This is a genomic window from Pseudoalteromonas sp. TAE56 (genome assembly GCF_000497955.1).
Taxonomy (GTDB): Bacteria; Pseudomonadota; Gammaproteobacteria; order Enterobacterales; family Alteromonadaceae; genus Pseudoalteromonas.
On sequence record NZ_AUTN01000163.1, the window covers coordinates 57,672 to 115,342 of the forward strand.

The 57,671-nt window shown below is 39.1% G+C and carries 54 protein-coding genes, 6 tRNA genes, 1 other RNA gene and 2 pseudogenes (2 of these 63 cut by a window edge); 20 read left to right on the forward strand and 43 right to left on the reverse strand.

Annotated elements, in window-relative coordinates; genetic code table 11:
- From alr to rpsF, 9 genes are all read right to left on the reverse strand, one after another.
- On the reverse strand, positions 1-65 hold the 5' end (the start) of the coding sequence (gene alr, locus L656_RS0121385; protein WP_024600731.1) for an alanine racemase. Its footprint begins 1,015 nt before the window's first position; 65 of the gene's 1,080 nt are visible here — the first part of the coding sequence; the start codon lies at positions 63-65; the stop codon falls past the left edge of the window.
- The gene (dnaB, locus tag L656_RS0121390) at positions 65-1,444 is read right to left on the reverse strand and encodes a replicative DNA helicase (RefSeq protein ID WP_024600732.1); all 1,380 of its coding nucleotides are present in this window, start codon (positions 1,442-1,444) and stop codon (positions 65-67) included. Before dnaB ends, alr begins: the two co-directional genes overlap by 1 nt.
- A gap of 111 nt (positions 1,445-1,555) precedes the next feature.
- A complete protein-coding gene (locus L656_RS0121395) occupies positions 1,556-2,494 on the reverse strand; it encodes a DUF4097 family beta strand repeat-containing protein (protein WP_024600733.1) in 939 nt (312 codons plus the stop codon).
- 9 nt (positions 2,495-2,503) lie between these two features.
- The gene (locus L656_RS0121400) at positions 2,504-2,986 is read right to left on the reverse strand and encodes a hypothetical protein (protein ID WP_024600734.1); all 483 of its coding nucleotides are present in this window, start codon (positions 2,984-2,986) and stop codon (positions 2,504-2,506) included.
- Complete coding sequence (locus L656_RS0121405; protein WP_024600735.1) at positions 2,973-3,521, reverse strand: RNA polymerase sigma factor; 549 nt, start codon at positions 3,519-3,521, stop codon at positions 2,973-2,975. Before L656_RS0121405 ends, L656_RS0121400 begins: the two co-directional genes overlap by 14 nt.
- 231 nt (positions 3,522-3,752) lie before the next feature.
- Positions 3,753-4,205: a 50S ribosomal protein L9 gene (gene rplI, locus L656_RS0121410; protein ID WP_002962755.1), complete on the reverse strand. Its 453-nt coding sequence runs from the start codon at positions 4,203-4,205 to the stop codon at positions 3,753-3,755.
- A 35-nt stretch (positions 4,206-4,240) separates the two neighbouring features.
- Positions 4,241-4,468: a 30S ribosomal protein S18 gene (gene rpsR, locus L656_RS0121415; protein ID WP_024600736.1), complete on the reverse strand. Its 228-nt coding sequence runs from the start codon at positions 4,466-4,468 to the stop codon at positions 4,241-4,243.
- 12 nt (positions 4,469-4,480) lie between these two features.
- Positions 4,481-4,798 (reverse strand): primosomal replication protein N, encoded by a 318-nt coding sequence (gene priB / locus L656_RS0121420; RefSeq protein ID WP_024600737.1) that lies wholly within the window; start codon positions 4,796-4,798, stop codon positions 4,481-4,483.
- 44 nt (positions 4,799-4,842) lie between these two features.
- Entirely contained in the window at positions 4,843-5,184 is a 342-nt protein-coding gene (rpsF, locus tag L656_RS0121425; protein ID WP_007378473.1) for a 30S ribosomal protein S6, read from the reverse strand.
- A 392-nt stretch (positions 5,185-5,576) separates the two neighbouring features.
- Between rpsF and L656_RS0121430 the strand changes: the two genes are divergently transcribed.
- Both L656_RS0121430 and L656_RS0121435 read left to right on the forward strand, forming a co-directional pair.
- The gene (locus L656_RS0121430; protein ID WP_024600738.1) at positions 5,577-6,776 is read left to right on the forward strand and encodes an alpha/beta hydrolase-fold protein; all 1,200 of its coding nucleotides are present in this window, start codon (positions 5,577-5,579) and stop codon (positions 6,774-6,776) included.
- Positions 6,777-7,070: 294 nt separating this feature from the next.
- A complete protein-coding gene (locus tag L656_RS0121435) occupies positions 7,071-7,796 on the forward strand; it encodes a hypothetical protein (protein WP_024600739.1) in 726 nt (241 codons plus the stop codon).
- A 105-nt stretch (positions 7,797-7,901) separates the two neighbouring features.
- Here the strand turns inward: L656_RS0121435 and L656_RS0121440 are convergent, their stop codons facing one another.
- Genes L656_RS0121440 through L656_RS0121455 form a run of 4 tightly spaced genes read right to left on the reverse strand, consistent with a single transcriptional unit; the run spans position 7,902 to position 12,193 of the window.
- Positions 7,902-9,068, reverse strand: a complete 1,167-nt coding sequence (locus L656_RS0121440) for an FAD-dependent monooxygenase (RefSeq protein ID WP_024600740.1) — start codon at positions 9,066-9,068, stop codon at positions 7,902-7,904.
- Positions 9,065-10,252 carry a 2-octaprenyl-6-methoxyphenyl hydroxylase gene (gene ubiH / locus L656_RS0121445; RefSeq protein WP_024600741.1) on the reverse strand — a complete coding sequence of 396 codons (1,188 nt, stop codon included), beginning with the start codon at positions 10,250-10,252 and terminating at the stop codon, positions 9,065-9,067. The genes L656_RS0121440 and ubiH overlap by 4 nt, the downstream gene beginning before the upstream one ends.
- Positions 10,253-10,267: 15 nt before the next feature.
- Positions 10,268-11,590 carry a Xaa-Pro aminopeptidase gene (pepP, locus tag L656_RS0121450; protein ID WP_024600742.1) on the reverse strand — a complete coding sequence of 441 codons (1,323 nt, stop codon included), beginning with the start codon at positions 11,588-11,590 and terminating at the stop codon, positions 10,268-10,270.
- A 39-nt stretch (positions 11,591-11,629) separates the two neighbouring features.
- Positions 11,630-12,193 (reverse strand): UPF0149 family protein, encoded by a 564-nt coding sequence (locus tag L656_RS0121455; protein WP_007587323.1) that lies wholly within the window; start codon positions 12,191-12,193, stop codon positions 11,630-11,632.
- A 193-nt stretch (positions 12,194-12,386) separates the two neighbouring features.
- On the opposite strand from L656_RS0121455, the gene ssrS reads away from it, so the two are divergent.
- A non-coding RNA gene (gene ssrS / locus L656_RS1000000122920) (6S RNA) lies at positions 12,387-12,569 on the forward strand.
- 345 nt (positions 12,570-12,914) lie between these two features.
- On the opposite strand, the gene L656_RS0121460 is transcribed toward ssrS, so the two are convergent.
- The 12 genes from L656_RS0121460 to L656_RS0121515 form a co-directional block, all read right to left on the reverse strand.
- Positions 12,915-15,998, reverse strand: coding sequence for an efflux RND transporter permease subunit (locus L656_RS0121460; RefSeq protein WP_024600743.1), 3,084 nt, complete (start codon positions 15,996-15,998; stop codon positions 12,915-12,917).
- Positions 15,995-17,311: an efflux RND transporter periplasmic adaptor subunit gene (locus tag L656_RS0121465; RefSeq protein WP_024600744.1), complete on the reverse strand. Its 1,317-nt coding sequence runs from the start codon at positions 17,309-17,311 to the stop codon at positions 15,995-15,997. The genes L656_RS0121460 and L656_RS0121465 overlap by 4 nt, the downstream gene beginning before the upstream one ends.
- Entirely contained in the window at positions 17,301-18,716 is a 1,416-nt protein-coding gene (locus tag L656_RS0121470) for a TolC family protein (protein ID WP_024600745.1), read from the reverse strand. Before L656_RS0121470 ends, L656_RS0121465 begins: the two co-directional genes overlap by 11 nt.
- A 219-nt stretch (positions 18,717-18,935) precedes the next feature.
- Positions 18,936-19,709, reverse strand: coding sequence for an acetolactate decarboxylase (budA, locus tag L656_RS0121475; RefSeq protein ID WP_024600746.1), 774 nt, complete (start codon positions 19,707-19,709; stop codon positions 18,936-18,938).
- Positions 19,710-19,829: 120 nt separating this feature from the next.
- Positions 19,830-20,462, reverse strand: a complete 633-nt coding sequence (locus L656_RS0121480) for a putative quinol monooxygenase (RefSeq protein WP_024600747.1) — start codon at positions 20,460-20,462, stop codon at positions 19,830-19,832.
- Between the two features lie 56 nt (positions 20,463-20,518).
- Positions 20,519-21,187 carry an oxygen-insensitive NAD(P)H-dependent nitroreductase NfsB gene (locus L656_RS0121485; protein WP_024600748.1) on the reverse strand — a complete coding sequence of 223 codons (669 nt, stop codon included), beginning with the start codon at positions 21,185-21,187 and terminating at the stop codon, positions 20,519-20,521.
- Positions 21,188-21,740: 553 nt separating this feature from the next.
- Positions 21,741-21,816, reverse strand: a tRNA-Thr gene (locus L656_RS0121490).
- A gap of 102 nt (positions 21,817-21,918) precedes the next feature.
- Positions 21,919-21,994, reverse strand: a tRNA-Phe gene (locus tag L656_RS0121495).
- A gap of 50 nt (positions 21,995-22,044) precedes the next feature.
- Positions 22,045-22,120, reverse strand: a tRNA-Thr gene (locus L656_RS0121500).
- Positions 22,121-22,177: 57 nt separating this feature from the next.
- Positions 22,178-22,253: transfer RNA gene (locus tag L656_RS0121505), tRNA-Phe, on the reverse strand.
- Between the two features lie 131 nt (positions 22,254-22,384).
- Positions 22,385-22,460, reverse strand: a tRNA-Thr gene (locus L656_RS0121510).
- A gap of 71 nt (positions 22,461-22,531) precedes the next feature.
- Positions 22,532-22,607, reverse strand: a tRNA-Phe gene (locus L656_RS0121515).
- Positions 22,608-22,947: 340 nt separating this feature from the next.
- Here L656_RS0121515 and L656_RS0121520 point away from each other — a divergent pair.
- Positions 22,948-25,725 carry an ATP-binding protein gene (locus L656_RS0121520; RefSeq protein WP_024600749.1) on the forward strand — a complete coding sequence of 926 codons (2,778 nt, stop codon included), beginning with the start codon at positions 22,948-22,950 and terminating at the stop codon, positions 25,723-25,725.
- Positions 25,726-25,775: 50 nt separating this feature from the next.
- On the opposite strand, the gene L656_RS0121525 is transcribed toward L656_RS0121520, so the two are convergent.
- Both L656_RS0121525 and mutY read right to left on the reverse strand, forming a co-directional pair.
- A complete protein-coding gene (locus L656_RS0121525) occupies positions 25,776-26,048 on the reverse strand; it encodes an oxidative damage protection protein (RefSeq protein WP_024600750.1) in 273 nt (90 codons plus the stop codon).
- Between the two features lie 35 nt (positions 26,049-26,083).
- Positions 26,084-27,145, reverse strand: a complete 1,062-nt coding sequence (mutY, locus tag L656_RS0121530; RefSeq protein ID WP_024600751.1) for an A/G-specific adenine glycosylase — start codon at positions 27,143-27,145, stop codon at positions 26,084-26,086.
- A gap of 161 nt (positions 27,146-27,306) precedes the next feature.
- Here mutY and trmB point away from each other — a divergent pair, with 161 nt between their 5' ends.
- The 4 genes from trmB (at position 27,307) to arcA (ending at position 32,087) form a co-directional block, all read left to right on the forward strand.
- Positions 27,307-28,032 carry a tRNA (guanosine(46)-N7)-methyltransferase TrmB gene (gene trmB / locus L656_RS0121535; RefSeq protein ID WP_024600752.1) on the forward strand — a complete coding sequence of 242 codons (726 nt, stop codon included), beginning with the start codon at positions 27,307-27,309 and terminating at the stop codon, positions 28,030-28,032.
- Between the two features lie 66 nt (positions 28,033-28,098).
- Positions 28,099-29,124, forward strand: a complete 1,026-nt coding sequence (locus L656_RS0121540) for a methyltransferase (RefSeq protein ID WP_024600753.1) — start codon at positions 28,099-28,101, stop codon at positions 29,122-29,124.
- A 151-nt stretch (positions 29,125-29,275) separates the two neighbouring features.
- Positions 29,276-30,880, forward strand: a complete 1,605-nt coding sequence (locus tag L656_RS0121545) for a sensor histidine kinase (protein ID WP_024600754.1) — start codon at positions 29,276-29,278, stop codon at positions 30,878-30,880.
- Between the two features lie 490 nt (positions 30,881-31,370).
- On the forward strand, positions 31,371-32,087 hold the full coding sequence (arcA, locus tag L656_RS0121550) for a two-component system response regulator ArcA (RefSeq protein ID WP_002962549.1): 717 nt from the start codon (positions 31,371-31,373) through the stop codon (positions 32,085-32,087).
- 16 nt (positions 32,088-32,103) lie between these two features.
- Here arcA and arcB read toward each other — a convergent pair whose 3' ends face one another.
- Positions 32,104-34,422: an aerobic respiration two-component sensor histidine kinase ArcB gene (arcB, locus tag L656_RS0121555; protein ID WP_024600755.1), complete on the reverse strand. Its 2,319-nt coding sequence runs from the start codon at positions 34,420-34,422 to the stop codon at positions 32,104-32,106.
- Between the two features lie 231 nt (positions 34,423-34,653).
- On the opposite strand from arcB, the gene folE2 reads away from it, so the two are divergent.
- From folE2 to L656_RS0121575, 4 genes are all read left to right on the forward strand, one after another.
- Positions 34,654-35,574 (forward strand): GTP cyclohydrolase FolE2, encoded by a 921-nt coding sequence (folE2, locus tag L656_RS0121560; RefSeq protein WP_024600756.1) that lies wholly within the window; start codon positions 34,654-34,656, stop codon positions 35,572-35,574.
- A gap of 114 nt (positions 35,575-35,688) precedes the next feature.
- A complete protein-coding gene (locus tag L656_RS0121565) occupies positions 35,689-36,285 on the forward strand; it encodes a DUF2726 domain-containing protein (protein ID WP_024600757.1) in 597 nt (198 codons plus the stop codon).
- Between the two features lie 122 nt (positions 36,286-36,407).
- Positions 36,408-37,115 carry a 5'-methylthioadenosine/S-adenosylhomocysteine nucleosidase gene (gene mtnN / locus L656_RS0121570; protein WP_024600758.1) on the forward strand — a complete coding sequence of 236 codons (708 nt, stop codon included), beginning with the start codon at positions 36,408-36,410 and terminating at the stop codon, positions 37,113-37,115.
- Positions 37,116-38,060: a cobalamin biosynthesis protein CobD/CbiB gene (locus L656_RS0121575; protein ID WP_024600759.1), complete on the forward strand. Its 945-nt coding sequence runs from the start codon at positions 37,116-37,118 to the stop codon at positions 38,058-38,060.
- A gap of 94 nt (positions 38,061-38,154) precedes the next feature.
- Here L656_RS0121575 and tyrS read toward each other — a convergent pair whose 3' ends face one another.
- Complete coding sequence (gene tyrS, locus L656_RS0121580) at positions 38,155-39,354, reverse strand: tyrosine--tRNA ligase (protein WP_024600760.1); 1,200 nt, start codon at positions 39,352-39,354, stop codon at positions 38,155-38,157.
- 311 nt (positions 39,355-39,665) lie between these two features.
- On the opposite strand from tyrS, the gene L656_RS0121585 reads away from it, so the two are divergent.
- Entirely contained in the window at positions 39,666-40,979 is a 1,314-nt protein-coding gene (locus L656_RS0121585) for a peptidoglycan DD-metalloendopeptidase family protein (protein ID WP_024600761.1), read from the forward strand.
- A 74-nt stretch (positions 40,980-41,053) separates the two neighbouring features.
- On the opposite strand, the gene L656_RS1000000123310 is transcribed toward L656_RS0121585, so the two are convergent.
- The 5 genes from L656_RS1000000123310 to L656_RS0121615 form a co-directional block, all read right to left on the reverse strand.
- Entirely contained in the window at positions 41,054-41,230 is a 177-nt protein-coding gene (locus tag L656_RS1000000123310; protein ID WP_170072950.1) for a hypothetical protein, read from the reverse strand.
- Positions 41,231-41,243: 13 nt separating this feature from the next.
- Positions 41,244-42,215, reverse strand: coding sequence for an aldo/keto reductase (locus L656_RS0121595; RefSeq protein ID WP_024600762.1), 972 nt, complete (start codon positions 42,213-42,215; stop codon positions 41,244-41,246).
- A 135-nt stretch (positions 42,216-42,350) separates the two neighbouring features.
- Entirely contained in the window at positions 42,351-43,481 is a 1,131-nt protein-coding gene (locus L656_RS0121605) for a sodium ion-translocating decarboxylase subunit beta (RefSeq protein WP_002961942.1), read from the reverse strand.
- Positions 43,482-43,494: 13 nt separating this feature from the next.
- Entirely contained in the window at positions 43,495-45,276 is a 1,782-nt protein-coding gene (gene oadA, locus L656_RS0121610; protein ID WP_024600763.1) for a sodium-extruding oxaloacetate decarboxylase subunit alpha, read from the reverse strand.
- 11 nt (positions 45,277-45,287) lie between these two features.
- Entirely contained in the window at positions 45,288-45,530 is a 243-nt protein-coding gene (locus L656_RS0121615; protein WP_024600764.1) for an OadG family protein, read from the reverse strand.
- Positions 45,531-46,049: 519 nt separating this feature from the next.
- Between L656_RS0121615 and L656_RS1000000122930 the strand changes: the two genes are divergently transcribed.
- The 3 genes from L656_RS1000000122930 (at position 46,050) to L656_RS0121630 (ending at position 47,071) form a co-directional block, all read left to right on the forward strand.
- Positions 46,050-46,223, forward strand: coding sequence for a DUF1328 domain-containing protein (locus tag L656_RS1000000122930; RefSeq protein WP_002961939.1), 174 nt, complete (start codon positions 46,050-46,052; stop codon positions 46,221-46,223).
- Between the two features lie 56 nt (positions 46,224-46,279).
- On the forward strand, positions 46,280-46,471 hold the full coding sequence (locus L656_RS0121625; protein WP_007378921.1) for a hypothetical protein: 192 nt from the start codon (positions 46,280-46,282) through the stop codon (positions 46,469-46,471).
- A gap of 132 nt (positions 46,472-46,603) precedes the next feature.
- The gene (locus tag L656_RS0121630; RefSeq protein WP_007583811.1) at positions 46,604-47,071 is read left to right on the forward strand and encodes a YcxB family protein; all 468 of its coding nucleotides are present in this window, start codon (positions 46,604-46,606) and stop codon (positions 47,069-47,071) included.
- A gap of 49 nt (positions 47,072-47,120) precedes the next feature.
- Here L656_RS0121630 and csrA read toward each other — a convergent pair whose 3' ends face one another.
- The 6 genes from csrA to L656_RS0121660 all read right to left on the reverse strand — a co-directional run bounded on the left by csrA (position 47,121) and on the right by L656_RS0121660 (position 53,193).
- The gene (csrA, locus tag L656_RS0121635; protein WP_004587515.1) at positions 47,121-47,312 is read right to left on the reverse strand and encodes a carbon storage regulator CsrA; all 192 of its coding nucleotides are present in this window, start codon (positions 47,310-47,312) and stop codon (positions 47,121-47,123) included.
- A 91-nt stretch (positions 47,313-47,403) separates the two neighbouring features.
- Positions 47,404-48,621, reverse strand: a complete 1,218-nt coding sequence (locus L656_RS0121640) for an aspartate kinase (protein ID WP_007583808.1) — start codon at positions 48,619-48,621, stop codon at positions 47,404-47,406.
- 6 nt (positions 48,622-48,627) lie between these two features.
- Positions 48,628-51,228, reverse strand: a complete 2,601-nt coding sequence (alaS, locus tag L656_RS0121645) for an alanine--tRNA ligase (RefSeq protein WP_024600765.1) — start codon at positions 51,226-51,228, stop codon at positions 48,628-48,630.
- Between the two features lie 19 nt (positions 51,229-51,247).
- Complete coding sequence (locus L656_RS0121650) at positions 51,248-51,700, reverse strand: regulatory protein RecX (RefSeq protein ID WP_024600766.1); 453 nt, start codon at positions 51,698-51,700, stop codon at positions 51,248-51,250.
- On the reverse strand, positions 51,700-52,488 hold the full coding sequence (locus L656_RS0121655; protein WP_024600767.1) for a BPSS1780 family membrane protein: 789 nt from the start codon (positions 52,486-52,488) through the stop codon (positions 51,700-51,702). Before L656_RS0121655 ends, L656_RS0121650 begins: the two co-directional genes overlap by 1 nt.
- A gap of 81 nt (positions 52,489-52,569) precedes the next feature.
- Entirely contained in the window at positions 52,570-53,193 is a 624-nt protein-coding gene (locus L656_RS0121660; protein WP_024600768.1) for a GTP cyclohydrolase II, read from the reverse strand.
- A gap of 251 nt (positions 53,194-53,444) precedes the next feature.
- Here L656_RS0121660 and L656_RS0121665 point away from each other — a divergent pair, with 251 nt between their 5' ends.
- Positions 53,445-54,557: an energy transducer TonB gene (locus L656_RS0121665; RefSeq protein WP_024600769.1), complete on the forward strand. Its 1,113-nt coding sequence runs from the start codon at positions 53,445-53,447 to the stop codon at positions 54,555-54,557.
- Positions 54,558-54,664: 107 nt separating this feature from the next.
- A pseudogene (locus L656_RS1000000123640) lies at positions 54,665-54,769 on the forward strand (hypothetical protein); the annotation flags it as partial.
- A 67-nt stretch (positions 54,770-54,836) separates the two neighbouring features.
- Here L656_RS1000000123640 and L656_RS0121675 read toward each other — a convergent pair.
- The 3 genes and pseudogenes from L656_RS0121675 to L656_RS01000000122545 form a co-directional block, all read right to left on the reverse strand.
- Complete coding sequence (locus L656_RS0121675; RefSeq protein ID WP_024600770.1) at positions 54,837-55,346, reverse strand: hypothetical protein; 510 nt, start codon at positions 55,344-55,346, stop codon at positions 54,837-54,839.
- Positions 55,347-55,445: 99 nt separating this feature from the next.
- Entirely contained in the window at positions 55,446-55,895 is a 450-nt protein-coding gene (locus tag L656_RS0121680) for a low molecular weight protein-tyrosine-phosphatase (protein ID WP_024600771.1), read from the reverse strand.
- A gap of 106 nt (positions 55,896-56,001) precedes the next feature.
- A pseudogene (locus L656_RS01000000122545) lies at positions 56,002-56,440 on the reverse strand (DUF3087 family protein); the annotation flags it as partial.
- 155 nt (positions 56,441-56,595) lie between these two features.
- Here L656_RS01000000122545 and L656_RS0121690 point away from each other — a divergent pair.
- Both L656_RS0121690 and L656_RS0121695 read left to right on the forward strand, forming a co-directional pair.
- A complete protein-coding gene (locus tag L656_RS0121690) occupies positions 56,596-57,231 on the forward strand; it encodes an energy transducer TonB (RefSeq protein WP_024600772.1) in 636 nt (211 codons plus the stop codon).
- Between the two features lie 14 nt (positions 57,232-57,245).
- Positions 57,246-57,671, forward strand: the 5' portion of a protein-coding gene (locus L656_RS0121695; protein ID WP_024600773.1) for a sigma-70 family RNA polymerase sigma factor. The gene runs 153 nt beyond the window's last position; 426 of the gene's 579 nt are visible here — the first part of the coding sequence; its start codon is at positions 57,246-57,248; its stop codon lies off the right edge, out of view.

Consider the following 57,671-nt stretch of genomic DNA (forward strand, 5'->3'; position numbering starts at 1 on the left):
CACTTAACTTGCGCTAAATTATGCGCAAGTGCAGCTAAATTAATTTCAGCAGTGGCTAAGCGCATTAGTAATCGTCATCTACCGCTGGTCCCGCGTAATTATCAAAGCGAGAAAATTGACCTTGGAATGTTAAACGCACTTTACCAATTGGGCCGTTACGTTGTTTACCTATAATAATTTCGGCAATACCTTTATCGGTACTGTCTTCGTTGTACACTTCATCACGGTAAATAAACATGATTAAATCGGCATCCTGCTCTATCGACCCTGACTCACGTAAATCTGAGTTAATTGGGCGTTTATCGGCACGTTGCTCTAGCGTACGGTTAAGCTGTGAAAGCGCAACAACCGGACATTTTAGCTCTTTTGCTAATGCTTTAAGTGAACGCGAGATTTCGGCAATTTCGAGCGTTCGGTTATCGGCAAGGCTTGGTACACGCATTAACTGTAAGTAATCGACCATGATCATGCTAATACCGCCATGGTCGCGGGCTATACGCCTTGCACGAGAACGAACATCGGTAGGTGTTAAACCTGATGCATCATCAACGTACATTTTACCTTTTTCCATCAACAAGCCCATAGTTGATGAAAGTCGTGCCCAATCGTCATCATCTAACTGGCCAGTACGTACCTTAGTTTGGTTAATACGGCCAAGAGACGCTAGCATCCTCATCATAATTTGCTCAGAAGGCATCTCTAGAGAGTAAATTAATACTGGTTTGTCTTGAGTCATTGCAGCATGTTCTGCAAGGTTCATCGCAAAGGTGGTTTTACCCATTGATGGACGTGCTGCTACAATAATTAAATCGGATGGCTGTAAGCCCGTCGTCATTTTATCAAGATCGGCATAACCTGTACTTACACCTGTTACACCATCTTGTGGCGATTGATAAAGCTCTTCTATTTTATCAACGGTTTTTTCAAGGATGCTATGAATGCTCTGCGGACCTTCATTACTTTTTGTTCGTTGCTCAGCAATTTTAAACACTTTGCTTTCGGCAAAATCAAGTAAATCGTGACTAGTACGCCCTTCAGTATTAAAACCCGCTTCTGCAATTTCGTTCGCTACGCCAATCATTTCACGTACAACAGCGCGTTCGCGTACAATACTTGCGTAAGCGTCAATGTTAGCAGCGCTTGGCGTGTTTTTAGCTATTTCAGCTAAATAAGCAAAACCACCAATTCCTGCAAGCTTATTATTTTTTTCTAAACTTTCAGAAATAGTGATTAAATCTATCGGATCGCCAATCTCAGCAAGTGCCGTCATCGCTTCAAAAATTAACTTGTGCGTGCGGGTATAAAAATCCTGTGATACAACAAGTTCAGCTACGCGGTCAAAAGCTTGGTTATCAAGCATTAAGCCACCTAAAACAGATTGTTCAGCTTCTATTGAATGGGGAGGAACTTTAAGAGTATCGACTTGCTTATCTGGTTTGGCCATAACTTCACAGTAGTAAAATTGAATGGCTCTATTCTATCGACTTGAAGGGGCTGTGCAAATAGAAAAGCAGGAAATCTTTTCCTGCTTTTTGTAATAGTGAAGGTGAGAGCGTTATTTAATACGAAGCTCTATGCGCCCACTAATGGTATCCATTTCAACATTAGCATTACCGCCATTAATACTAAATTCTAAATCACTGGCTGGACCATATTTAGCTTTACTGACTTTGTCACTAGTCACTTTATTAATGATTTTGCCATTAGCATGGGCTTTAATTTCAAAATTTGCAGATACGCTGTCAGGAAAGTAAAAATCACCATCGCCACTTACCGATTCAAAACGTACATCACCACCTTTTAAAAGCTCTTTAATGTGTACTTCGGCTTCGCCATTCACCGTGTTAATACGTAAGTTTTTAATAGCCGATAGCGTAAAATTTATATCGCCATTTACATTTTCAAGGCGCACATCATTGGCGCTTGAGGTTGATTTAATATCGCCATTAACAGCACTAAAACGCAGTTCACCACTTGATTGCCTATCGTTAATTTCGCCATTTACGGTTTCAAATTGAATATTACCACTTAAATTTTGTGCATTTACGTCGCCATTAACTGTGGTCAATTTAATATTACCGGCAATATCATCTACCGTAATTTCGCCATTAACCACATCAACTTCAGCACCGTTTTTTAGCTCTTTCGCAGTCACCGATACATTAACGCCAGCAAACTCTAAGCTGCTGCTTTTAGGCATAAATATGGTTAGGCTTGAGCCATCGCCATTATTACTCCAATTTGATTTACGTGGCATTTTTACAATAAACTGAGTTTTATCGCCATTTGTTTTAAGCTCATAACCTTCTGCTTTGTCATCAAGCTCGCCAGATACTTTAAATTCGTTTTTATCCCAGCCTGTAATATGTATATCACCGCGTTGGTTTTCAATAAAAATAGTGCCGCCATTTGGTACGTCTATTTGCTTATCTATTTTTTCACCCGCAAATACCGCCAATGGAAATAAGCTTAGTCCTAATAAAATCGCTTTCATGTCGTACTCCTAAATGTGCTGCCAACGTGGCGCGTGCACCTTGTTAATTAAATCAAGTTGTTGTTGATATATTTGCGCTAACATTGTCAGAAGCGCTTGGTTTTGTGGTTCATTTTCAAGAGCTTGCATTATTGCTTGTTCAGCCTCTTCTAATTCTTGTAGTTGTGTTTGCCAATTAGTGGTCAATGCTTCTTTATTTTCGTATTCAACTAACAAACTGTTTTTTTTCGCCGAAAAGTAATCACTTATAGCCACTACGGGTTGTGGCTCGGGCGCTATAAAAAATATATTTACAGCAATTAAAGTAGCTAATGTGCAGGCAGCTATTGCCGTTAGTTTTGGCCAAATGCCAGCTTTTTTTTGGTTCTGCTTATTATTAACAATTGCTCGCTCAATCCCTGCCCATAAATCTTTTTGTGGTGGTATCTCTTTATCAAGCATATTTAATGATTTGTTTAAGTAATCGTCAAAATTTGGTTTATTCATTTTCATACCACTCTTGTAATAACTGCCTAGCACGATGATATTGCGATTTACTTGAACCAACAGCCATACCTAACTGTTCGGCTATTTCCTCATGCCTGTAACCTTCAATTGCAAACAGCACAAACACCATACGTGCACGCTCAGGAAGCCTTACTATTAATTTATCAAGGCCATTTAAGCCTTCGCAATCATTAGCTGATTGCTCATCCATACCGCTGTGTTCAATGCTCACCACTTTTTGTAGCCAATTTTTTTGCTTGCGTAGGTAGTTAATCGCAATATTGCTGGCAACACTGTAAAGCCAAGTAGAAAACTGCGAGCGACCGTCAAATTGCGCTATTTTATGCCACACCTGTACAAACACTTCTTGCGCTGCATCTTCAGCATGCGCTTGGTCGGCTAATAAGCGTAAACATAAACCGTAGACTCGTTTTATATGTAACTCATAAAGCGTTGTATATGCCGCCTGCTCACCCGACTTAACACGCTCAATAAGTGTAGCTTCGCATAAAGGCGTTTGTTCGGGTTTAACGTGTAACATCCGTGATGTCGCCTTTTAATTATTATTATTGAGTTAGTGTATTGATAAGTTAGACGTAATAACAGTTCGAAAAGGTTTAAAAGGAATGAAAAAATAATTGAATAAAAAAGAGGGTTGTACGAGGTTGTATTTAACTGTGCCCTTAACTAGCAACTAATAAACGAAGTTAGCCAAATTACAGACACAAAAAAGCCGTGCTAATAGCACGGCTTTTGTCGCTTAATTAAAAAATTAAGCTTCAGCGATTACGATTACTTTAATAGTAGCCGTTACGTCTGAGTGAACTGAAATTGATACGTCAAATTCACCTGTCTCACGGATAGTACCTAGAGGCAAACGAACTTCTGACTTAGCAACTTCAACACCAACAGCTGAGATAGCGTCAGCGATGTCACGAGTACCGATTGAACCGAATAACTTACCTTCGTCACCAGCTTTAGATACTAATGTAACTTCTGCTAATGCTTCTAGTTTTTCAGCGCGTGCTTGTGCAGCAACTAACTGTTCAGCGATTTTCGCTTCAAGTTCTGCACGACGAGCGTCAAACGTTTCAATGTTAGCTTTAGTCGCAGGAACTGCCTTACCTTGAGGGAAAAGGAAGTTACGTGCGAAACCAGATTTAACTACAACCTGTTCACCTAGGCTACCTAGGTTAGCGATCTTATCTAGTAGAATAACTTGCATGTTTCTACACCTTTTAAAAACTGTTAATCCGCTGCTTACTTATGTAAGTCAGTGTATGGAAGAAGGGCTAAGTAGCGAGCACGCTTAATAGCAGTTGCTAGCTGGCGCTGGTATTTAGCGCTAGTACCTGTAATACGGCTAGGTACGATTTTGCCACTTTCTGTAACATAGTTTCTAAGAGTAGCTAGATCTTTGTAATCGATTTGCTTTACGCCTTCCGCTTTAAAGCGGCAGAACTTACGACGTCTGAAATAACGTGCCATGAGATTAATTCCTCAAATAATTCTTTCTATATGCTGAGCATGCAAAACCAATTGGCTAAGGCCGTTACGACCTTCGTGGCGATTTAAAAAACCACTCACTTGCAATGCCTGCCCAACGTGCAAATGTTGAGTCTGTTGTTGCATTTGCTTTCCACTGGCAACTACCTGAAGCCTCACGTAACTATTACGGTTAAGGTCTGCTTCGGTTTGCATCGATTTATGTTCTACAACAAAAATACAATGCGGGATGCCAGCAGGGCTTTGGCTAAACTTGGGAGTTTTACAAACTACCCCAGATATAACCAGCCGATTCATAAAAGGGCTAACCATTTATATTTACCGCCAGTTAAACGCCATGCTAGGACTCAAAACAATTAAGCAGCTGGTGCTTCTTTCTTCTCTTCTCTTGCAAGAGGAGACGCTTCAGTTTCAGCAGTTTTAGTGCGGATAACTAAGTTACGAAGCACTGCATCGTTGTAGCGGAAAGTAGTTTCTAGCTCGCTGATTACTTCAGTTGGTGCTTCAACGTTCATAAGAACATAGTGAGCTTTATGAAGCTTGTTAATTGGGTAAGCCAATTGACGACGGCCCCAATCTTCAAGACGGTGGATAACACCACCAGCTTCAGTGATAGAACCAGTATAACGTTCGATCATACCAGCAACTTGCTCACTCTGATCTGGGTGAACCATGAATACGATTTCGTAATGACGCATGGATATTCCTTACGGTTAATAGAGCCTTCTACCGTTTCGGCCGGTCGGTTTAAGGCAAGGAATTAATAGTTTAAAAGCCGAAATGAGCGCGCATTTTACGCTTAGACGGATAATTAAGCAAGCAGGTTTTTTAAGCTTTTATAGATAAGTGTTTAAAAGTAATAATTACGCACTTCGCTTGTCACGCTAACAAGCTGATCGCCTACCGCAAAAGTTAAGCAAAGAGTGTAATACCTCTTTTAGAAGCCAAGCTTACTCGCGTGAAAAGCGATAGCTTTTAATTGCTTAAGCTTTATGTTTACCTCGAAAATATAAACATTTACTCAAGCTTAAAGCCGTGCAATTATTAATCAATACATTATTAATCAATACATTATTAAATAAGGATATTTATGAAGCTCTTACTATCGCTTGTATTAATACTTACTTTTAGTACACCATTTTTAAGCCACGCAAAAACCAATACAACTGACATAACCGTTGGTAAAAAAGTCATTCTGCAATCAAAAATACTCAACGAAGACAGGCCCATTAAAATTTTCATACCTGAAACTGTAAAAGACGATCAGCCCCTTTATGTTATTTATTTACTTGATGGTGTTGAGCACTTTCATACAGCGTCTGGTGTTATTAAATCCCTTGTAGATTACGAGCAAATACCCAATGCCATGCTTGTTGGTATTGATACAACTAACCGCGTTCGCGATTATTTACCAAAAGTACAAGGCGAGCCTAAAACAGAGTTTCAAACCTTTGTTAAAAACAAATGGCCTGACGCAGGACAAACCGACAAGTTTTTAAAGTTTGTGTCTGATGAACTCATGCCTTATATAAACAGTAATTACTCAACTAACGGCTACAGCACCTTAATTGGTCACTCTAATGCTGGTACATTAACGCTTTATACTTTAGTTAATCAGCCTGAGTTATTTAATAACTACATAGCTATAAGCCCAAACAGTTGGTGGAGTGATGAAGAGTTAAAAAATAATATTATTAAATACACTAAAAACCCTAAAGGCAGCCAATCGTTATTTATTAGTGTAGCGAGTGAAGGCGCCCGTTTTTATACAGGTGTTTTAAATGCTTTAGTAAATTTAGAGCAACAAATGCCTACGCAGCTAAAATGGGAATATAAGCATTACCCTACTTTTTCTCATATGGGCACCATACTACCAGCACTTAGCGATAGCCTAATTCACTTATTTGGCGACCTAATATTTAAGGTTACTGATGAGCACGGAAGATTTGCTGATATATCGCTTATTACCGGTTACTATCAAGCACTGAGTGATAAGTACGGATTTGAGCTTAAAATTCCACAAGATGTGTACGTAGAATTTGCGCATAGCCAGCAAAAATTTGGTAACACTAAAAAAGCGATAACAACGCTTAAAAACTTTACTACCCAATACCCTAATGCTGCTTACTCCCACATGCGACTATCACAAGGGTACACTGCTAACAAACAGTTTAAAGAAGCCGTAACTAGCATGAAACAGGCACTAGAACTTGCTAAGCAAAACTCGCGAGACCCAATGTTAGTTGATGCGCTACAAGATATGGTGAATGAAGCACAAAAGAATTTGTAGCTGATTTAACGCAAAGCGTTTTTTAACTAACGATAATTACGAGCTTCGCTCGTCGCGTCAGCAAGCTAAACGCCTACAGGTAAAATTAAGCTCAGTGTTAAACTTTGCATGTAGGCGCCGAGGCAAGCTCACTGACTTCGATGTGATAAATGATTAGCTAATCATTTATCAATGAGAGATACAAGACGCCGAGCTTGCTCGCGTGAAAAGCGCAGCTTTTAAATATCTGTATTAAAAGTAAAGTGCTGTAAAGTAAACTCTATAATATAAAACATTTAATAGCCTAGGTATTATATGATCCTCTTTAGCAAGAAATGGATATTCCGCTCAGTTGTATTTTCTATACCGATTTTATTTGGCACTTACTCTATTTCAATTCAAAACGTATCAATAGCAGATAAATGGAGTGCTACTGGCGGTTGGGCTGGAGGCTATACAGCCTGTATTGCTTTAATATTTGCTATATACCAATATCAAAATCTTTTAATCACAGCTGATAAAGAAAAACTAGCTTTTCATACGATCCCCAAACTACTAAACAACTTAGATACCTTAAGAATACTGCCTATTACAGTTTTAGAAATTCATAAATGGGTTTTATATGATGAAGAGCAAGAAGATAAAGTCTCTTTTATTAAGAGACTCCATGAATTAAACAAGAAAAGAAGTGAAGAGCTACTTGCTAGGGAAATTTTATTTGATGAATTAAACTCACAAGTTGATAAGTTAAAGTTTAAAGGTTTTCGTTTTAAAAATGAATTTGAAGAAAATCTTATTAGCCTAAAGAATGACTTTGAGGACATACTAAAAATTGAGCAAGGTATTAAAAATACTTTAGGTGGTGTAAATATCAGTATAGATATTCACGCGTACCGTGATTCATCTCTATTCAACTTAGAAAATGACAATAAAACAAAGATAGGACATATTATCCTACAAGGTAAATATAAACCGCTAGATGAATATATAACCAGCCTAAGAGAAAGGCTTGTACGACTAAAAAGTGAAATAAGGTATTAATGTCTTTTATAAAGAAACCAATGTTTAAATTAAACATTGGTTTCTTTAATCAATCTGATCGCTTTACTTTCTCGTTGGGTTTCGCTTCGCTCTTCCCAACCTACGTTACTTTCCTATCGCTTCTTTGGCGAACAGGTGCTTTATTGGGCCTAGGTTATCAACGAGTGATAGCCCTACTCCGCGTATAAGCTTTTTAAATGGGTTTGCACCTTCAAATAACTCTTTTAACCCTTGCATCATCGCAATGTGTTTTTGTGCATCGAGCTTGCGGGTGCGCTCGTAATCACGAAGTGTGCGAGTGCTTGCAAACTCCTTGCTATCGCTTGTTAAAAGCTCAATTAAATAAGCCGCATCTTTTAGGCCTAGGTTCATACCAAGCCCTGCAAGTGGGTGGATTGTATGTGCAGCATCGCCAATGAGTACCACTTTGCCTGAAACCCATTGTTGGGCGTAGCGCATTTTAAGTGGGAAAGCCGCGCGCTTACTTTGTATTTCACATAATCCGCATTGGCCATCTATGGCAGCCATCACCGATTTATTAAAGTCGGCGTCACTCATTGCCAGTAGTTCGTCACAATGATTGGGGCTGGTAGACCACACAATTGAATGGGTATTGGCATCGTTAAGTGGTAAAAATGCCAGAGGCCCTGTTGGTAAAAACACTTGCCGTGCAGTGTTTGCATGTGGCTCTTTGGTTTTAACCGTAGCAACTAGTGCGTGGTGATCGTAATCTTTAAAGCTTAGCGCCATATTAAATTGTTTACGAATAGCTGAATTTGCCCCATCGGCTGCCACCAGCAGTTTTGCAATAATTGGCTCGCCACTTTTAAGTGTTATAAATACGTCAGATTCACTTTGATGTATTTGCTGATACTCGGTATCGAACATTAGCGTGGCGCTTGGTTGCTGCTCTAGCTCTTTTATAAGTGCATAGCGAATAATATCGTTTTCAACAATGTGGCCTAAATGTTCAAGCTCAAGTTGCTCGTTATTAAAGGTTATTTTGCCAAAGCTGTCAGCATCGCGTACATCCATATGTGTATAAGCGCACGCTCGTTGTGCAATAATTTCGGGCCATACATTTAATTGTTCAAGCAGGGTTTGACTTGCAATGCTCAGCGCACTTACACGTAAACCATATTCGTTTGTTGGTGGTGCTTGTGTTGATGTAGCGTCGATTACAACGACGCTTATATCGGCTTTTGCCAATCCAAGTGCCAGTGTCAGCCCTACGCAGCCGCCACCTACAATACAAACCTGTGCTTGCTTCATAAACGCCTACCTTGTTTAACTTGCCCCATTAACTGCTTGGCTAATGGCGCTTTTAATGCGGGAAATAAATCCATCGAAAACAACCCAATGCTGCGCCCCAATGCGAGCACTCGCGATGAGTTTGAAAACAACCTAACCAATGCATCGGTTAAGCTCATTACGGTTTTTATATCATCACTGCGCTTTTGTAAATATTCACGTGTAAACGCATAGCTGCCTAAATCGTGTTGGCTGCTTGCTATTAAATTACTAAGTACTTGCACGTCGCGAAGGCCTAAATTAAAACCTTGCCCTGCAATAGGATGAATAGCATGTGCAGCATTACCAATAACCACTGTACGGTGCGCAGTTAAAGATTCGACTTGCCCGTAAACGAGCGGGTAACTCGTGCGCATGCCTACTTTAGTAAATTGACCTCCGCGATAACCAAACGCGCTTTGCAGTGCACTTATAAAATCTTGTTCATTTAGTGCCATGTGCTGTTCAATCTGATCTTGACGCATACACCATACTAACGAATAACGGTTATTGCTCATGGGTAATAACGCCATAGGCCCGTTTTGTGTAAAGCGCTCAAAGGCATGATTATTATGCCCACCAGCCACTTCTACATTAGCAATAATAGCGCCTTGTTCATAAGGCTGGGTATTAAAACCAAGCCCGAGTAAATTGCGCGTTGGTGATTGTGCGCCATCAGCAATAACCAATAGTGCTGCATTTAATTGCTCGCCACTTTGTAGAGTGAGTGTATTGCTATGCAAAGTTTGTTTAATGGCAGTTACGCTATCGGGGCACATAAGCGTAATATTTGACTGCGTTAAACGTAGGTGAAGCGCTCGGCCAAATGGATTTACTTCTACTACGTAACCAAGTGAGGGCTTAGCAAATTCGTCGCAATTAATGTGCGCTTTGCCAAAGTGGCCTCTATCAGACACGCTCACTTTTTTGATTGCTGCGGTGTAAGGGGCATTTTGCTCAAATAAATTGAGGCTTTGTAAATACTCTACCGATTGCTGAGCAAGTGCAATGCTTCTGTCGTCGAAGCTTGGGTGGTAGTCGCCGGCTACTTGATTCGCTTCTACAACAGCAATATTTAACGCGGGATTAGTTTTAGCCACACTTAATGCGCAGCTTGCTCCCGCTAAACCACCGCCAATAATAACTACATCAAACTGCTTAGCCACTTTACTCTCCGAGCTTTATACGTTTTTAGCACTTTGCATAAGTGCTTCTATATCACTAATTTTTTTAGGCACGCTTAGGGTCAAGTTTTCATGACCGGTTTCAGTAACTAGCAAGTTATCTTCGATACGGATACCAATGCCTTTATATTTTTGCGGTGCGCTTGAGTCTTCGCTTATATAAAGCCCTGGCTCTATGGTGAGTACCATGCCGGATTCAAATGCACGCTCAACGTTATTTACTTTGTAATCGCCAACATCATGTACATCTAAACCAAGCCAATGTCCTAGCCCGTGCATGTAATATTCTTTACACGCGCCTTTTGCCATTAGCTCGTCAAAGTCGCCGGTTAAAATACCTAAGTCGAGTAAACCTTGGGTCATTACTTCCATTGCTAGTTTATTAGCATGCGACATAAACCCGGCGGGTTTAACTTCTTCAAAAGCCACTTCTTGTGCTTTCAGTACAATGTTATAAAGCGCCGCTTGCTCTTCGCTAAATTGACCATTTACTGGAAATGTACGCGTAATATCGGCGGCATAACCTTGTAGTTCACAGCCGGAGTCTATAAGTACTAGGTCGCCATTTTTTAATACGTCGCTATTTTGTGTGTAATGTAAAATATTGGCGTTGTCGCCACTACCAACAATTGTGCCGTACGCAGGATGTGGTGCGCCATTCAGAGCATAATGATGATGTAGCTCTGCTTCTAGCTGAAACTCTGTGGCACCCGCATGCGAATAACGCATGGCACGCATGTGCCCTCGCGCACTAATTTCACAGCCTTCTCGCATAACATCTATCTCACTTGGCGATTTAAACAAACGCATTTCGTGAATAAGGCCACGAATTTCTTTTAAAGTACTGGGTGCTTTGAGTCCTTTTCGAGAGCCATTTCGAAGTGTACCTAGTAACGAAAATACTTTGGTATCAAATGAAGAATAAGCACCTTGTGCAAAATAGATCGCATTTTTTGCATTTAGCATATCCAGTAGCTTATCGTTCAATTCACTTAGCGGGTAAGCTTCATCAAACAAGTAGTCACTTTTAGCTTTATCAAAGCCAACTCTGCGGCCATGCCAAATTTCTGCAAGCTTGTCTTTATCTAGGCAAAATAAAGTACTGGGTGCATCGCTGTTGTTACATAGTACGAGTACGGCGTCGGGTTCGTTAAAGCCAGTTAAGTAAAAAAAGTCGCTATCTTGTCTAAATGCATATTCGGTATCGTGGCTACGCGTCACTTCGCTCGCAGCGGGAATAATAGCAACGCTATTTTCATCCATTTGAGCAATTAAACGCTCGCGGCGTGCTTTAAATTCTGACTTTTGTACTTCAACCATTATTAACCAACCCGTTTTACTTTTTTTAAAAGTGAATGCCTAATGAAGTGTTTTTTTAGTGCTTTGCGTGCTCTGCTCTTTACCAAGCTCTGCAAAACAAAGTAGTGCTGATACGCGCACATATTCAATCACTTCGTGCAGCGCTTGGCTGTCTTCTTCGGTTTCTTCAAAAGTGGTATCTAGGCGAGTGATTTCGCTAAAGTCAGTAATAACTTCTTTAACATCGCTTGATAGTTTACCGTAGTCTTTTTGCTTTAAACCAAAACCAAGCATAAAACCTGCTACCCATGATACGAGGCCATTAGCTTGATCGATGAGTGTTTCGTCGTCGCTTGGTAAAAATAAATCAAACTGAAATTCATCATCATTAAAGCTCGCGACTACTTGCTTATAAATAGTGCCAAAAAACTGCTTTAAATCGTTACTAAACGATTCACCATCGTTAAACACATCGCTCAAAAGACCTAAGTATTCTTTGTCGTCAATGGTTAAACCACACGCAAGTAAACCACTAATCACACCATGCGCTTCGGCAGGTGATACAAATATTTCGTTTTTTTCTAAAAGCAGTTGAGCTTTTTCGTAATCGGGTAAATCGTTCATAATCGAATCTTCGCTTTGCAAGTTAAGGCAATGCTACCACTCGATAAAAAGCAACTCCAATTAATTGTATGATCAAGCTCAAAAACCATGCGATAAAGTAAATGACGAGTTAAAGGTGCGGAAAAACTAAGCGAACGGTTTAATTTTTTGCGTTTGGGGTTTAAGGATTGGATTATGTCTTATATACTTAAATTGTTCCCTGGGATATCGGAGCTTGGTTAAGTCCCTGAGCCGATAAATTTTATACCAGGATTTCTGTTCGTCTACTATTGTGCAAGCTTGGCATGTACCGAGAAGCCTACGGTAAACCGCAGATTTCCGCCCTGAGACCTTCTGGTTTCAGGACTGAAACCGGGTACCATATCTTGGGGAACACCTTTTTAGCAAACCCTCGCCTTTAAAAGGCTTTATCAAAAAAATTAATCTTCCTGTTTACTCTTATATTTATCTAAATTTTTTATTCACTTATCTTCAATTGTCTAATATTACTTTTTAGCTTATAAAAAAGCCGCAGGTAATTGCTTACCTACAGCTTTAATAATCACGTATTAGAGTGAAGTTATACCAATCTGCTTATATATGAGGTCTATTTAACGTTAAGAAAATCACGCTAGAACTAGGCAAAAATTTTTATATCTAGTTGTTCTAAATAAAAAATTTTTAACGACGTTATAGTGCAATTTAATTCGTTAAATTGATCAAAGATTTATGCAGGTTGGTATTATTTAAACCAACCTTGAAAACGCTCCATTAGCATGTAGTTTATTGGTACTAGTAATAGAGTAATGAAAGTTGCAAAAATAATCCCAAACCCTAAGCTCACCGCCATTGGTATTAAAAACTGTGCTTGAGTCGCTTTTTCAAACAGTAATGGCATTAAGCCAATAAAGGTCGTTAAACTAGTTAGCATTACAGGGCGAAAACGCGATGCACCTGCAATTTTTATAGCATCGAGAACTTTTCCACCTTCACTGCGTTTTTTATTAATAAAATCAACTAGTACAAGCGAGTCATTTACTACCACCCCGGTTAGCGCAAGCATACCGAGTAAGCTCATAATAGTTAAGTCCATGCCCATAATCCAATGCCCTACTACAGCACCTATCATGCCAAATGGAATTACACTCATTACTATAATTGGCTGTAAGTAAGATTTGAGCGGTATAGCTAATAATGCATATATAATGAAGAACACAAACACAAGTGCCCAAGCCAACGAACCAAACGACTCTCGTTGCTCTTTAGCCTCACCTTCTAGTTTGTAATCTACTCCAGGATATTGCTGCATTAATTCATCTAAATACTCCGTTAGGTCAGCCTGAAGTATTGTCATGTTGGTGTTATTTTTTTCAATATCTGCTGTTACGTTTAATGTACGGTAACGATCTATTCGATTAATAGTTGATGGACTTTGCCCAGCAGTAAGTGTTGCCACATGCGATAAAGGCACAGAGCCACCATCAGGTGTATTTATAAGTATGTTTTGTAAATCGGCTACAGAGCGGCGCTCGTCTATAGGTAGGCGCACCATCACACGTACATCGTCCCTGCCTCGCTGAATACGTTGTGCCTGTGAGCCAAAGAACGAGTTACGTACTTGCCCTGCTACATTAACTCTATTTAAGCCCAGCGCTAAACCTTGTTGTGTAAGCTCTATTTGTAACTCTTCTTTACCGTCAGACATACTATCAGCAATATCAAATACTGTTGGGTAGGTCGATAAACGGGTTTTAATGTGATCAGCCACGTCTTGTAAAATAGTCAACGAAGTACCGCTAAGCTGAACATCAATTGGGTCTGAACTTCGGCCAATTTCGGCTCTAAACGTTAAACTTTCAGCGCCTGGGATGACACCTATTAAATCGCGCCATTCGCTGGCAAGTTCTCGTGATCCTATATCTGATTCACGCTTTTCAGCTGGTGTAATTTCAAAGCGTACAGAGCCTGAATTAGATACACCACCACGCCCGCCTGTTGTGGCTAATATATTTAAAATAACGCTTTCACCTGTATCTGGGTCGCGGTATTTTTCTTGTAATTGCTGCGCCTTTTGCGACATGTCAATTACGTATTTATTAGTTACTTCAAACGGTGTACCGGTTGGTAGTGTTAAGTTAACGCGGACTGTTTCGCTTGGTATACGCGGGAAAAATACAAACTTAGTCCAACCGCTGGTGATCATGGTTAAAATTATAACAAATACACCAATAAACAAGCTTACCGAAGCCAATTTATGGCGCAGCGCTAAATTTAAAGTGGGTTGATAATATTTTAAAATCGCGTTTTCAAATCCATCTGCAAAACGCTGTTGAAGAACATCAAGCTTTGAAGGCTCACCTTTTTCGTGGCGCAGTTTTATATATTTTAAATGTGCTGGCAGTACAAATTTAGATTCAATTAATGAAAACAGTAATACAGGTATAACTACTACGGGTATTTGGGCAAATAAAGCACCACGCGCACCTTCAATAAAGGCAAGAGGCAAAAATGCAGCCACGGTAGTTAATACACCAAAGGTTACTGGCGTTGCTACTTCTTGTGTACCCAAAATTGCAGCTTGCTCGCCCGACTTAGCCGTTTTTAAGTGGGTATAAACATTTTCGCCGGTAACGATGGCATCATCCACCACGATACCTAGCACTAATATAAAGCCAAATAAGCTCATAATATTAAGGGTTACACCAAAAATAGGCATCGCTATAAACGCGCCCATAAATGAAACCGGTATACCAATAAACACCCAAAATGCAATTGCAGGGCGTAAAAACAAAGTAAGTAAAGCCAGTACTAAAATACCGCCTTGTAAAGCATTGGTAGTAAGGGTCGAAATACGGCTTTTAACAAGTTCTGAGTCATCATCCCAATAGCTCAGTTCAAACCCCTGTGGTATTGAGCTTTGTTGCTCTTTTATATAGTTTTTAACATCGTCAGCAACGGTAATTGCACTTTGTGGACCAATTCGATATACGTCGATAAATGCTGCTTGCTTACCGTTAAAACGAGTACGTACTGGTGTTTCTTCAAAGTCGTCTTTAATTATCGCTATGTCGCCTAAACGAATAATCGTGCCGTCTGCTTGATTTTTAACAACAATATTGGCAAATTCATCTTTACGATATGCTTGCCCTTTAGAGCTTATAAGTACGTCCCCCCCTTCTGTTTTTAAGTTACCAGCAGAAATATCTGAACTTGAGTTAGAAATAGCACTCGATATTTGTGCAAGGCTTAAATCGTACTGGCGAAGAACGTCCTGGCTTACTTCTATAGCAATTTCATAATCACGCACACCACTTAGCTCTACCTGCGTTACATTAGGTAAACGTAGAATTTGATCGCGTACTGTTTCTGCGTATTCGCGGGTTTCTTTTTCGCCGTAGTCACTCGATACTGTAACCGCTATAACCTCACGGATTCGCTCAGCAAGCGCTACTATCGGCTTTTCGGCATCAGCAGGAAAAGTATTAATTGCGTCTACACGACTTTTTATATCAGCTAAAAGCTCACGAGGGTCGTAACCGCTTTCAACCTCTATTGTTACAGAGCCAGAACCTTCAGAAGAGCGACTAAATATTTGCTTAATGCCTTCTAAATCTTGCACGGCTTCTTCTATACGAATTGTTACGCCTTGCTCTACGTCCTCTGGTGTTGAACCACGCAAACTCACGTTTACACTTATCATGTCGGTTTCAAATGAAGGAAATACCTCAAGCGGTATTTTACTCGATAGACTAAAAAGCCCCGACAGTAACAACGTTACTAGCAGTAAGTTAGCAGCAACATGGTTTTTGGCAAACCAAGCTATCATGGTTTATCTCCTTGCTTTGCTGCACGGCGTTTTTTCAGCTCATCTACACTAATACCCAGCTCTTTCGCTTTTTGTTCAAGCTGCTCAGGAGATAGGCGCTTTCCTTTACCTTGCCCATTAGCTCCGCGGCTTTTAGGTTGCTCTGCGCTTTGCTCACCTAAAATCCTTACCTGAGTCCCAGAACTTACTTGCCCAAGTGGAGTAATGACGAGTTTATCATTTGGGTTTAATCCCGATTTAATCATCGCTTGTGTCGCATTTTGCCAAGCGAGTGTAATGTCTTTACGCTTAAGTACGCCCTCTTCAACAATGTAAACGTAGGTTCCTTGATAGATTGTACTGTTAGGGATTATAAGTGCGTTAGACACTGTTTTACCGGTAATTTGCGCCTTTATGTATTGCCCTATTTTTATTGGGTATTGGTTATTAGCTGTTGCTTTGTATGGGTCGTTAATTTTAGCAACTACATAAAGCTGTTGTGCGCCTTCATCAATGGCACCTTCAGTACGTGCCAGCTGCCCTTGCCAAGTTTGCTCGCCCACTAAGTCTGAGGTAAATTTTACAATTGAACCCGCTTGGTTTTTAGCACCATCGCGATATTGTTCTGGTAAATTTACAAACGGAAGGTCTTTATTTTTAATTGGTAAACGAATCTCAACGCTATCGATTGCGTAAATAGTGGCAAGCTGGGTATTGTTAGTAACAACTTGCCCTAAATCAACACTACGGCTGAGTATACGCCCGGCGTATGGCGCCGTTACTTTAGTACGCTCTAAATCAAGCATTGCTTTTTCAAGTACTGCCTGCGCAGATAAAACTTCAGCTTCTGCTGCGGCTAGTTGTGGTTCACGCAGTACTAGGCTGCTTGCCTGATTTGAGCCACCAAGACGCTTCCAATCTGTGATAGCTTGTTGCCCACGCGCTTTCTCTTCCAGTAAGCCTTGCTCTGCGGTTAATAAATTGGCTTGAGAAGATTTAACTTCAGCTTGGTGATCTCTATCGTCTAGCTTTAAAAGGACATCGCCTTTTTCAAAAAAACCGCCTTCTCTAAAGTCATCGCTTACTTCAATTATTTGCCCAGATGCCTGAGCAACTAATAAACTTTGTGTACGTGGTTTGACCGTACCGTAGCTATCTATCATCACTTGGTAATTTTGTGGTTTAAGCTCAAGCGCAGCTACACTTATTGATGCTTTAGGAGGTGAGCCAAAGCGTTTGGCCTCTGGCGGATTACCTTTGATAAACATAACAATTAAAATAGTGGCAACAATAACCACCGCTGGAATAATAATTTTTGCTGTTTTAGTTTTCATCGTTATTGCTCTTTAGTTCACTTGAGGGCTTTGCAAAATCACCACCAAGGGCAACATGTAAGTTAATTCTGTTAGCTATTAATTGGTTTTTAATTTCGATTAAGGAGCTTTGCGCATCGAAAGAGCGATCTTGTGCATCAAGCACGGTAGTGTAAGTTACCAAGCCACTTTGATATTGCTCAAAAGATAACTGCTCTGCTGCAAGTGCATTTTCTTGCGCTTCAAGGGTGCTGCTATATTGTGATTTAAGAGACTGCTGCTGCGAAATGGCATTTTCTACATCACCAAATGCATCGTAAAGCGTTTGCAAATAAAGTTGCTCTTGCTTTTGAGTATTAAGACGCGCTATTTCTTCATTCGCTTTTAAGCGTCCACCTTCAAAAAGTGGCGCAGAAATACTTCCCAATAACGACCATGCAAGGCTTGATGGAGAAAACAAGTCGCTTACTCTGTCAGTGCTATCACTTAAGCTTGCTGTTAAGTCTAAACTTGGAAAGCGTTGTTTGTGCGCATACGCCAATGAAGCGTCAGTAGCTAGAAGCTCATACCAACTTGCACGCAGAGTAGGTTTACGCGTTATAAGCTCTGAAGGTAAACCCAATGGAATATCGGTATTAATAACGGGTAAGTCGCTACTAGCAGTAATAGCGCCTTTTGGGTATTCACCTAGTAAACGCTCAAGTACACGTGCTGATGCCGATAGGTTCGCCGTTTGAGTAGCAATGCGAGATCGTTCATTATTAAGCTCATTACGGGCTAAATATACATCGAGAGCTTCATTTATACCTTGGCGGTAGCCTGACTCAATAATATCCAAGCTTTGCTGTGCGTTGGCTTCACGGCGTTTGAATAAATCGAGCAACTGCTGTGCACTTACTACATCAAACCAACCTGCTACTACATCAGCAACGAGTTGCTGTTTAGCCTGTTCAAACCGTGCTTGCTGCGCTAAATAGTTAAGATTAGCTTCGCGCTTTGAGTCAGAAAGCTTACCCCATAAATCAACCTCGTAAGTTAAGTTTAAACTAACTGAACTTGCGTTGTCATAACTTACTGGGCGGTTGTCTTTACTGCGACTTGTACGCGTTGATAAATCGAGGCTTGGCCAAAGTGCAGAGCCCGATACTATAAGCTGTTGTTTTTGGATTTCTACATCGTAGCTAGTTTGCAAAAGCTGTTGGTTGTTTTTAAGTGCTTGTTGTACAAATTTGTTAAGCGTAGGATTTTGTAATTGTGTAAGCCATTGCTCTTGTACTTTTAATACCGAGCTTGATGCTTCTTGCTGCCATCGCTGTGGCATATCCTTAGGGGCTTGCATACGCTGCGACGAGTTAAAATCACTCGCACAGCCGCTAAGCAGCATCACACTAATTGCCAATAGGGTTGGCTTGCATTGCCAAATCATAATTAAACCTAAATTACTGCTATTTATGAACGTAATTCAAGCACTTTGGCAACTTTTGCTCAACCTACTTTACATAACATTACATAGCTAGCGATGAAATAACATAATAGCCAGTTATACGGTAAAAGTGAGTAAATGATCAGCAATTTTTAACACTAAAAATAAAAAATGCCAATGGGGTATTTAACCAACATTGGCATTTAATGCATTTTAAACTTATTACTTATGCTTATTTGCAGCAGGCACAGAGGCTTGTTTTAATTCGATAGCTCTGAATTTTTCAACTTGAGGAAGGGTTAAATTAATTTTATTTATTTCTTCAATTTCAACAGTCACTTCATCAAAGCTAATCCCTTCTAAGTGGCCACCTAATTTGTAATCGTTTGATACAAAGTGAAAATGCATCCCCGGAATACTAATATTGCCTAGGTAGTCTGGTGTATATAACCCCACTAAAGTACCTTTAATATTTTGCTTAGTGTACATAACTCGCGTTTTTAAATACTCCATAAGCGGCAAACTGTCGTTTTTAACTCTTTGTGCAGATGCCATTTTTAAAGAGTCAAATGTACCTGTGATTTTATAAGCATAAAAACTATTTTTAGAGCTCATAGTTGCTTTAAGTTTCTCGTCTAATAGCGCCAACGAACTCACATTTTTTAAAGTAATACGTTTCTTTGGATTAAACTTAAACATTGTCATATAAGGCGCTGCTAAATTAGATGGGGCCTTAATTAATGAGCCATCAATTTCTATTTTATAAACCACACCGTTGAGCGCAACAAGCTCTCCATCTAAATTATCGGCAGTCCCTAATCCAAATTGACCTTTTTTTAGCATTTCTGTAGGTGTAATATCGCCTGTATACACCTGATTAACTAACGCAAGCGGAAAACCATATTGTTCTATTGCATTTTCAGTTGGAGCTGCCAAAGCCGCTGAGTTAAGTGTAAATAAGGCTAAAAAGCTAACGCTGATAAAAAATAGTTTCATGCTATTTCCAAAATAAAAAAGGTCGCTAAGCATTTCGCTTAACTACCAAAAAAAAGCAAATAGCGTTACTTCTGCTATTTGCTAGACGGGAAGTCGTTTTAATAAATTACAAAAAGTAATTTATAGCTCAGTTACAAAGCTCATATATTGCTCGAGGTCGCCTACTACCGCTTTATGCATTAATTTGCCAGTTTGAATTGCGTATGGTTGATTAAAGTGAATATCCCACACGTCTGATTCTTTGCGCCAATGCTCATACACAGCCAACGTGTCGTCTTGTCCTTCAATAGTGTACAAATCAAATATAAGATTGCCCTCTTCTTGACTACGCGTTTGTGTAATATGAGTTTCAAATTGAGTTAAAAGCTGTGCTCTATACTGCAATTTAATTTTGAATATAAAGAAGATAATAAATATATCGTCTTGTGAATTTGGCGTTTTAAGATTGCGCTCATGCAAAGGTGCAGGCGTTGTATCTTTTAAGTTCATAGCTTCTGGCGCAGACACGCTAATATTAGGCAATGCTTGCAATAGAGCTTGCGTATAAGGCTGTGCACCGTGGTAATTAACCGCGTTTTGGTTTTCAAAACGTTCGTAGGCAAAAAATACTCCTGGTGCATTTTTATCCTGATATAAGCGCATTTCTAGTAATCCAGTTTCGGCTTTCCCGCCTTGCTTGTCATCTTCAAGCAGCGTTTTGAATTGATTGATATATTCGTCTTTAATATTAAATTTAACTATTTGCGTGATCATAATTAACTCCAAAGAGATTAGCGCTGCATCAGTTAAGCCAATGCAGTAAGTAAAAATTAAACTTCAGTTAAAATTTCTGAATACTCTAAACGCGACTTTGGAAGAGTGGCATTAAAGTCATTTTTATCATCGCTATATCCCAAAGGCACAACAACTAAGCTTGAATAACCCTTTTCGCGTAAACCAAATTCTTCATCAAGTACGCTAACTTCAATTCCTTCCATTGGCGTTGCATCAATTCCTAAGGTAGATACACCCAATAAAAATGCGCCAAGGTTTAAATAAACTTGCTTATCCATCCAATGCTGTACGTCTTTAAAATCTTGTTTGTGCAAGTTAATAAACATATTACGGCCACCATGCATACGCTCTTTAAACACGACTGGGTCTGCTACAAAACGGCCATCTTTTTCTTCTTGCTTTAAAACACGTAATAAATAGTCTTGTTCAATATCTAATTTACTAGCAAACACGAGTACATGTGATGCATCTAAAATTGATTTTTTGTTAAATGGAAATAAGCGCTCTGTTGATTTAGCTATTTTAGCTTTAGCTTCGTCACTAGACGCTAATATAAAATGCCAAGGTTGTGAGTTAACACTTGAAGGGCTGAATCTAAGTAACTCTTTAATTTTTTCAATATTGTCAGCAGAGATCTTTTTAGTTGGATTGTACGCTTTAGCTGACTGTCTATTTTTTGCGTAATGAGTAATATCTTGAGTCATAAACTTTCCCTATCTTGGGTTGAAAACACATAAGCAAAGGTACTTGCTTTTCGGTGAGGTAATTGTGCAAAAAATACGACAATAGAAAAAGAGAGAAACAATCCAATTAATATGGAACATTTTATCCATAATGACGTTGAATAAATTACAGATACAAAAAAGCCCCGCTATAAGCGAGGCTTTTAAATAAATGGTGCCGACTAACCGAGTCAAACGGATAACTTGTACAGGCTATTGATTACAAGCCAGTTGTTTCGCTTTTAACTATGGGTATTTTTAATTCTAAAATCGAAAACAAAAAAGCCCCGCTATAAGCGAGGCTTTAAATAAATGGTGCCGACTAACCGAGTCGAACGGATAGCTTGTACAGACTACTGATTACAAGCCAGTTGTTTCGCTTTTAACTATGGGTATTTTTAATTCTAAAATCGAAAACAAAAAAGCCCCGCAATAAGCGAGGCTTTAAATAAATGGTGCCGACTAACCGAGTCGAACGGATAACTTATACAGACTACTGATTACAAGTCAGTTGCTTCAAGTTACCTAAAATAAATGGTGCCGACTAACCGAGTCGAACGGTTGACCTACTGATTACAAGTCAGTTGCTCTACCAGCTGAGCTAAGTCGGCACACAAAACTGTGTGCTAATGCACGTTCAATTTTAAAGATTGAGAACTTTTATAAAGCACTTAAAATAAAAAAACCTTGCATAAGCAAGGCTTTTCAATAAATGGTGCCTCGACGCGGAATCGAACCACGGACACGAGGATTTTCAATCCTCTGCTCTACCGACTGAGCTATCGAGGCACATAAACTGTGCTAATTAATTGTGATACTTTACAATTAACTTAAATAAATGGTGCCGACTAACCGAGTCGAACGGTTGACCTACTGATTACAAGTCAGTTGCTCTACCAGCTGAGCTAAGTCGGCACACAAAACTGTGTGCTAAGGCACGTTCAATTTTAAAGATTGAGAACTTAAAGTAAATGGTGCCTCGACGCGGAATCGAACCACGGACACGAGGATTTTCAATCCTCTGCTCTACCGACTGAGCTATCGAGGCACATAAACTGTGCTAGTTACCGATTAATAAAATTAACCTTTAACTTAATAAATGGTGCCGACTAACTGAGTCGACGGGTAATTTGAACAGACTACTGATTACAGCTTTCTTTTCAAACTACTTTAAATAAATGGTGCCGACTAACCGAGTCGAACGGTTGACCTACTGATTACAAGTCAGTTGCTCTACCAGCTGAGCTAAGTCGGCACACAAAACTATGTGCTAAGGCACGCGTAATAATGTTTAAATTGTTGATTAAACACCACTACTTTAATAAATGGTGCCTCGACCCGGAATCGAACCAGGGACACGAGGATTTTCAATCCTCTGCTCTACCAACTGAGCTATCGAGGCACTTAAACAGTGCTAATTAAAAATCTAAAGGATTTTTAATGCAATTCCCACTCATCTCTACCGACTGAGCTATCTGGGCGTGCGGCGTATTAAACGAGTTTTGCCCTTACAAGTCAACTTTTTTTTTATTCTTTATAACTGTTTGAACGGTTTTCAGACAACTCAGCACATTTTTTATTAATAACGTTCATTTTTACCACAAATCGGACTATAACTATAAATAAATATAACTAAATCAGACTAAAACCGTAGTGAATTATTTTTTGTAAATGTTACGATTAACTTAGATACGTACGATAGGGACTTATCGTAGTAAAAACACATCAATTGGAAACAATCAATGCAGAGTAAATTCTCATCGCCAGTAAAAGGCTTACTGCCACTTTTTTTAATCATTAATATTGCTGTAACAGCGCTCGCTATTGTTGCCCACTCATTTTATACACAAACTGAAGTTAAGACAGCCCAACCTGCATCATCTGTTAATATCGTAACGCTTGCCGATAGATTAGACTTACCTATGGTCGATGCATTAACTATGTATGGTCAAGGTAAAGTAAAACAGTTACTTGATTTAACGGCTTTATTAGATGATAACTTTGAATATACTTTATATCGTTTCAATCCAGCATCTGCCACTCAGTTGGTGTATAGCAGCAGTAAGCCTGCTATAGCCTCTATTGAAGCAGAAAAGCATTTAGTAGAGCAAGGCATTCTTCACCACTTACTATTGTTAAACGATCAACCCATTGGTGAGCTTATTATTAAGCAAAACCTACCACCCACTCCTTTGAGCGCTCAAGATTCTCAAGTCATTGCTTATATTATTGCGATAGCAAGTGTTGCTACATTATTCATACTTACTTTAATGTTTAATATGTACATTAATACGCGCTTGCGTAAAAGTACTGACACTCTTACTCAAGAGTTACAGACAATCACTGAAGATGCTAATTACAATAGTAATGTTGATGAACAACTTGATATTGGTTTAGGTGTAGTAGCAAAAAACATCAACTTATTGCTACAAAAAGTACAAACTGCAATGAGCGAGAATGACGCAGCCCAAAAAGAGCTTTATAAATTACAAAATGGTCTAGAGGCCGAAGTACAAAATCGTACTTTAGCGCTTGAGCAAGCAACACTAAAAGCAGAGCGAGCAAGCGAGACTAAAACAACGTTTTTAGCAACCATGAGTCATGAGATTAGAACGCCAATGAATGGTGTTATAGGTACTATTGATTTACTTCGCCAAACCGAACTTGATGGCGCTCAGCATCGCTTAAGTACGATTATTCGTGAATCAGCGTTCTCGTTATTGAGTATTTTGGATGATATTTTAGATTTCTCTAAAATTGAGGCTGGAAAGCTAAATATTGACCCTATCCCCTTTTCAGTAACCGATACCATAGAAGAAGTTGCTCGTGTGCTTTCATCTGTTGCTAAAAAACGTGAGCTTGATTTAGAGCTAGCAATAGCACCAGATATTCCTATAAATCTTACCGGTGATAGCGTACGTGTACGTCAGGTTCTTTATAACCTGTGTAGCAACGCAATTAAATTTACGAGCACTGATGATAAAACACAAGGGCATGTGAAAATATCAGTAGAGGTGGTGCATAACACAACTGATCACTTTACCTTACGCTTTTGCGTAACTGATAACGGTAAAGGCATGTCGCAGGCACAACTACGCGAAATATTTAACCCGTTTATTCAAGCCGAAAATTCGATTACCCGAGAATATGGAGGGACAGGTTTAGGTCTTTCTATTTGTAAAAGCTTAACTGAGCTTATGCTAGGTACTATTCATGTAACTAGCCATACAGGAATTGGCAGTGAGTTTACTGTTGAACTGCCATTTAGCACATCGGGTAGAATTAAGTACGCACACAAAGGTGCATTAAATGGTAAGCAAATTGTTGTAGTTAGTAATCACCTAGAACGTGAAAAAACAATGTACCGTTATTTATCGTTTATGGGCGCTAAAATAGTTTATGCACACACAGAAGAAGAAATTGAAGAGCACCAACATTCGCAAGATATTATTTGGGTGGCTGATGGCATAGACAATATGGATAGAACAAACGCGCTGCTAAGACGCTTATTTTATTCATTAGAGGATTATAACCAACAAGTTGTTGTACTAAGCAAGCTTGATGAAGCGGCTATAAATCATAATAATATTTTTTATATTAATGCCTCTCCTCTATGTAAGTCTAACTTTATGCTGTCTATTTTAGTCGCAGCAGGTTTGCACACACCTAAACAAATTAAAAAAACCAAAACACTTAATAATTATTTAAATGTTGAGCAAGCTCGTCAATCAAACAAATTGGTTTTACTTGTTGAAGATAACCTTCTAAACCAACAAGTGCTAACCGATCAATTACACATACTAGGTTTTGGCGTTGAGATAGCAAACAACGGTGAAGAAGGCTTAGATATGTGGAGAAAAGGTGATTACTCACTTATTTTAACCGACTTACACATGCCTAAAATGTCGGGTTACGATATGGTCGAAAAAATCCGTAACGAAGCAGAGTTATTAGAATCAATTGATGCGCAGCCTTACATTATTGCTGTAACAGCAAACGCACTTAAAGGCGAAAAAGAGCGTTGTTTAGCCGTAGGTATAAACGACTTCATTACCAAACCTATAGAGCTAAACGCGTTAGAGGACACTTTAAAACGCTGGAGCGATAAGCAAAGCCAAAACCCAAATGTAGTTATCCATCAAACCATGGCGCTACCTATTGATATGGAAGCAGTTGCTAAATATGTAAATGGTGACGAAGCTAAACAGTTACGCTTTTTCAAAATGTATTTAGAACAAAGCCAAGGGCTAATTAAGGGGATTAATTCAGGCGTTATGGTTAACGATTTAGATGAGATTATTGAAGGGTGTCATCAATTAAAATCGATCTCCAAAACAATTGGTGCCCTAACGGTGGCAGAACTTTCAAGTGCATTTGAAGATAAATGTAAAAAAGGTGAACTCACTACCGATGAATTAATAGACTTAAGAGATAAGTTAGAAATTGAATACTCTAAGGCAGCTCAATTTTTAAAAGAACAAATTAAAATCTCTGAGCAAGAAGATGAGTTAAGTGATTAAATAACCGCACACAAAAAAGGGCTATTTAGCCCTTTTTTATGTTTAAAATATTATTTTTCAGGCGGTCGATAACCTTCAATTTCCACATCTTTATTTTCAAACAAAAAGCCAACCATTTGCTCTTCTAAAAATGTGCGGTGCTCTGGGTCCATCATATTTAAATGCTTTTCGTTAATAAGCATTGTTTGCTTATGCTGCCACTGACCCCACGCTTCTTTAGAGATGTTATTAAAAATCTTTTCACCAATTTCACCAGGGTATAACTGAAAGCCAAGCCCTTCGGCTTCTTTTTGTAACTTTTGACAAAATACTGTACGTGCCATGATTGATTCTCTCTAACGCTAAATATGGGACTATTCTATACTATTGCTGTAATTTGTTTAACCAACTTTTTAGTTGGCGCTGCTAGGCCAACCTCTATTGATTGATCAAGCGGATACCACACTAATTGTTTGTCATTTACTACATCAGGAATTTTCTTAACATTGAGTACATGCGGATTAATCTTCAGCTCAAAATGTGAAAACACATGAATAAATTCTTCAAGCTCTACTAAGTCGGCTTCTAATCCTTGCTGAGCTAAAAACGTTTGAAGCTCCTCGTACTCATTAAATTCAAAAAAGCCAAACAGTCCTCCCCAAATACCGCTGTTAGGGCGTTTTTCCATAAGCACTTTATCGCCGCACTGAACAATTAACTGATGACAACTCTTCTTTGGTACTGCTTTTTTAGGTTTAGAATGTGGAAACTCTTTTACTTTACCTGCATTAAAGGCACCACAACCTGAATTTAATGGGCAAGCCTCGCAATCAAAGCGACTGCGTGAGCAAACACTCGCTCCTAAATCCATCATAGCTTGATTAAATTCGGTGACATTATTTTTAGGTGTTAATTGCTCTGATAAATGCCAAAGCTGGTTTTCGACTTTTTTAACACCGTACCAACCTTCTATCATAAAGTAGCGCGCTAAGACTCGCTTAACATTCCCATCTAAAATTGGATGATGCTGCCCAAGCGACAATGATAAAACAGCCCCGGCAGTAGAGCGCCCTATTCCCGGTAAATCCATTACTTCATCAAGCGTTTGCGGAAATTCGCCTTGGTACTTGTCACGTACTATTTTAGCTGTTTTGTGTAAGTTACGCGCACGAGCGTAATACCCTAAGCCGGTCCAGTGATGCAGTACTAAATCTTCATCAGCATCAGCTAAAGCAATAATATCTGGAAAGCTTTGCATAAATTTTTCAAAATATGGGATAACAGTAATAACTTGAGTTTGCTGGAGCATCACCTCAGACACCCACACTTTATAAGGTGTTTTACCCAACTGCCATGGAAGTGTTTTACGCCCATGAAGGTGATACCAATCAACGACTTGATTAGAAAACGAATTAGACTGTTCTTTATTTAAATCCAACATATTGTACTTTTACTGATGCTCAATGGCGGCTCAGTCTATTGTAGTTAATAAAAAGATCAAGCTATAGGGCGTGTAAAACCAGCTAATACTTGTGATTGCGGGCTCGGTCAGGGATAATATGCAACCATTTTTAAACACATTGTTTTTGTCAGGCCAATAATATGAGTGAATCAAGCAACACTAACCTTGAGCAAGCTAAGCAAGAAGGTAAATACATCCGCACCATTCGCAGTTTTGTAAAACGCGAAGGTCGATTAACCAAAGGCCAAGCCGCTGCAATCGAAAAATGCTGGCCAACAATGGGCCTAGAGCATAAAAACGGTATGCTTGATTTGAGCGAAGTTTTTGGCAATAACAACGATGTAGTAGTAGAAATTGGTTTTGGTATGGGTAAATCGCTTGTCGAAATGGCAACAAATGCCCCTCACCTAAACTTTATTGGTATTGAAGTACACCGCCCAGGCGTTGGTGCTTGTTTAATGGATGCCGATGAAGCAGGCATTACTAACTTACGTGTTTTTGAACACGATGCAGTTGAAGTACTTGCAGATTGTATACCTAATGAAAGCTTAACAACTCTACAATTGTTTTTCCCTGATCCTTGGCATAAAAAGCGCCATCACAAACGCCGTATTGTACAAACTGAGTTTGTTGAAAAACTAAGAGCCCAACTTAAAATGGGTGGCGTTTTTCATATGGCAACAGATTGGGAAAACTATGCAGAGCATATGCTTGAAGTAATGAATGTAGCTCCTGGTTTTAAAAACCAATCAGAAACTAACGATTATGTTCCACGTCCAGATTTGCGCCCGCTTACTAAGTTTGAGCAGCGCGGACATCGCCTAGGTCATGGCGTGTGGGATTTAATGTTTGAACGTACTGAGTAATTTGTAACTTTAAGCACTCACTTTTATTTTTGATAAAACTAAACATACTGTAAGGCAAAGCCATTTATGAGCGTACTAACCAACCCAAGTTTACTGTTACTTCGTAATAGCGAGGCATTAACGGGCAAATCTATCTTGGTGGTCAACTTTGTTCAAGATGGCTTTTTAACAGAGCTTAAAAAGCTTAACCCGCAAAGCAAGGTAACTGCATTTAGCTACAACCATGCTAACGGTGAGTTTGCTAAAAACAGCAAAGACATTGAAATCCACGTAAATCACACAATACCTGGTAACGGCTATGATTTAGTTATTCTTTACTATCCTAAATCAAAACCAGAGTTATTAATGGCGCTTGATAATATTCGAGCTGCTATTACTGATGATGCCGAGCTATTAGTGGTAGGTGAAAATAAAAGTGGTGTTAAATCAATTGAAAAGCAATTAGTTGGCAAAGCAGAGTTTAGTAACAAAATTGATTCAGCTAAGCACTGCGTTCTTTACTCATTTGCTGAGATTACCCAGCACCCTAATTTTGATATTACGACCTACCATAAAAAGTTTGTTGTTAATGTTGCTGACACCGAGTTTACAGCTATTAGTGTCCCTGGGGTGTTTAATCACGGTAGTTTAGATATGGGAACGAAAGTTCTACTCGAAAACGCACCGACAATTAAGCAAGGTAGAGTTCTCGACTTTGGTTGTGGCGCAGGTTTAATAGCAACCTTTTTAGGGCTGCATAATCCAGCACTTGAGTTTGTGTGTAGTGATGTAAGTGCACTGGCAACTTACGCAACACAGCAAACCCTAAAGCTTAACAGCATCAAAGGCGAAGCGATATTAAGTGACGGCCTTAAAAGCATTACCGGTAAGTTTGATTTAATTATTAGCAATCCACCTTTTCATACGGGTATTGCAACCGACTACACAGTAGCAGAGACATTTTTAGCAAATGCAAAACAGCATTTAACTAAAGCAGGAAAGCTGAATATTGTAGCTAACAGCTTTCTAAAGTACCCGCCTATTTTAGAAACGCAATTTGAAAGCTACCAAACTGTATTTAAAAATAACAAGTTTGCCGTATATAGCAGCTAATATTATTTTTTAAAATGCTTGAGTCCAACTGTACTCAAGCTAACCTTCGTATAAATATAAGAATTAATTTAGCTTTTTTCCTTCATTTTCTCCTGTCTTTGCTAAACTAAAATTCTAAATAATTAAAATTAACTCAGGCGATAATGAAATAATGCCTAAAAAAGTTCATCAAAGTAGCATTCGTAAAGCGCTCATTAACTTAATTATGCTTATTACAGCTATTTGCTTGTCGCTATCTATTTCGATCTCTACGTATTTAAGCGTAAAAGAGCAAAAGCAATTAATCATTAATAAACTCGTCATACTTTCTGAAATTGTAGCTTTTGATGCTGGTAAATCAGTAGCTGAAGATGATAGAAAAACAGAAGAAAAACGCCTCAAGTCATTTGAAAACATCCCTCTTGTCAAAAACATACATATTTATTCAATAGAAAAAGCATCAAAAAAACCTGTTTTTTTTATTAGTTTCAATGCAAAAAAAACGCCTCCAGTACCGCTAAGAATAGACAGTGTTGATGAACTAAAAACACCACGAATTACGAGCGATAATATTGAACTAACCCGCCCTATTTACGATAACGAACAGTTGGTCGGTTATGTATACATGCGAGGAAGTCTGGAAAGTTTAGAAACTTATATTGAAAGGAAAATATTAATAGATGTGCTATTAACGCTATTAATTTTGGTAGTTGTTTACTTTATTGCTATAAAAGTTCAAAGACGTATAGCTAAGCCAATAGAACAGCTAAGCATGCTATTGCAGGATGTATCTAAAAATCATAACTATGATGCACGCGCGCCAGGAACCGATGTAAAAGAAATAACCGCTCTTTCAAATAGTTTAAATATCATGCTTGCACGTACCAAAAAGCAGCTTGAGCGCCACGAAAAAGATAAACAAGAAATAAAACAGCTCAACCAAAGTCTTGAAGAAAAAGTAAGTCAACGAACTATTGCTCTCAGAGAGGCAAATCAAGAGCTATTATCAACCCTTGAGCGAATGCACCAGTATCAAACACAAATTGTTGAAAACGAAAAAATGGCGTCTTTAGGGCAAATGGTGGCAGGTGTTGCCCATGAAGTGAATACACCAATAGGGCTTGGTATTACAGGTTCTACATTACTACGAGATAAGCTAGCAGATATACAACAAAGCTTTAATGATAAAAAACTAACCTCTAACCACTTAAAACGATTTATAGATGAAGGTATTGAAAACTTAGACTTAATTTATCGTAACTTAAATCGTGCCGCTGACCTTATTTCTAATTTTAAAAAAGTCGCCGTTATTCAAGACGACGGTGTTAATACCTACATTAATGTGCATAAATTAATTAGCGATGTTTTAATATCAATACAATCTGAACTACTGCCTAAAAAGCCTGTCGTTATCATTAACTGCCCGATCGATTTGGCCATTCATAGTAAGTCCGAACCTCTACAGCAGGTGTTTCAGCAGTTACTTATGAACTCTGTAATCCATGGATTTATAGGTAAAGAAAATAATGAAATTCGCTTTGATGTAGAACTGGTAGGGAAAAAATTAACAATCGTTTATTCTGACAATGGTCAAGGCGTTGATAAAAATATTAAAAATAGAATTTTTGACCCTTTTGTAACTTCAAAGCGAGGACAAGGCGCAAGCGGCCTAGGGATGCACTTAGTATACAACTTAGTAACACAGGCTCTCGGCGGAAGAGTTATGTTTGATCTTGAAGAAAAACACGGTGCTCGCTTTATAATTACTATTCCTTAAATAAAGATCACTAAAAAGTACATATATTTAAAATTTATCCTTGAATTCGCATTTAATGACCTCATTAATGAGGCATGTGATAAGCGTGTAATACTATTTAATTACATTAAATAAATATTACTAAGCGATTTATGAACTTTTTTATCTTTGCTGTATCACATACATTGATGAAAGGTTAGAAAGTGATATAGTTTTGCTTTGAATTAGTCTGATTATTTTAAGTACCTTGTTTGATTGAATGATGTATCAATTATTAAAGGAAAATGGCTTCGACTTTATGATTCAAATAGCTACATCCACGTATATATCAATTAAACAGTAGTTTTTGCACGGCCCTTTTTAGTAGACTTTGGACACCCTACTGTTTTATTTTTATCCAATTTGTTTTTTCCTTGTTAACAAATGGGTATAATCCTATAATCTCTAGTAATCGGTTATAAATTCGTCACCGGTTTTTTATAAATAAAATATTCCAAAAGGTTAATTAATAATGCAAACGCCAGTCATTCTAATCGTAGAAGATGAAGACGTAACTCGACTGAACCTAGTTAGTTTATTTGAAGCTGAAGGGTACAAAGTTATTGAAGCCATTGATGGCGATGATATGCATGACAAGCTTACAAATAACGATGACGTTAATCTTGTAGTTATGGATATCAACCTTCCTGGTAAAAACGGTCTTATTTTAGCCCGTGAATTACGCCAAAAGCGTAAAGTGGGCCTTATATTCCTAACAGGTCGTGACAATGATGTTGACCGTATTTTAGGTCTTGAAATTGGCGCAGATGACTACGTTACTAAGCCATTCAACCCACGTGAATTAACTATTAGAGCTCGCAACCTTATTACTCGTACTGCTTTAGGCGGTGAAGAGTCAGCACTAGAAACAAATGGTGTTATTACATTTAACGGCTGGGAACTTGATGAAAATAGCCGTTGTCTTACTTCTCCAAATGGCGACGCTAAGCGTTTACCAAAAGGTGAGTACAGAGCACTTCGTTTAATGCTTGATTCTCCAGGTCGTATCTTTAGCCGTGAGCAATTAATTAAACACATGACAGGACGTGAGCTTCGTGCAAATGACCGTACTGTTGATGTTACTATTCGTCGAATTCGTAAGCATTTTGAAAGTGATAACTCAACGTCAGAGTTAATCAGCACCATCCATGGTGAAGGTTACCGTTTCATTGGTAAAATTGACGCTTAATTAGAGCTAATTAGTTTCACTCTAATTGCTGTAAAAATAAATGAAGGGCTTTTTGTCCTTCATTTATTTTATCTGCTAGAACATCTAACCACTTCTTTAATACTTCATCAGATTCATCTATTGCACCATGCTCCATTACTTTGGCATGAAGCTGCACATCATTAAGACCTACTGAGCCAGCCGCACCTTTAAGTTTATGTGCCACTGATTCATATTCTTCTCTATCACCGGCAGTTAATGAAGTAAGTAATTCTTGCTGATATTGTGGACTTAGCTTTTCGAATAACTGACTACTGCGCCTAAATACGACCAAACCCATTGAATTTACAAAGTCTTCTATTGTTTCAATATCTAATAGGTGTGCATCAATACCTTCAAGTGCTTCTTCACTCACTTTAAGTTGTGGTTCTGAGCATTCACTTTGCTTAATGCCAAATAAGTCAGCCAGCATTTTATCAAGCTTAACTGTGTTAATTGGTTTAGCCAACGCACCTTGTATTGATATACCCTCAAGCTCTTTTTCAGCACTACGTACATTAGCTGTTAAAGCAACTATTGGTAATTTATCAAAATGGCTATCTGAACGTATTTGCTTAGCAACCACGTCACCGTTTATATCTGGTAACTGCATATCAAGTAGAACTAAGTCGAGATCATCTTCGGTTTCAACAAACGAAAGTGCATCCTCACCGGTTTCAGCCCATAAAACTTCATGGCCGCGTTGCTCTAATAAGTTTGTAGCAATTTCGGCGTTAAGAGGCACATCTTCCACTAGTAAAATATACAAGCCTCGGCCAACATAACTTTGCTCTGTAGGTGCAATACATAAACTAAGCGGTATTTGCACTGTAAAACAACTTCCTTCACCTTCAGTACTATTGACTGTGATTATCCCTTTCATTGCACTTACAAGTGCCTTGGTTACAGCTAAACCAATACCTGAGCCTATCGCGTTAGTCCCTTTTAAATCCGGTGCTTTGTAATACATATCAAATATATGGGCAAGCTGCTCGGGTGGAATACCTTGACCAGTATCCGATACCTTAATAACTAACCATGGGCCTTCTACACGATTTTCTCGGCTACATTCGAGTGTTACTTTTCCTTGTTGAGTAAACTTAACTGCGTTGTTAATTAAGTTCCAAACAACTTGGCGTAGTCGAGTTGGATCGAGCTGCGCATAAATATCCAGCATGCCATTGCGCTTAATATCAAATTCAAGTTCTTTCTGCTCTGCTATTAAACCCGCAAAGTTAACTACATCGTTTATAAAGTCTGACACATTTATAGAGTTGGTTGCTATATCGAGCTGATCTCTATCTATTTTATCTAAATCAATAATATCGTTAAAAATATTACCGAGTGTTTCAGCACTCGAAAAAATAGTATTGCCCCAACTACGCTGTTGCTTATTAAGCTCTGTATCTAATAGCATACGCGTTAAACCAACAATACCATTCAATGGTGTACGTAGTTCATGGCTCAGCGTAGCAATAAACTTACCTTTGTCTTTATAGGCAGTTTCAAGTGCTTGAGCTGCTTCTTTACGGCTAGTGATATCACGACCAAAACCCAATAAACCAATGTAGTCACCGTCATCATTTATAAAAGGTAATTTACGCAGCTCAAACCAACGTGTTTCACCGTCCACTTCATAGCCTACATCTATAGTTAGTGCTTTATGGCTCTGCTCTACCTCTTTGTCGGTTGCCAAAACTTCAGCTAAAAAATGACTCGGAAATATTTGCTCAACCGTTTTACCAATGAGTTCGCTGCTTGATTTACCCATTACTTCTTCAAACATTTTATTACAGCCTGCAAATACACCGTTGTTATCGCGGTAATAAAATAAATCGGGAGATGAATCAACGATTGAGCGTTGCAACATGCTTTGTTGAGCAAGTTCTTGTTGAGTTTTTTTACGCTCAGCAATTTCTCGGCGCAGCTCTTCGATAGCGCGGTGCTTGGCATGAAACGCCATTTTACGCTCATCAATTTCAATATTTAAACGGCTAATGTTGTCTTTTAAGGTTTGGTTTAATAGCTTTTCTTGTTTGGTTGCACTATCTAAATAAGCATACGAGGCATCTAATTGACGAATTGAATTAAGTAATACACTTATAATTAAAGGAGAAACTACAGCAGTAAAAAACACCACAGCCAAAATATCAACAAGGTTCAATTCGCCTATCGCAACATAATAAAACATGCTCGATAAAATAAGAGATACAGTTAAAAATAAAGTGTAACAAATAGCTGCTGTTTTAAATTCACCAAATCGCGTTATTAAGCTGGAAAGTACCCGAGCCCAAGGGCTCAAAGAATAATCGGTCATACGTAATTTTATCTCTTAGCTGTGTACTTATATATAAAGAAGGCAATGCGTATGCGCAAACATACCATTTTTCCAGATTTTAGCATTTTTATCCTACCACTACCCATGTTGTGCGATAAAAACAGAATTTTTCATGTTTGATTTTGCTTCTCTCCTCAACTCATCATTTCAGCAATAAATTATTTAGTGTAAAATGCCCCGCTTTATTATCTCCAAATACGAGTAGCGCACATGCAAACCAATATGCCAGATATAGCAGACACAGCACCCGCTTTACAAACAGGTAAATTAGACTGGGTTGGCATGGGCGAAATTGAACTGCCATTTATTTTTGAATCGCGAGACTTATCACCGGTAACGGTAAATGCTAAAGCCCGTGCATTTGTTAATTTGCATAAAGAAGATGCCAAAGGCATTCATATGTCACGCCTATTTTTGGCACTTGACCTGCTTTCAACTGAGCAGCAAGTCAACCCGCAAACAATAGCGCAAGCACTCGATACCTTTATAACCAGCCACGAAGGGCTAAGCGATAAAGCACAAATTGAATTTAAATTTGAATTACCGCTACGCCGTAAATCACTATTAAGTGGTAAAGCGGGCTGGAAAAGCTACCCAGTTGTACTTACCAGTACAATTGAAAATAACATTATTAGCTACGAGCTAATCGTAGATGTTACCTATTCTTCAACGTGCCCATGCTCTGCGGCACTTGCGCGCCAGCTTATACAAAACGCGTTTACCGAAAAGTTTAACCAAGAAACCTTAAGCCAAAAAGATGTCCACGAGTGGCTAGGCACTACACAAGGTATTGTAGCGACACCTCACTCGCAGCGCTCTATTGCAAACGTAAAAGTAAAGCTTGATAGCAATATTCAAGAATTTGACGTTGTGACGCTAATTAATACCCTTGAAGCAGAACTTAAAACGCCTGTACAAGCGGCAGTAAAACGCGAAGACGAGCAAGAATTTGCCCGTTTAAATGGTCAAAACCTTATGTTTTGTGAAGATGCCGCACGTAAAATAAAAGCATTGCTGGAGGATGGTAATTACAGCGACTACTGGCTGCAAATAAACCATTATGAATCACTACATGCACACGATGCTGTAGCTATTGCGGTTAAAGGCATTGAAAGTGGCTACAAAGCTTAATTGCTGCGTAGTTTTACTTTTAAAACAAACGGTATTTATTTTATAACCCATACTTTTTAGGCACGTAAATTGCTTTATTTGAGCAGTGTCAATTTGTTGTTATGGAGTTACCGTATGGAATTCGCTTTATTATTAATCTTAGTGTTAGTTGTCGGGGCCTCTGTTGTTGCGTCAAAATTTAATGACGATGGCGGAAACCCGTATCCTTTTACCCGCAAGCAAACTGTTTTCACTCAGGTTGAAGGCGCTTTTTTAAATCTTCTAGAACGAGCTGTTGGCGATCAATATAAAGTTGTTAGTCGCGTTAAGTTAATTGACGTTATTGACTGTAAGCAAGGTCTTTCTGTTAAATCTAAACGTGCTGCTTTAGCTAAAGCTAAAAATAAGCAACTCGACTTTGTATTAATCGACAAAGAAAAACTTACTATTGTTGCGGCTGTTGACCTAGTTAACAATGCCAATAAAGATGGCCACAAAGCTCAACGCGACTGGTTTGTAAACGGTGCATTAGAGTCTGCGGGTATTCCACATATTCGTATGAAAGTTAAATCGGGCTACCGTCCTTCTGAAGTACGCGATGCAATTATGTTTAAACTTGGTAAGCCTGCAGCAACACAAACGCAGCGCCCTGTTCGTAATCGCTCACATAAGCCAGCGGTACTTTCACCTTCTCAAGCTAAAGCACAAACAACTGCTTTAGCTGAAATTTAAAAACCAAATTAAATACTCTCCTAAAAAGTATTTAAAGCGAGCTCATAAACAAGCTCGCTTTTTTGTTTTTTATTGCTAACTTCACGTATAATCAAGTGATTCAAACTCAGGAATTAAACATTATGAATGTTGGTATTATTGGCGCAATGGAGCCAGAAGTTAAAATTTTACGTGAAGCGATGCAAAACCCAAAAATTTTAACTAAAGCAGGTTTCACTTTTTATACTGGTGAATTGGCTGGTAACACAGTAACACTTGTTCAATCTGGTATTGGTAAAGTAGCATCAACGATTGCAACCACCTTACTGATTGATAACTTCAAACCTGATTGCGTAATTAACACAGGCTCTGCCGGTGGATTCGATCCATCACTAAGTGTTGGCGACGTAGTAATTTCGTCAGAAGTACGTCACCACGATGTAGATGTTACTGCTTTTGGCTACGAAATTGGCCAAGTACCTCAAATGCCAGCAGGCTTTGTAGCTCACCCAAAATTAGTAGAAGCAGCACAACAAACAATCGAACAAATCAGTAATGTTAAAACACTTGTTGGCTTAATTTGTACTGGCGACACCTTCATGTGTGATCCGGTACGTATTGATAAAGCACGCAGTGATTTTCCTACAATGCTTGCCGTTGAAATGGAAGGCGCTTCAATTGCACAAACGTGTTTTACGCTTAACACGCCATTTGTTGTTATTCGCTCAATGTCTGATATTGCAGGTAAAGAGTCACCACAATCATTTGAAGAATACCTAGAAACAGCATCAATCAACTCATCTAAAATGGTTGTTGCACTTTTAGAAAAGCTAACTGCAGTGTCTCTTTAAATGCTTAGCAATATTGTTCAAAACCACTTGGACTTTATTGCCTTCATACTAGCGCTCCTTGCTGAGCGCTTTATTCCTCTTGTTAGCTGGTATCATCCTAATACAGCGTTAAGCGCGGTTTTTAGTGCTATTGGCAAGCGTATATACAAACGCAAAGAACCTAAAAGCTATCAATATTTAGCAGCTATACTCGCAAGCACGCTCATTTTAAGTGTTATTCTCATTATTGTCGTGTTATTGCTTGAGTTTGCTTTTTACCCTGAATTACTCGCAGGTCTTATTTTATACTTATGCTTAGAAAGTAAGAGTATTGATAAAAAAGCGCTCCGTATTGCAAAGCTAACTAAAAAAAATCAAAAATCGACGGCACGCGAATTACTAAAACCACTGCTTGCCCGTGAAGTTAATAGGCTTTCATCTTCTGGTATTATTAAAGCATTAATTGAGAGTTTAATACTGCGCACTGCTCGATACTATTTCGTAGTTATATTTATATTTTTAGCCTTTGGCCCTATTGCTGCTCTCGCCTATCGATTACTTACTTTAATACAACAAGCCTGGCGTAGTGATATATCCCCAAATAGCTACTTTTTAAAACCGCTTAAAATTCTCTTGTTTATTATTGAGTATATTCCAATGCGCTTGCTGGCTTTAACCATTGCAGCAAGTAGAGCGAGCAAACAAAGCATGCACTACATAAAGCATTACGGCAGGCACTTTTATCAAACTAATACTGGTTGGCTACTCAGTACATGTTCTGCATCACTTGGAGTACAACTAGGCGGGCCTGCGGTTTATTTGGGTACTCGCTTTAATAAAATGCGTATTGGTGCTGATAGACTACCTACCCCCGAGGATGTGCCTGTTATAATTAATAGGTTAAATCAGGCCCGTGCATTTTGGTTGTTAGTAATTGTAAGTATTGAAATATTAAAAGTGATTTAGTGACTATTTAGTGACTACCTCGTAACTATTTACAGACCCAAAATACAAGCACAAAAAAACCAGCCTAGGCTGGTTTTTTAGTTTCATACTGTATTTAAGCTACAGTGATGTTTGCAAACTTACGTTTACCTACTTGGTAAATAGCCGTTGTACCTTTCGCTACTTCAAGTTTGGTATCAGTGATTTTATCTTCACCGTTAAGTTTAACTGCACCTTGCTTAATCATGCGCATTGCTTCTGACGTACTAACTACTAAATTTGCTTCTTTAAGCAAGTTAGCAATTAAAATAGTATCTTCTGAAATAGTGATTGTCAGCTCAGGGATTTCATCTGGTAACGCTTTTTTCTGAAAACGCTGGATAAAATCATCATGTGCACCTTGTGCATCAGCTTCACTATGAAAACGAGCAATTAACTCTTTAGCTAGTTCTATTTTAATATCGCGCGGGTTAGTACCTTGCTCAACACGCTCTTTTTGAGCTGCAATTTCTTCAATAGAAAGCGCGCTTAATAAATCGTAATAACGCCACATTAGCACATCACTAATTGACATTATTTTACCAAACATATCGTTTGGCGCATCAGTAATACCAATGTAATTACCAAGTGACTTAGACATTTTTTGAACGCCGTCAGTACCTTCAAGTAATGGCATCATTAATACTGTTTGCGGCCTTTGGCCTTCAACTTTCTGTAGCTCACGACCCATTAGTAAGTTAAAGCGCTGATCAGTACCACCTAGTTCCACATCAGACTCTAGTGCAACCGAATCCCAACCTTGTACCAGAGGGTATAAAAACTCATGAATTGCAATTGGTTGACCGCTGCCATAACGCTTTTTAAAGTCATCACGTTCAAGCATGCGCGCTACAGTTTGGTTTGCAGCAAGTTTTATCATACCTGCAGCGCCTAACTTTTCCATCCAAGTAGAGTTAAATGCAACAGTGGTTTTAGCAGGGTCGAGAATTTTGAATACTTGTTCTTTATATGTTTCAGCATTGGCTAATACGTCTTCGCGAGTAAGTGGTTTACGCGTTACGTTTTTACCTGTTGGGTCGCCAATCATGCCAGTAAAGTCACCAATTAAGAAAATAACCTCATGACCTAGATCCTGAAAGGTTTTCATTTTATTAATTAGTACAGTGTGCCCTAAGTGTAAATCAGGTGCTGTAGGATCAAAGCCTGCTTTTATTTTTAGCTTTTTGCCCGACTTTAGTTTTTCAACTAGTTCGTCTTCAATTAATATTTCTTCTGCACCGCGTTTTATCTCTGCTAGAGCGGTTTGTAAATCCACTTTGTATTACTCCAAAATTCTGCCTACGAAAGGGCGACTAGTTACTTGTAATCACGGTTTTTATTAAGGTTTAAACCGAACATATATATGTAGCTAACATAACAAATTTCTATCTAATTAAAATAACTTTTTAAGTTATTAGGGCAACTAAACTAAATGAATTGAGTCTTAGTTAGATAGGACGTTAAAAAAGGCTTTCTACCCCTGATTTTAGCGTAGTTTAAATCTACAAAACACTAGTATTCGCACATTATTAAGTATATCCTGCAATATTACGTATTTATTATCTTGACAGCAGAAAAAGGCACGTTATGGTTCACGTGGTTCACACGCTCCCCAAAAAACACAAATTGCTTATTTTAGGTTTGGTTTCTGCTATTGTTGGCTTAGCCTTTCTTCCTTCTGAAAAAGCCACTGCATCCAAAGACAATAGTGCAAATGCACTAGAAATTGGTAAGCGCTATGAGTTACAAGTTAAAGTTGATGACAACGAAAAATTAACTGAGCTAAATTCAGAGCAAGCAGCAGAAAAGTTACCAGAATACGACTTTGTCGATCATAAAGTTAAAAATGGCGACAATTTAGCAATTATCTTTAAGCGTGCTGGTTTTTCAGCTCAAACGCTTCATAAACTAATTAACACTAATGCAGAGACTCGCAAGCTAACTAAAATTCATCCAGGTGAAGTACTCAGTTTTGCTACTGCTGAAGATGGCTCTTTGGCTCAACTGCGTTATGTAATTTCAAAAACAGATACTTTATTTGTTACCTTAAACGACGAAGGTAATTACGATACAGCTATCGATAGTAAAGAAATTGAAACGCTAACTAAAACCGCTGGCGGCGAAATATCTAATAACTTTTGGACTTCAGCAATTGCGGCAGGTTTAAGCGAGCGCCAAATAATGAACTTTGCTGACATATTTGGTTGGGATGTTGATTTTGCAAATGATATTCGTAAAGGCGATTTATTTGGCTTAATTTACGAGTCTCATTATGTTGATGGCGAGTTTATTGGTACCGGTAAAATTATTGCCGCTGAATTTGTAAACCAAGGTCAGCGCTTTGCAGCGATTCGCCATACCGACGGCAATTTTTATACGCCTGAAGGGCGTAGCATGAAAAAAGCATTTTTACGTGCACCTGTAAGCTTTAAGTATATTAGTTCTAGCTTTAATCCTAAGCGACTTCATCCTGTTACTGGGCAAGTTAGAGCGCACCGTGGTATCGACTTTGCAGCACGCACTGGCACACCAGTAGTCGCATCAGGTAACGGTAAGGTAGTTAAAGCGGGTTACAGCAAGTACAACGGTAACTACGTATTTATCAGCCATGGCACACAATATGTAACTAAGTACTTACACCTAAATAAGAAACTAGTTAAAACAGGCCAAAAAGTTAAACAGGGCCAACAAATTGGTACTGTAGGTTCTACTGGTCGTGTTACTGGGGCGCATTTACACTATGAGTTTTTAGTAAATGGCGTTCATCGTAATCCTAAAACCGTTAAGCTTCCTAAGTCAGAGCCATTACCTCGCTCAGAACTTGCTAAGTTTAAACCGATTGCAGATAACTTTATTGCCCAACTTGAGCGCAATCGCGAGCTACAGTTAGCACTAAAATAAAGCTTATTAATAAACATTAAAAAAGCCTTTGCAGGTTAAATCTGCAAAGGCTTTTTTGTATACGCTATAAACCATCAATTCATTAATACATAAATGAGCTGAATAACTAAAGATACCATCACTAGCGGCCAAATATATTTACTGTATTTGGTTGCGCCATCAAGCCCTATTTTACTTTGATATTTTTCAAGTAATGGAATGAGTATCGCCAGCGCGACAAACAATCCAATTAAAATAACGAATATATTCATATTAGCGCCCTACTTATGGTAGCTCATGCCCTTTAGCGCTGACATAAAGTGCATACCAATGCTCACGAGTTAGCTCTACGTTGACAGCATCACAAGAGGCTTTAATACGCTTGGCATTAGTTGTTCCAATAATAGGCTGAATAGATGCGGGATGGCGAAGTAACCATGCAATTACAATCGCCTCAGCAGAAGTATCATAAAGTGCAGCCAGTTTATTAACTAAAAGACTGGTGTTTATATCGGCCTGCGATGCGTTTGATAAATCACTACCACTGTATAAACCTTGGCATAAACTGCCCCAGCTTTGAATTTGAATTTCAAAATGGCGACAGTACTCAATACTACCTGGTGTAAAATTAAGATCTTTACCGTCACTGTTACCGGCATATACACCTTCATCAACAAACTGATGCTTTTGCAAACTAGCCTCAATTTGATTAGCCACAATAGGCATATCAAGTGCGTGCTGTAAAAAATTCATTTGGTGTTGCTGCATATTAGATACTGCAAAATTGCGCACTTTACCGCTTTCTTTTAAGTAACTAAATATACGAGCAATTTCGTTAACTTCCATGAGAGGATCAGGACGATGTAGCATAAGTACGTCTAAATACTCTGTATTTAATCGCTTCAAGGATGCTTCAACTGATTGCTCAATCCACTTAGCCGAAAAATCATAGCGCTTTGGTCCTAAGTCATCTTCAAAACGAATCCCACACTTAGATTGAATATACATGTGCTCTCTAAGCTCTGGTCGCTCACTTAATGCTTTACCAAAAACCTGCTCAGCTTTACCAAAAGTATAAATATCAGCATGGTCAAAAAAGTTAATGCCACCTTCAATAGCATTATCTATACATTCATGAGTTTGCTTAACATGTGCATCAGTAATTGCGTCTTTATTCCAACCGCCGCCCAGACCCATGCATCCGAATACAAGTTTACTAACATGAGGTAAGTGCTTTGCTAAAGGTGTGTGAAGCATGATAACTATCCTTAAAATTTTGAAGAGCTGTTACTGTAAACAAAAAGCGCTGAACAAGAAACCATTTAGCGGCGAAGAAATTAAGAACAAAAAAAAGCGCAGTAAACTGCGCTAATCGGTTGGATTAAAATTAATTTAACCAACAAGTGCTAATAAAATACCCGCAGCAACTGCACTACCAAGAACGCCCGCAACATTTGGTCCCATTGCATGCATAAGTAAAAAGTTATGAGGATTACTTTCAAGGCCTACTTTGTTTACTACTCGTGCCGCCATTGGCACAGCCGATACACCTGCCGCCCCTATTAATGGGTTTATAGGTGTTTTAGATATGCGATTAAGTCCTTTTGCCATAAATACGCCAGATGCCGTACCAATTGCAAACGCGAGTGCGCCAAGTACTAAAATACCAATCGTCTCAACAGTTAAAAACTTATCTGCAGCAAGCTTTGAGCCTACAGCTAAGCCTAAAAATATAGTTGTAACATTGATGATTTCGTTTTGAGCACTGTTACTTAATCTATCAACAACACCTGACTCTCGCATTAAGTTACCTAAACAAAACATACCTACCAGCGGTATAGCAGCCGGTAAAAACATAGCCGTTAAGCTAAGCACCATAAGAGGGAAAATAATCTTTTCCTTTTTAGATACTTTACGAAGCTCTGGCATTTTTATTTTACGTTCTTCTGGAGTTGTTAACGCACGCATTATTGGCGGCTGAATAATTGGCACAAGTGCCATGTATGAGTATGCGGCTACCGCTATTGCACCAAGTAAATCAGGTGCCAGTTTTGACGCTAAAAATATTGCAGTAGGTCCATCTGCTCCACCTATAATCGCAATAGCCGATGCATCCTGTAAAGTAAACTCAAAGCCTGGCACATAGTTTAATAATATCGCGCCAAACAGAGTCGCAAAAATACCAAACTGTGCAGCCGCACCTAATAGCAACATACGTGGATTAGCAATAAGCGCACTAAAATCGGTTAGCGCCCCTACTCCCATAAATATCAATAACGGAAAAATCCCCGTATCAATACCCACATAATAAACGTAGTACAAAAGCCCACCTGGGTCTGACAAACCTGCCACTGGTACATTTGTTAAAATCGCACCAAAACCAATAGGTAGTAATAATAGTGGTTCAAAGCCTTTAGCTATCGCTAAAAACAGTAATAAACACCCTACCGCAATCATAATTAACGATGGGATTGTAAAGTTAGCAATGCCTGTCGCATTCCAGAGGTTTAAAATACCTTCCATCCTCTATTTACTCCTAAGCTAATGCAATCATAGCGTCGCCGGTAGTTACAGCATCGCCTTCACCAACTAACACTTCAGCAATTGTTCCGGTATGCATAGCGCGTATTTCAGTTTCCATTTTCATGGCTTCCATAATAATCACTACATCGCCTTCGTTAACAACTTGCCCAGCTTTTACTTTAATCTTAAAAATATTACCGGCTAGAGGTGCGTTAAGCGTTTCGCCTGATGCTACCGAAGCCGACTGGGGAATGTGCTCAGAGTCTTTTAAGGTTACTTCTTTAAGTTCGCCACCTTGCGCCACTACTACGTCGTAAACTTTACCATCTACTTTTACGCTGTACTGCTCAGCTTTTACGCCGTTATTATTTGAAGCTGATTTAGAAGGTGCTTTACTGCTTTTATCTTCCACACAAGGTACTGGCTCGAATGCATCTGGGTTATTGCGGTTTTTAATAAACTTCAAACCAACTTGTGGAAACAATGCATAAGTTAGTACATCATCAATTTGATCATCAGCAAGTGTTAAACCTTGCTCTTGCGCTTCTTTTAATAATTCAGCTTCAAGCGTTGCAAGCTCTGGTGCAATGTTATCTGCAGGACGACAAGTAATAACCTCAGCTCCATCAAGCACACGCTCTTGTAGCTCTTTATTCATTGGTGCTGGTGTTAAGCCATATTCACCTTTTAATACGCCAGCAGTTTCTTTAGTAATTGTTTTATAACGCTCACCCGTAAGCACGTTAAGTACTGCTTGAGTACCTACAATTTGCGACGTGGGTGTAACTAAAGGTAAAAAGCCAAGATCTTCACGTACACGTGGGATCTCAAGTAAAACTTCATTAAGCTTATCTGCCGCGCCTTGCTCTTTAAGTTGGTTTTCCATGTTTGTAAGCATGCCACCAGGTACTTGAGCTAGTAAAATACGACCATCAACCCCTTTTAAGCTACCTTCAAATGCCGCATATTTTTTACGTACATCTCTAAAGTAAGCAGCAATTTCTTCAAGGTGATTTAAATCAAGGTCAGTATCGCGCTCGGTACCTTCAACTATCGATACAATAGTTTCAGTAGCAGTGTGTCCGTAAGTCATACTCATAGATGAAATAGCGGTATCAAGCATGTCAATGCCTGCATCAATCGCTTTTTGATAAGTCGCAGTACTTAAACCCGTTGTAGCATGGCACTGCATAGCAATAGGAACCGATACAGTTTCTTTAAGTGCTTTAATTAGTTTTTCAGCATCGTATGGCTTTAATAAACCCGCCATATCTTTAATACAAATTGAGTGACAACCTAAATCTTCTAATTGCTTAGCAAGAGTCAGCCACATTTCAAGCGTATGAACAGGGCTAACTGTGTACGAAATAGTACCTTGAGCGTGTGCGCCTACTTTTATAGCCGCTTTAATCGCTGTTTCAAGATTGCGTACATCGTTCATTGCATCGAATATACGAAATACGTCAACGCCATTTTTGTGTGCGCGCTCTACAAATTTTTCAACTACGTCATCAGCGTAATGACGGTAACCCAATAGGTTTTGACCGCGTAATAGCATTTGCTGTTTAGTATTGGGCATCGCTTTTTTAAGCGCACGAATACGCTCCCAAGGATCTTCGCCTAAATAACGAATACACGAATCAAATGTAGCACCGCCCCACGATTCAATAGACCAATAACCTGCATCATCTAGCTTGCTAGCAATAGGTAGCATATCGTCTAGGCGCATACGTGTTGCGAGCAATGATTGGTGCGCATCGCGTAATACCAATTCTGTTAATTTTAATTTAGCCATGTGTGTGCCCCTTATTTGTTATTTGATTTGTACTGAGCAATGGCAGCACTAATAGCAGCGATGTGCTCATTAGGCACACCTTGAGATTTAAAAGACGGTGATTTAACTGGTGATGCCTCTGGTTCGCTAAAGCGCGTCACCAAATTAGACATAAGCGTTACTGCACCAATTAATATCGACAGAAATACAAACACCCCAACCATACCAGTTAGCATTAAGCTACCAGCCGTTGTGAGTAGAGCACCTATATCCATTTTTCTCCCCCTTGAAACCCATATCGAAAATAAAAAATCGATTTAATTAAATATTTATTCACTGGATGATAACAAAACTAGTCGCTTTGTCTACATCTTGTAAATTGGTAAAACCAATTAAACTATAAACAACATAACACTCAACTTATTTACATGCCATAACCCAGCAACCATGCGCCCTACAATACACGTAGGAAATAACGACTATAGCTAATAGTTATATAGAAGTTGTTAATTAACTATTCAACTTTATAAAAATAAACACCAAACTTTATAATAAGTACAAAAACACGTACCAATTGTTAATTGGTCTTACCAAAAAATTTATTCTCAGTGGATTTTTGCCAGCAATTTGTAACAGTGTGAATAACTTACATAACAAAGCGTAAAAGTTACTAACTAACAAATAACTAAAAACACAACCAAAAAACATAAGCCACTGATATTAATCAAAAATAAACTTTGGCATGTAACTGGCATTAGTTATTATGAGCAAATTTGATAACCAAGGAGAAAACAATGTTACGCTGGACAATTACATTTTTAGTTATTGCTTTAATCGCTGCAGTGTTAGGTTTTGGTGGCATCGCAGGTGCCGCAGCTGGTATAGCAAAAATTATATTTTTTATCTTTTTAGTACTGTTAGTGATTTCATTAGTTTCAGGTGCACTACGTGGTAAATCGCCCAGGTAGATAAAGCATTCAACTAACACACTAAAATTCAATTAATACTTACAAGGAATTACATTATGAATTCAACAACTGTAAAAGCAGCACTAATCGGTCTATTCGCAAGTTTTTTCATCATGGGTTGTGAAGACAACCATGCAGAAGACGCAGGCGAACGTATTGATGAAGCAGTAACTGACGTGCAAAACAAAGTAGAAGATGCATGTGAAAATGTTAAAGAAGGCGTAAACGCTGAAGAAACTAACTGTTAATTCTTCTTGTATCGCTAAAAAACGGCCTTAGGGCCGTTTTTTTGTGTCTGTAATAAAATCACTGACTATAAAGCTGCTCATTTAGCGGTTAGCTTGTTAAAATAAAAAAAACGATACTTAAAGCAAGGCAATATGGCATTTACAACAACCTACACGCTAGATAAACCCTACTTTTATGAGTGCTTTGATGAGTCACTCCCGTACAGTAAACGCGCCAAACCTAAGTACTTTTTACTTGTACTACTGGTTGCGCTTGGTTTATTTGGCATTTATGTTTTAAACGATCATTACTTAGGATCGTTTATGATCATGCTAGGTGTACTAGAGTGCGTCGCTTTTTACTATCGCAGACCTTGGTGGGTAACCAGACAAATGCTCAGCAGAGCATCAGGCTCAGAAGTAACACTTACCTTTGATGAAGAAGGTATTAAATCGGCTAATCATTACAAAAGCTTTCAGCTAACTTGGCAAGACATAAGCGAAGTAATAGATACGCAGCAAGGTATTATTATTAAAAATAAAAGCGGCATGCAGTATATTTCAAAACAAATATTAACCCCAGAAACACTCGCTTTTATAAACAAAAAAGCCACTCAGTGAGTGGCTTTTGACTAGTTGAGTTAATTACTCAGCTACGTATACGTGTTGATTAAGCATTGCCCGGATTAGGGTTCGACTTTTCAGCTTGTATGCGCATGTAAATCTCTTCACGATGCACTGATACGTCTTTTGGTGCATTAACACCGATTCGAACTTGATTTCCTTTAACACCTAGAACAGTAACTGTTACTTCGTCACCAATCATTAGGGTTTCACCTACTCTACGAGTTAGTATTAGCATTCTCTTGCTCCCATGTTCCAATAAAAATTATAAGATTCCGCTTAAACATACTAATGAAAATTAGACTGAAAAGTAAGTAAAAACTCTCAATCTATCCATTTTCTGTTAAAAATGCTTTGTGTAATGCACGAACAGCCAACTCTAGGTACTTTTCATCTATTAAAACTGAAATTTTAATCTCCGAAGTCGAGACTAAAACCACATTAATATTTTCCTGCGCTAATGCATCAAAAAATAAACTTGCTACACCAGAATGCGATTTCATACCCATTCCAACAGCAGACACTTTAGCGACTGTTGGTAATCCGCTTATATTTTGAGCACTGAGTTGAGCTTGATCTTCGCTCAATAATTCAAGTGCTTGCAGATAATCATTCGAGTGCACAGTAAAAGCATAGTCTATTTTTTCAAAGATATGATTAACTTGATTAATCATATCTATTTCGATGCCATTATCAGCAAAAAGTTTCAATATTTTTGAAAGATATTGCGTACCGCTTGGCACACCATCTACTTTAATTAAACATTCGTCACGATTAAACGCAATCCCCGATACCACCTTGCTTGGCATATCGTTCTCCTCAAAACTTATTAATGTGCCTTCATCAGGATTAAAACTAGAAAGCACCCTAAGTGGCACATTGTGTCTACCTGCAGCTTCTACCGAGCGAATATGCAAAACTTTTGCGCCTAAACTTGCCAGCTCCAGCATTTCGGCAAAAGTAACTTGGCTCATTCTGCGCGCGTTAGGTTCAACACGAGGATCTGTAGTATATACGCCGTCAACGTCTGTATAGATCTGGCATTCGTCGGCTTTTATAGCCGCTGCTATTTCTACAGCCGATGTATCGGTGCCGCCGCGTCCAAGCGTTGTAATATTGCCCTCAATATCACGCCCCTGAAACCCAGCAATAATAGCAATGCGATTATGCTCAAGCTCATGCTTTAAGCGCGTAGCAGCAACCTCAGCAATACGAGCTTTACCAAACATGTTGTCGGTTAGAATATTGACTTGATCGGCTAATAAGCTTACAGCTGAATGACCACGTTTGATAATAGCCATAGCAAGCAGTGATACAGAAACCTGCTCTCCGGTGCTAATAAGTACATCTAGTTCACGGCTACTCGGGCGAGTATCAATTTGTTTGGCGAGGTTAATTAAGCGGTTGGTTTCTCCCGACATAGCAGAGAGAACCACAACCACTTGATGTCCTTGTTGTCTGGTTTTAACAACAAGGTCAGCGACCGCTTCAATTCGCTCTATTGAGCCGACCGAAGTGCCACCGAATTTTTGAACAATAAGCGCCACTTAGGCTTAAGTACGCTCAGTTAACCAAGCTGTAACGCTATCTAGTGCAGCAGCAAGGTTTTGTGGCTCACTACCACCAGCTTGTGCCATATCTGGACGACCGCCACCTTTACCACCTACTTGACCTGCCATATGGTTAACTAACTCACCGGCTTTTACTTTGCCTGTTAAGTCTTTAGTTACACCGGCAATTAGGCTTACTTTGTCGCCACTGGCAACACCCAGTGCAATAACACCTGAGCCAATCTTGTTTTTAAGGTCATCAACCATACCGCGAAGCGCTTTAGATTCAGTACCTTCAACGTTTGCAACTAACAGCTTAACGCCATTAATTTCAACAATCGAATCAAGTAAAGACGCGCCCGCTGCACTTGCGAGCTTATCGCTAAGTTGTGCAATTTGCTTTTCAAGGCTCTTTGATTTTTCAAGAAGCGCAGTAACTTTTTCAAGTACCGATGCGCTATCGCCTTTAACTAAAGCTGCAACATCGCTAAGTTGTTGCTCTTGCTCGCTAACGTACGCTACAGCATCTGCACCGGTTACGGCCTCAATACGGCGAACACCTGCGGCAATACCACTTTCAGATACAATTTTGAATAAACCAATATCGCCAGCGCGCTCAACGTGAGTACCGCCACAAAGCTCAATAGAGTAGTCGCCAATAGTAACTACACGTACTTCGTCATCGTACTTTTCGCCAAACAATGCCATAGCACCTTTCGCTTTAGCATCATCAATAGCCATAAGCTCAGTATTAAGTGCAAAGTTACGACGAATTTCGTCATTAACTACACGCTCAATTTCACGTAGCTCATCTTTAGTAACTGCTTCAAAATGCGAAAAGTCAAAACGTAAACGTTCTGGCTGAACAAGTGAGCCTTTTTGGCCTACATGATCGCCTAATAGTTGGCGTAGTGCTTCGTGTAAAATATGCGTAGCTGTGTGGTTTTTCTTAATGCTATCGCGACGCGTATCATCAATAGTGGCGTCCACTTTATCGTTAACACCAATACGACCTTGTACAGTACCGTGGTGAGCAAAAGCATTACCAAGCTTAGTGGTATTAGTAACATTAAATTCGCCACCCGCAACTGTAATAGTACCCGTATCACCCGTTTGACCGCCAGATTCTGCGTAAAACGGTGTGCGGTCAAGTACTATAATACCTTGTTGACCATCTTCTAATAACTGTACAGCTTCGCCACCGGCAAAAATTTCAACCACTGTCGCACTGTGGTGCGTACTGTCGTAACCTTTAAAGTCAGTGTGTTTATCTGATTTTAATTGGTCATTGTAATCAGCACCAAATTTACCCGCTTGTTGCGCTGTTTTACGTTGTACAGCCATACACTCTTCAAAGCCTTGATGATCAATCGTCATCTGGCGCTCACGCGCAACATCGGCCGTTAAATCAGCTGGAAAACCGTACGTATCGTAAAGCTTAAATACTAAGTCGCCTGGTATAATATCGCCTTTAAGGTCGCTTAAGCTTTCTTCTAAAATAGCTAAGCCACGCTCAAGTGTTTTACCAAACTGTTCTTCTTCAATGCGTAATACTTTTTCAATAATTTCTTGTTGCTTAGCAAGCTCAGGATACGCTTGACCCATTTGCTCAATTAGCGCAGCAACTAATTTATAGAAAAACGAACCTTGTGCACCTAACTTATTACCGTGGCGCACAGCACGACGAATAATGCGGCGTAGTACATAACCACGGCCTTCGTTAGATGGCATAACACCGTCTGAGATTAAAAACGCACACGAACGAATATGATCCGCCACTACACGTAGTGACTTGTCGTCCATATCTTGCGCGTTAGTAACACTTGCAGCAGCGGCAATTAAGCCTTGGAATAAATCGATTTCGTAGTTTGAATGCACGCCCTGCAAAATAGCAGAAATACGCTCAAGGCCCATTCCCGTATCAACAGATTGCTTAGGCAGTGGCAGCATAGTACCGTCGCTTTGACGGTTGTACTGCATAAATACCAAGTTCCAAATTTCAATGAAACGGTCGCCGTCTTCCTCTGGAGAGCCCGGAGGTCCGCCCCAAATGTGTTCACCATGGTCATAAAATATTTCAGAACACGGACCGCACGGACCGGTATCGCCCATAGACCAAAAGTTGTCTGAGGTCGCAATACGAATAATACGATCTTCACTTAAGCCAATGTCTTTTGACCAGTACTCAAATGCTTCTTCGTCATCGTGGTAAATAGTTACTAAAAGTTTTTCTTTTGGTAGTTTTACTTCTTCAGTTAAAAACTCCCATGCAAACTTAATAGCTTCTTGCTTAAAGTAATCACCAAAACTGAAGTTACCTAACATTTCAAAAAATGTATGGTGGCGAGCAGTGTAGCCTACGTTTTCTAAATCGTTATGCTTACCGCCAGCACGTACACAACGCTGCGAGCTAGTCGCACGTGTATAAGGGCGGCTTTCTGCGCCTAAAAATACATCTTTAAATTGCACCATACCGGCATTGTTAAATAACAACGTGGCATCGTTACCCGGTATAAGCGAGCTTGAAGGTACAACTTGATGTTGCTTGCTGGCAAAAAAGTCTAAAAACTGTTGCCTAATTTGTGCGGTAGTCATGTGCTGCATTTGAAAGTCTCACCTGTATTTACTGTGCTTGCATTGCAAAATTAATTTCATCGTAGCTAAAACCCCGATACATTAAGTAGCGCACGCGCTTAGCTTTATCTTTGTAATCGAGATCTGGCGGTGTATTCGAATATTTTTTATTGTACGCATCCTGCGCAAGCTCAAACCAATCTACTTCAAGCTCTTCAACTACCATTTCAAGTAGCGAACGATCAATCCCTTTGCCCATAGCTTCGCTTTGTATTCGCTTAAGCCCGTGGCATTTAAATATGTGTTTTCTTACAAAGCCTTCACAGTATCGTTGCTCGTTAATAAAATTATGCTTTTCGCACCAATCAAGCAGCGTTTCAATAAACTCTTCTGTGGCTTCTTTTTGCTGTAGCTTAAGCGTTAACTCACGACGCGAATATTCTTGGCGCCCTAGTAACCAAAGTACATAGTTTTTTAGTTTTTGCTTTAATTTATCATCCATTAAGCGTCAAAACGTCCGCTTGTTTCACTGCTAAGTGGCTTAACATTAATGTCGTCACTTGGTGGTACAACAGGCATAAAAATGGCTTGATAAGATACAAAAAAGCTAATGTAGCAAATCGGCATTAAAATCAACAGTGGTAAGAACGATAAGAACATCGAAAGCGCCATAAATAATGCGCAAATGAGGCCAAAAACGCCAAGTGGCAAAATGTTATGATAAAACACCATTAACGATTTTTTAAGTGCCGTTAAAATACGTGTTTCTTTACTAAAATAAACAAGCGGTACAGCGTACGCAAATGCCGTTAAATAAATTAGCATTGCCATAAAAAATAAAATTACATTCGCGCCCGAAATACTATCAAGCATTTGTTCAAGTGCTACGTTTGGATCAAGCCCTGGTTGGCTCATAACAGCCACTGCATCGGCAAATAAGCCATTAGCAAGTAATGCCATTAAAATGCCCGCACCCATTTGGTAAAGTGCTAAACGCAATAACCCTAAGCGATTCCCTTTTGCCGTAAATGGCTTGAGAATATCGGCCAGCATAATTTTTCCGCCCTGCTGCTTACTAAGCACCGCTTGATAAAACCCTGCGGTTAAAAATGGCGTAGCTAGCGCTGCTACCACTTGCAGTAAAGGTAAAAATAAAGACAGCAGCCCTACAATGCCAATAAATAAATGCATAAAAATAAAGGTTGCTGGCTGGGTTTTAAAAATAAGCCATCCGGCTTTTAACCACTTTAGCCCTGCATCGGCTTTAAAAATTCGTAATTGTGTAGACATACTTGCTCTTAATTTAAAACGAAACACGCCAAGTATAACTTGGCGTGAGGGGGTATTAATAGACGAAACGTAATTAAATGATTAAGGTTTTTTAATTTTCTTAATATCTAACATATGCGCGCCATGCTTAATTTTTGTTTCTAGGTACGATTTATTACCCGCAACACCCGCTTTAATGTGCGCATGCGTGCCCACAACCGAGTCAACATTAATACCGGCGTCTTTTAATGCGTTAAGCTTTTTAGGATTATTGGTCATTAATTTAACGTGGCTTAAATTAAGCGCATTGAGCATTAATACCGCATCCGAAAAATCACGTAAATCATCAGCAAAGCCTAAATGATTATTAGCTTCGTAGGTGTTCATACCTTGCGATTGCAATACGTAAGCATCAATTTTGTTGTATAAACCAATGCCACGACCTTCTTGGCGTAAATACAATAAAATACCGCCTTTTTCGTGCATCATTTCAATACATTCATTTAGCTGCTCGCCGCAATCGCAACGCGATGAGTAAAATACATCACCCGTTAAACACTCAGAATGCATACGAATAAGCGGTACATCTTGCTCTATATCAGCGTTGTTAAACACCATAGCAATATGTTCTTTGCCATCTTTTAAATCAGTAAATGAGATTATTTCTGCAGGGATATCACTATTTCTGCCAACATTAAGCTGGACTCTTGCTCTTACTTGCGCCACGACAAATCCAAATATTTAAATAACTACGACACGACAATAAAGTGATAATATCACAAAATAGGATAAATACACCGTAGTACAAGACTGTTTATGGCAAATATATGGCGACGACAGGCGTTATTTTCAATGATTGTTAAGCAATTAATAACCCGAATATTACAACCTCGCTTGTTTACTTTAATTTACCTAAAATAATGACAAGCCTTGATAGTTTTGGTAATTTCATGGGCTAATAAATAATAGGGATTATTATGAAGCACCAACAGCTCGCCATATCGATAGGATTAAGCTTATTAGCCTTTGCTAACTGCACTTTCGCAAACCAAGTAAATAGCATTCAAGTTGTATCTGCAAACGCCGAAGAAACTGACTCAGCATTTGTTGCAGCCAAAGAACAAGCTGAAAAAGAAGCACAACTTGCCTATCAAAAAGGGCTCGCTCTATATGGAGAAAATAGCAATGAAATGGCGAATCTTGCTATTAACTACGCCAAAGCCATCAATAATTATACTGCAAAGAACATTATGGTTATAGGGAATGGCAATGAAAAGAAACGGTTTGATTTGTATTCACAGGCCTACCGTATTTTAGTTAAAAACTATGGTGAAAACTCAATAGAGACTATGGATACGCTACTAGCCAAAGCCACTCATACGAATAAATCAGATACCGCAGTCAAAAACTTTAAGCAACTCATTAAAATCGCTGAATTACAAAATAACCCAGGCCTTGTCGCCAATATGCAATTTGAAGCTGCAGAAACATTACTTTATGGGTTTAGCCATAGCGAATATTCTTTAGCGAAAATATACGCTCAAGATGCAGATAAATATTACCAAGCCCAACTACCTGATAATGCAGTAGAGCGTATAAAGTCTGACTTTTTAATGGTTTCATTTGAGAGTGGCCGTAAAGATTACGACAAAGCAACTAAAAGGCTAAACCGTATAGTTGGCTTATTTGATAAATATAAAAATTTAGATCAAAGCTTTGAGCTTAATGCGCATGCTGGCTTAGTTCAGCTATATGAAAAACAAGATGAAAGCGATAAAGCGACTAAACACGCCTTAGCCTTTGCTAAAAATACGCACTGGAAAAATACCTCAGAGCAAAATCCACTCTACATAACCGAGCCTATATACCCTCGCGGTGAATATAAAAGTCATGTAATAGTTATATTAGAGATTACTGTTGATACCCATGGCTTTGTGAAAAATCCTAAGGTTATTAGTTCTGAAGGTTCTAAAGCGTTTGAAAAATCAGCGATAGCCGCTGTTAAACAATGGCGTTACGCTCCAAAGTTTAAAAATGGAAAACCTGTAAATGCAACAACTCAAGCTGAACTTTATTTTGAACGGCTTTAAGTAGTTTTACCATTCAGTCAAAAATTATATTAATAAGAAAACGATTGTAATTACGTCAACCTAATTTTAATTTAAAAGTTAATAGGGATTATTATGAAAAGTCAGCCCAAGCAGCCGTTGAGCAATGGCGTTACGCGCCAAAGTTTGAAAACGGCAAACCCGTTAGCGCTATTTCTCAGGTCCAGCTCGACTTTAAAATTAACCGCCACTAAAAGCGGCTCATTAAAAAAGGCGCTTTAAGCGCCTTTTTTAATGCCAACTAATACAAATTCTACGTAGTTAAAATTCGTAACTTACGCTAATACCGCCATCGGCTCTTTTTTCGTTGCTGTCGCTTGCTTTACCATAGCCCACATCTAGCTCTAATCTAAAACCCGCACTGTTCAACCCGTTAAAGTTATAACTGTACGTAAGCCCTATGCCGTTTGTTGTTTCTTCATCAAAAATACCGCCAATTACACAACCTAGCGTATTAGCAAAGTCAGTTGCTACATCATTTGTTGAACTTTCACACTCTTGGTCTGTATCTCTTGCGCCAATAGCGCCCACAAGTACGCCAAATGCATGCTTTTTATTATCGCTTACTGCTTGTTCAAAACCGGCAGAAAATCCATCATCAAGGCCTAGTTTATAGTTTGCATACCAGCGTTGTGTGTCGTCGTTAGCCGATAAAGACACTTCAGGAATAACTAAGTAAGGGTAGCCACCCCCAATCGAAAAACTAACATCGTTAGCAAAAGTAGAACAAGAAGTGATAGATAAAGTCAGTAGTAATATTTTTATTTTCATAAAGTTCCCTTTGAGTAAGCATAAAATGTACTTACTTTAGGAACACTCTGCAATACGACAAAAAGCTCGTTAAATTTAGCTTTAGTAATAAAATAGGAATTAAATTTTAGCGAGTATTTTATCGCTAGCCGCTTCAATTAAATCGAGCACATTTTCAAAGCCATCATCGCCGCCGTAATAAGGATCGGGAATCGCACTAACGCTCTGTTCACCAAACTCTAAAAACAACGCTAATTTGTACTGTAGATGCTCAGGGCATTGGGCTTTTAAATCAGCTAAATTTTGCGTATCGGCCGCTAAAATTAAATCAAACTCAGTAAAGTCGCTTGTACGTACTTTACGTGAATAAATACCCTTAAAGCTGTAACCGCGCTTCTCCCCTGCTGCCATTGAGCGACTATCAGGCGTTTTACCTTCGTGGTAACCAATAGTCCCCGCCGAATCAACTTTAACGTTAACACCTAGCTTTTTAGCTCGGGCTTTTAATACCGCCTCTGCGGTTGGCGAGCGACAAATATTACCTAAACACACTATGAGTACTTTTTTCATTAAGGCTCCTCTAACTAATTTAAAAACCTATGTTTTAAAACTGTTTTAAAATACTTGCGTCGTAATCTTCAACATTAAGCGTTACGTTATGTTGCGCAGCAACAGATTCAAGCTCAGCTTGTTTAATGGCTAAATCGTCCATAGTGATTAGGTTATCGTCTAGCTGCCACAATAACCGAGAGCCCGCGTAGCTATAATGAATTGCTAATAACGCATCGGCATTGCCTTCACGGCCAGCGGCTTTTAACTTAGCCATTTTACGGGTTATTTTATTAAGTGCTTTTTTAAGCTCCCACACATAAACAACTTCTGTCATAAAGCTATGTGTACGGTATTTATTAAGTAACCACGCAAGCCCAAGGCTTGTAATAGCAACACCTATTAAGTTCCAATGAAAGTGGCTGNCTGCCACTTTCATCAGGAAATAAAGCAATCAACGTTTGCGATATAGCCAAGCTGCCTACAGCCAAACCAATACCACATCCAGCAATAACACGGTTTAAATGTTTACGGTAACGCGCTTTATTTATTTCAATGAGTTGCATAACAGCCTAAAAAGTTAAGTTTTAATATTTGCGAATGGCTATTGTAACTAAACCCCACATTTTTTATAAAATTATTTCACCCCTTTTTGATTTGCCACCCGTTATAGCTTTGAAAACACCCTAATTGTAGTGGTCAATAAAATTTGGAGCGGCTTATGCACACACTTGAAGTACCTAACAACCCAGTATTTATTAAAACATCGACTGCCGTTATTGGCGGCGCCGCGATGACCTTTGCAGCTTTTGCGTTTATGCAATATTTAATAAGTGGCGAGCAACGCGCACCGGCTAAACCAGGGGGCGATATTATAGTAGAGATTTTTCAAGCGCCTGAGGATTCAAAAGTAAGGCATATACAAAAAATACAGCCGCCACCACCTATGCCTAAAGTGCCGCAAAAAGCTCCACCGCTTGATACATCAGCGGATCCTGTGTTGGCAATTAGCGACTTTACGCCAGTTACGATTGACGATTTTGGTGGCGACATTAACAACACCATTAATCGCCCAACAGGGGATGCAACACCCATAGTGCGCATAAACCCTAAATACCCAACCACAGCAGCGCGCGATGGCATTGAAGGTTGGGTGCAACTAAGCTTTAGCATTTCGCCAACGGGGGAGGTAATCGACCCAGTAGTTATTAACGCCGAGCCAAAACGTACCTTTGATCGCGAAGCAATAAGAGCTATTAAACGCTGGAAATATCGCCCCAAAGTAATTGAAGGTGTGGCACAATTACAAACAGGTCAAACTGTACAGCTCGATTTTAAATTAGATAACTCTATTTAACGGACTAAACGCCTATGCTACTAAGTATTAAGTCATGGTTATTTGAAACGCCAAGCAAGGACTGCATGGCAAGTTACGCAAAAAGTGGTGACAATCGTTACTTAGAGCAGCTTATTGCTCTCTACAGTAACGACTTATACCACTACCTTGTTACGCAATCTAATACGCATTTAGCATACGACGTAAGCCAACAAACATGGCTAAAAGTAATCGAAAAACGCCACCTTTACCAAGCGCAAACCACACCCAAAGCGTGGCTATTTAAACTTGCCCGCAATACACTCATTGACGAATACCGCAAGCAACAGCACTTTGTAGAACTTGACGAAAATACGCATTTAGCAGCACAAAATGATAAAAACGAAAGTGGCTTAACTATAGGCAGCTCAAACATAAGTTATGACGCGTTCGACGCCGCCCTAAAACAACTCAGCTTTGTA

Coding starts and splice junctions, on each gene's coding strand:
- dnaB (WP_024600732.1), bottom strand. CDS start 1,444: ATGGCCAAACCAGATAAGCAAGTCGATACTCTTAAAGTTCCTCCCCAT.
- L656_RS0121395 (WP_024600733.1), bottom strand. CDS start 2,494: ATGAAAGCGATTTTATTAGGACTAAGCTTATTTCCATTGGCGGTATTT.
- L656_RS0121400 (WP_024600734.1), bottom strand. CDS start 2,986: ATGAAAATGAATAAACCAAATTTTGACGATTACTTAAACAAATCATTA.
- L656_RS0121405 (WP_024600735.1), bottom strand. CDS start 3,521: ATGTTACACGTTAAACCCGAACAAACGCCTTTATGCGAAGCTACACTT.
- rplI (WP_002962755.1), bottom strand. CDS start 4,205: ATGCAAGTTATTCTACTAGATAAGATCGCTAACCTAGGTAGCCTAGGT.
- rpsR (WP_024600736.1), bottom strand. CDS start 4,468: ATGGCACGTTATTTCAGACGTCGTAAGTTCTGCCGCTTTAAAGCGGAA.
- priB (WP_024600737.1), bottom strand. CDS start 4,798: ATGGTTAGCCCTTTTATGAATCGGCTGGTTATATCTGGGGTAGTTTGT.
- rpsF (WP_007378473.1), bottom strand. CDS start 5,184: ATGCGTCATTACGAAATCGTATTCATGGTTCACCCAGATCAGAGTGAG.
- L656_RS0121430 (WP_024600738.1), top strand. CDS start 5,577: ATGAAGCTCTTACTATCGCTTGTATTAATACTTACTTTTAGTACACCA.
- L656_RS0121435 (WP_024600739.1), top strand. CDS start 7,071: ATGATCCTCTTTAGCAAGAAATGGATATTCCGCTCAGTTGTATTTTCT.
- L656_RS0121440 (WP_024600740.1), bottom strand. CDS start 9,068: ATGAAGCAAGCACAGGTTTGTATTGTAGGTGGCGGCTGCGTAGGGCTG.
- pepP (WP_024600742.1), bottom strand. CDS start 11,590: ATGGTTGAAGTACAAAAGTCAGAATTTAAAGCACGCCGCGAGCGTTTA.
- L656_RS0121455 (WP_007587323.1), bottom strand. CDS start 12,193: ATGAACGATTTACCCGATTACGAAAAAGCTCAACTGCTTTTAGAAAAA.
- L656_RS0121460 (WP_024600743.1), bottom strand. CDS start 15,998: ATGATAGCTTGGTTTGCCAAAAACCATGTTGCTGCTAACTTACTGCTA.
- L656_RS0121465 (WP_024600744.1), bottom strand. CDS start 17,311: ATGAAAACTAAAACAGCAAAAATTATTATTCCAGCGGTGGTTATTGTT.
- L656_RS0121470 (WP_024600745.1), bottom strand. CDS start 18,716: ATGATTTGGCAATGCAAGCCAACCCTATTGGCAATTAGTGTGATGCTG.
- budA (WP_024600746.1), bottom strand. CDS start 19,709: ATGAAACTATTTTTTATCAGCGTTAGCTTTTTAGCCTTATTTACACTT.
- L656_RS0121480 (WP_024600747.1), bottom strand. CDS start 20,462: ATGATCACGCAAATAGTTAAATTTAATATTAAAGACGAATATATCAAT.
- L656_RS0121485 (WP_024600748.1), bottom strand. CDS start 21,187: ATGACTCAAGATATTACTCATTACGCAAAAAATAGACAGTCAGCTAAA.
- L656_RS0121520 (WP_024600749.1), top strand. CDS start 22,948: ATGCAGAGTAAATTCTCATCGCCAGTAAAAGGCTTACTGCCACTTTTT.
- L656_RS0121525 (WP_024600750.1), bottom strand. CDS start 26,048: ATGGCACGTACAGTATTTTGTCAAAAGTTACAAAAAGAAGCCGAAGGG.
- mutY (WP_024600751.1), bottom strand. CDS start 27,145: ATGTTGGATTTAAATAAAGAACAGTCTAATTCGTTTTCTAATCAAGTC.
- trmB (WP_024600752.1), top strand. CDS start 27,307: ATGAGTGAATCAAGCAACACTAACCTTGAGCAAGCTAAGCAAGAAGGT.
- L656_RS0121540 (WP_024600753.1), top strand. CDS start 28,099: ATGAGCGTACTAACCAACCCAAGTTTACTGTTACTTCGTAATAGCGAG.
- L656_RS0121545 (WP_024600754.1), top strand. CDS start 29,276: ATGCCTAAAAAAGTTCATCAAAGTAGCATTCGTAAAGCGCTCATTAAC.
- arcA (WP_002962549.1), top strand. CDS start 31,371: ATGCAAACGCCAGTCATTCTAATCGTAGAAGATGAAGACGTAACTCGA.
- arcB (WP_024600755.1), bottom strand. CDS start 34,422: ATGACCGATTATTCTTTGAGCCCTTGGGCTCGGGTACTTTCCAGCTTA.
- folE2 (WP_024600756.1), top strand. CDS start 34,654: ATGCAAACCAATATGCCAGATATAGCAGACACAGCACCCGCTTTACAA.
- L656_RS0121565 (WP_024600757.1), top strand. CDS start 35,689: ATGGAATTCGCTTTATTATTAATCTTAGTGTTAGTTGTCGGGGCCTCT.
- mtnN (WP_024600758.1), top strand. CDS start 36,408: ATGAATGTTGGTATTATTGGCGCAATGGAGCCAGAAGTTAAAATTTTA.
- L656_RS0121575 (WP_024600759.1), top strand. CDS start 37,116: ATGCTTAGCAATATTGTTCAAAACCACTTGGACTTTATTGCCTTCATA.
- L656_RS0121585 (WP_024600761.1), top strand. CDS start 39,666: ATGGTTCACGTGGTTCACACGCTCCCCAAAAAACACAAATTGCTTATT.
- L656_RS1000000123310 (WP_170072950.1), bottom strand. CDS start 41,230: ATGAATATATTCGTTATTTTAATTGGATTGTTTGTCGCGCTGGCGATA.
- L656_RS0121595 (WP_024600762.1), bottom strand. CDS start 42,215: ATGCTTCACACACCTTTAGCAAAGCACTTACCTCATGTTAGTAAACTT.
- L656_RS0121605 (WP_002961942.1), bottom strand. CDS start 43,481: ATGGAAGGTATTTTAAACCTCTGGAATGCGACAGGCATTGCTAACTTT.
- oadA (WP_024600763.1), bottom strand. CDS start 45,276: ATGGCTAAATTAAAATTAACAGAATTGGTATTACGCGATGCGCACCAA.
- L656_RS0121615 (WP_024600764.1), bottom strand. CDS start 45,530: ATGGATATAGGTGCTCTACTCACAACGGCTGGTAGCTTAATGCTAACT.
- L656_RS1000000122930 (WP_002961939.1), top strand. CDS start 46,050: ATGTTACGCTGGACAATTACATTTTTAGTTATTGCTTTAATCGCTGCA.
- L656_RS0121625 (WP_007378921.1), top strand. CDS start 46,280: ATGAATTCAACAACTGTAAAAGCAGCACTAATCGGTCTATTCGCAAGT.
- L656_RS0121630 (WP_007583811.1), top strand. CDS start 46,604: ATGGCATTTACAACAACCTACACGCTAGATAAACCCTACTTTTATGAG.
- csrA (WP_004587515.1), bottom strand. CDS start 47,312: ATGCTAATACTAACTCGTAGAGTAGGTGAAACCCTAATGATTGGTGAC.
- alaS (WP_024600765.1), bottom strand. CDS start 51,228: ATGCAGCACATGACTACCGCACAAATTAGGCAACAGTTTTTAGACTTT.
- L656_RS0121650 (WP_024600766.1), bottom strand. CDS start 51,700: ATGGATGATAAATTAAAGCAAAAACTAAAAAACTATGTACTTTGGTTA.
- L656_RS0121655 (WP_024600767.1), bottom strand. CDS start 52,488: ATGTCTACACAATTACGAATTTTTAAAGCCGATGCAGGGCTAAAGTGG.
- L656_RS0121665 (WP_024600769.1), top strand. CDS start 53,445: ATGAAGCACCAACAGCTCGCCATATCGATAGGATTAAGCTTATTAGCC.
- L656_RS0121675 (WP_024600770.1), bottom strand. CDS start 55,346: ATGAAAATAAAAATATTACTACTGACTTTATCTATCACTTCTTGTTCT.
- L656_RS0121680 (WP_024600771.1), bottom strand. CDS start 55,895: ATGAAAAAAGTACTCATAGTGTGTTTAGGTAATATTTGTCGCTCGCCA.
- L656_RS0121690 (WP_024600772.1), top strand. CDS start 56,596: ATGCACACACTTGAAGTACCTAACAACCCAGTATTTATTAAAACATCG.